This window comes from Novosphingobium sp. 1529, assembly GCF_040544855.1.
GTDB lineage: Bacteria > Pseudomonadota > Alphaproteobacteria > Sphingomonadales > Sphingomonadaceae > Novosphingobium > Novosphingobium capsulatum.
Genome location: NZ_JBEPKW010000001.1, coordinates 1083948 through 1138838, shown reverse-complemented (window position 1 = coordinate 1138838; position 54891 = coordinate 1083948). Strand labels below are relative to the sequence as shown.

Sequence of the window (54891 nt, the reverse complement as noted above, 5' to 3'; positions counted from 1 at the left end):
TCGTTGCCCTTGACGGTCTGAGTCAGCACCAGGTCGATATGGTCGCCGGGAAAGACGAAGCCGGCCACACCGGTGCGGGCGGAAACCGGAATGGTGACGGCGCGCATGCCAGGCCCAAGCGCGGCGGCGAGGAAGCCGCGATCGCCCGGTGCCACCAGCGAACCCTGCGTAATCGGTTCGCCGGCGGTGATCGGGTTGCGCACCACGGTGCCGAGCATCTTCTGCATGTCGGCCTCGCCTTCCACGAAATAGGCGTCCTGCACCATTTCCTTGGGCCAGGCCTTGAAGCCAATCGAATCGGCGGTGATGATCGTGCCGACGGGCAGGGCGCGCTGGGCCACCAGGACCTTGGAACCCATTTCCACCTTGGCGGCAGCGATCGCCTGGGGCGAACCCGAGCCACGAATGAGGCCAAGGCCGAACAAGGCCGATGGAATGCCCAGCACCAGCGAGGCCCCCAACAACAGTAGCTTCTTCTTGTCCATCGCCAGTTTATCCCGCCCTTACAGAATAGCGCGCAGCCATCCGACAAATTGGTTAAGTTGGCCTTAGCCCGCAGCGAGCGCGTGAATGCCCGCGCCATAAGTGGTGCCAAGAACACACAGCCCCGCCGTGGCGATCGCCACGCCATAGGGAATCTTCAGCCGGTCCTTGCGGCGCCGCATCAGGTGCCACATGCCCATCCCCACGGTGAGCAGGCCGCCCACCAGGGCCATGATCAGCAGAAGCTTGGCAAACAGCACCGGCCGCAGCCACAGCGCCAGCGCGGTGAGCAGCTTGACATCGCCGCCACCCATCATGCGCAGGGCAAACAGCCCCGCCAGCACCACGAAAGCGGCCAGCGCCACGCCCAGTTGCAGCACGACATCGGGCCACAGGTGCAGCCCGCAGGCCCACCAATAGACCGGGGCCAGCGCCGCGATCGCGGCGTTGAGCCAGTTGTCGATCTGTCTGCGGCGCAGGTCGGTAAAGGCTGCGATCAGCAGCGCGATTGCCAACACTCCGGCCAATCCGTAAACCATGGAAATCCCCCTCGATGATGTGGGGATACCGGAAAATCACTTACCAAACGGTAACCAAGCCAAGCGGCGGGATCGGGCGTGAAACAGGGCGTCGCAAGCAATGGTTAAGCATGTCTGGAAGGGCATCGGTGGGCGCGAGATCCCTGCTGGTGCGAGCGAATCGACCTGGTCCGCCAGCGATGGCACCGCCATCCGCCGGATCGACTGGCGGCGCGGCGATGGCCCGCCCAGGGGATCGATCCTGTTCCTGCCCGGGCGCGGGGACTTTTATGAAAAGTATTTGGAAACGTTCGATTACTGGGCGTCTAAGGGCTGGTGCGTAACTGCGGCTGACTGGCGCGGGCAGGCTGGCTCTGCCGGGCCACAAAGCGGGCCACCGGTGGGTGACATCGCCGATTTTTCGGTCTGGGTGGATGACCTTGCCCATCTTTACCAAATCTGGCGCGTGCAAACGCCGGGGCCGCATGTGGTGATCGGCCATTCGATGGGTGGGCATCTGGTGTTGCGCACATTGGCCGAGCAGCGAATCGGCCCCGAGGCCGTGGTATTGAGCGCGCCGATGCTCGGATTCGCCACCGTGCTGCCGCGCGCGGTGCAGCGCATTTATGCCGCGCTGATGGTTCGCCTGGGCGACCCGGCGCGCCCGGCGTGGAAAAGCAGCGAGAAGCCCGGCGCGCGGGCCGCGCTGCGTGCCAACCTCCTGACGCACGATGAAACCCGCTATGCCGACGAACAATGGTGGCGGGCACAGCGGCCCTGGCTGGCGCTGGGGCCGGCGAGTTGGCGCTGGCTGCAGAAAAGCAGCGAATCGTTTGACCGCCTCGATGCGCCCGGCGTGCTGGAGGCGGTGACCACCCCGTTGCTGTTGCTCGCCACGCGTCACGATGCGCTGGTGTCGTGGCCAGCCATCGCCCGCGCCGCGCAGCGCCTGCCCAAGGCCCAACTGGTGGCCTGGGGGCGTGAGGCGCGGCACGAACTGCTGCGCGAATGTGACGCCGTGCGCGATCGGGTGCTTGCCTCGATCGATGATTTCCTCGAACGGGAAGCCGCACAGCGGCAAGACACGGCCGCCATGGCGGAATAAGGCAGTCAGGGGCGCGACCATGGACGAGTTCGACATCGCGATCATCGGCGCCGGCATGGCCGGGGCCAGTCTCGCCGCCGAATGCGCGCCCCATGCCCGCGTCCTGCTGGTCGAGGCGGAGGACAGCCCAGGCTACCACACCACCGGCCGCTCTGCCGCGTTCTGGGACGAGATCTATGGCGGGCCGGCGGTGGTGCCGCTCACCCTCGCCTCGGGCGATTACCTGGCACAGCACGGCTTTCTGCAGCCGCGCGGCTCCCTGGTGATCGGGCGGACAGAGGATCGCGCCGCGCTGGAAACCTTCGTGGCCGACTATGGCGCGCTCGGCGCTACGGTGGACATGATCGATCGCGCCGGCATGATCGCGCTGGTGCCAGGCCTGCGCGAGCAATGGTGCCTGGGGGCCTGGCAGCCGGGCTGCGCCGATATCGACGTGGCCGGGCTGCACCAGCACTACCTGGCCCTGGCGCGCCGCACCGGAACCGTCGTCCGCCTGCGTGCGCGTATCGATTCGCTGGTACATGAGGGGGCCGGCTGGCGCCTGGCGTGGCGCGATGGGCAGGCCCGCGCGGGCGTGGTGGTCAATGCCGCCGGCGCCTGGGCCGACGAGGTCGCCAGGCTCGCCGGGGCGGCCCCTCTGGGCATCGCGCCGCTGCGCCGCACGATCACGCAACTGCGCGTGGATCCGCCCGTGCCGGCCACACTGCCGCTTACCTTCGGGCTGGCCGGAGACTTCTATTTCAAGCCATCGGGCGATCGGCTGTGGCTTTCGCCGCACGATGAAACGCCCGACGTAGCGCACGATGTCGCGCCCGAGGAAATCGACGTAGCGCTGGCGATCGATCGCCTGGAACATGTGGTGGATTGGCGCATCGCTGCTGTGGAGCGGCGCTGGGCCGGGCTGCGCAGCTTTGCCCCCGATCGCGCGCCCGTCTATGGCTTTGATCCTGCCGTGCCGGGGCTGTTCTGGTTTGCCGGGCAGGGCGGCTTTGGCATCCAGACCGCGCCGGCCGCCGCGCGCCTGGCCGCGCAGCAATTGCTGGGCCAGTCGGCCGATGCGATGACCGAACGGCTCGATCCGGCGCGCTATGCCCCGGGGCGCTTGTCGCCCGCTGGTCTTGCTCTCGTTTGAGACGAGGCATCGGACTGTCATGGTTATGCCACGCAGTTAACCCGGCGTTTGCGCTTTATTCCTTGATGCGCTTTTCCCTCACCCGCTTGTCGCGCAGCGGGGGATGCCGTGGCGGCACCCGGCGCGCTGGGCGAACGGCCACATCCACCGTGCGCGTGGTGGTCACGGTGCGGGTTTCGCCACAAGGCTGGCAGCTCCCGGTACGGGGCAGCGGCACTGGCACCATGACCACCCCTGCCACGTAATAACCCGGCGGCGCGATCCAGCTGCCGGTATAGACCGGCACTTGCCCGGCATAGCCTGGCGCGGAATAGGCCCGGGGTGGATAGCCCGGTGCATAATAGCCAGGGCCGGGATAGGCCGGGGCAGGCATCGCCTCGCATGGTGGCGGCCAGCCGTGCCGTTGCGGTTCGCCGTCATCGATGCCGGGCACGCTGCACGGGCCTGGCCCTGGGCCATAGGGAACCATCGCGGAGGGCGTTGCCGGCGTGGTGACCGGTGGCGGTGGTTGGTGCCGCGCCACGGCTGGTGATGCTGCCGCCGCCATCAGGCTGGCAGCCGCCAGCAACCACCCCGCACGGTTGACCGTGAACTGGCACACCATCGAACATCCCCCGCGATCGGCCGGCGCCAAGGCTGCCTGTACGCGGCAGTTTACCATGAAGCGACATGCCGCCAAACCGGATGGACCGCAGCTGAGTCCCGGAATGGATCAACTCGCGATGAATCAGGCGGCCTTGGCCGCGTCGCTGGCGAGTTTGTCCACCCGCTCGTTTTCCGGGTGGCCGTCATGTCCCTTGACCCACACCCACTCGATCTTGTGCGGACGGGCGGCGGCCACCAGTGCGCGCCACAGGTCTTCGTTTTTTACCGGCTTGTTGTCGGCGGTTTTCCAACCCCGCTTCTGCCAGCCAAAGATCCACTTGGTGATGCCGTCGAGCACATACTTGCTGTCGGTGTGCAGGGTCACCTGGCAGGGCTGGGTCAGTGCCTCCAGCGCGCGGATGGCGCCCATCATTTCCATGCGGTTGTTGGTCGTCTCGCGCTCGGAACCGACCAGTTCCTTTTCATGCTCGCCCATGCGCAGCAGCGCGCCCCAGCCACCCTTGCCGGGATTGCCCTTGCAGGCGCCGTCGGTGAAGATATCGACCTGCTTCACAGCGCGAACACTCCACCATTCGCCGGATCGGCATAGAATTGCAGCCGTCGGGCAAAGGCCATCGGGTCTTTCCGCGTCACCAGGGCATCGGCCGGGGTGTTGAGCCAGTCATAGGCGCGGCTCATGGCAAAGCGCATCGCCGCCCCTTGCGCCAGCATCGGCAGCGCCGCCCGTTCTGCCCCAGACAGGGTGCGCACACTGGCATAGCCTTCAAGCAGCGCCGCCGAAAGATCGGCGCGGAACGCCAGGCCCGCCGCATCGAAACACCAGGCGGCATGCGTCACCGCCAGATCATAGGCGATCACGTCGTTGCAGGCGAAATAGAAGTCGATCAGGCCAGTGACCGTTTCCCCCTGCATCAACACGTTGTCGGGAAAGAGATCGGCATGGATCACGCCGGTGGGCAGGTCTTGCGGCCATTGCGCGGCCAGGCGAGGCAGGTGCTGCGCCACCAGGCTGGCCAGCACGGGATCGATGCTGGCCAGGCCCTGCGGCCCGCAGGCATCGGCGAGCCGCTGCCATTCGGCCAGGCCCATGCCATTGGCGCGCGTGGCCGGGTAATCGGCCGCTGCGCCGTGCAGCGTGGCCAGCGCCGCGCCCACTGCGCGCGCCTGGCCGGGCGTGGGTTCGTGCAGCGAAACGCCGGGCAGGAACTCGATCAGTGCCAGCGCGCGTTCCCCACGCGGGGTATCGACCACGCGATAGAGATTGCCCGCGCCATCGTGGATCGAGCGCGGCACCGGGCAACCCTTGGCCGCGAGGTGATCAAGCAGCCCGAGGAAATAGGGCAGGTCGGCGATCTCGATGCGGAATTCATACATGGTGAGAATGAAGCGCGTGGCCTTGCCAGGCTCTTGCGCGGTTTCGATCAGCCAGTTGCTGTTGGAAACGCCTTCGGCAATGCCCTTGGCGGAAACCAGATCGCCCAGGTGATAGGGAGCGAGCAGCGCGGCCATGTCCTCCGCGCCGAGGTGGGTATAGACAGCCATGATGGGGTCTTTCAGCTCATCAACTGGCGGGGCAGCTTGAACACCATGTGTTCTTCCGTGGTGGTCACCGGCTCTTCGTGAACCTGGCGCCAGGTGCCAAGCTTGGCCACCACTTCGCGCACCAGCACTTCGGGGGCCGAAGCGCCGGCCGTCAGCCCCAGCGAGGTGACCCCTTCCAGCCAGGCCGGATCGATTTCGGTGGCGCGCTGGATCAGGCGGGCCTTGGAACCCTCGCGTTCGGCCACCTCGACCAGGCGCAGCGAGTTCGAGCTGTTGGGCGCGCCGATCACCAGCACCAGCTGGCAGCGCGGCGCGATGGCCTTGACCGCCGCCTGGCGGTTGGACGTGGCATAGCAGATGTCTTCGGCGCGGGGGCCGACGATGCTGGGAAAGCGCGCCTTGAGCGCGGCGATGATCTCGGCCGTATCGTCCACCGACAGGGTGGTCTGCGTCAGGAACGCCAGGCGCTGGTCGGCCGGGAAATCCAGCCGGGCCACGTCTTCCACCGTTTCGACCAGGGTCATCGCGCCTTCGGGCACCTGGCCCATCGTGCCGATTACCTCGGGATGGCCCTTGTGGCCCACGAACAGGATGTGGCGCCCGGCTTCCACCTTGCGTTCGGCCTGGCGGTGCACCTTGCTCACCAGCGGGCAGGTCGCGTCCAGCCAGTCGAGCCCGCGCTCGGTCGCGGCCATCGGCACCACCTTGGGCACGCCATGGGCGGAAAACACCACCGGCTTGCCATCGGGCACTTCGTCCAGCTCTTCCACGAACACCGCGCCCTTGGCCTTGAGTGTGTCAACGACGAAGCGGTTGTGGACGATTTCGTGGCGCACATAGACCGGCGCGCCATAGCGTTCAATCGCCCGCTCCACGATCTCGATCGCACGGTCCACCCCGGCGCAGAAGCCGCGCGGGGCGGCAATCAGAAGGTGCAGCGGCGGCAGGCCCGTTTCGGGCAGGGTGGCGCTGGCGGCGGAATCCGGAAAGCTGGCGTTCATGGGCCTGTCCTTAGCAGCGCAGGGCCCACTCGTAAAACAACGCCGCGTTTAAAAGATGCAGCAAAACATCGCCGTCGCCCAGGCAGCGCCATTGCCCAAGCGCCAAGGGGTGGGTAGAGGATGCGCTGCATCCGCTGCTGTTTCAGATCGGGCGGCGCCTGTGCTGCCCCTGTTTGCGCCTTAAGGAAGTTGCCCTGATGATCGCCAAGAGCCGCCGTCTCTCGCTTGCCAAGGCCGTGATCGGCACACCGTTGCTGGCCGGGCTGCTGGCCGGTGCCCTGACGGGCTGTGCCAAGAACAAGGGCGAACTGGTGGTGGAAGATGGCGTGGGCGTGACTGCGCTGCGCACGGCATGCCCGACGGTGGAAATCCCTGAAATGACCGGCGACGTGACCGTGTTCACCGATCCGGCCCGCACCGATTCGCAGGCGATCGATCTGGTGGCCGCGATCACCAACCTGCGTTCCACCTGCGCCGAGGCGGCCGATCCCGTCACCAGCGAGGCGACCTTCGATGTCGAGGCGCGCCGCACCGACACGCGCGGGGCGCGCCATGTCGAACTGCCCTATTTCTCGGTGGTGATGCGTGGTGGCACGGCCGTGGTGGCCAAGCGCCTTGGCACGGTGGCGATCGATTTTGCCGATGGCCAGGATCGCGCCACTGGCCATGCCAAGGCCGGTGCCAGCGTCGATCGCGCCGCCGCCAGCCTGCCCGCCGATGTACGCGCCCGCCTGTCGCGCAAGCGCCGCGCCGGCCAGGCCGATGCCGCGATCGATCCGCTTTCGCTGCCCGAAGTGAAGAAGGCCATCGCCTCGGCCACGTTCGAGCATCTGATCGGCTTCCAGCTGACCAACGCGCAGCTGGAATACAACGCGCGGCGTTGAGGCGTCTGTGCGGTGACGGCTTAAGGTTTCCACCACCCCCAACCCCTCCTCTGAAGAGGAGGGGAGCTTTTGGTGATGGAAATCTGCCTTTAATTTTAGCGTGAACCCAGCCCGCGCAGCGACACGCTGAACAGGAACGAGTTACCGGCCGTGGCGTCACCGGTCGTCACGTAGTCGCGCTTCCAGGTGATCGACAGGTCAAAGCAATCGTCGGTATAGGCCACGCCCAGGCGGTGGCGCAGCATCTGGAACCCGTCTGAACCATAGACCGGATCGCTGGCCTTGGTCGTCAGGTTGACCACGCCCGAGGCGAAGACCGAGAAATAGTGGGCAAAGCCCACCCGCGCCGCGGCGCGCAGTTCCTCGCGATCACGCAGGTCTTCGAACGTGATCGGGATATCGCGGTTGAGGCGCAGATAGCCGATCTCGGCATAGGTCCGGTGATCGCCGATCGTCGCATCGATTTCGTTGCGGCGCAGGACGAAGCTGTCCTTGTCCAGGCGATAGCGGTGGGTGAACTGGATGATGTCCTTGATCCGCAAGTCGGTACGCCCGACGATATCGGAAAAGCGATCGGTCAACCCGGTGCCCGGCGGCAGCAGGCTCTGCTCGTCCGACAGGCGATAGCTTTGCCCCACGGTGGAGGAAATGCGCCAGCCCGGCCGCGTCAACTGCCAGTCAAAGCCATAGGTCACGCGCACGCCGTCTTCATAACGGTCATAGCCGTTGAAGCGGTTGAGCGAGAAGAGGTTGGAATCATCCAGGTCTGCGGCGCGCGAATCCTCGTTGGGGATCGAGGTGTTGCGCACGTGCGGCGTGGCCACCAGCTGCACCCGCGGGGTCAGCACCTGCGTGCCGCCGAACAGCGCGCCGACCAGCGGCCACTTCACGTCCACCGCCGCCGTGGCGATGCCGCGCGCCTGCCAGCCCGACACGCCGCGATAGATATCCACCGTGGTCAGCGCGTTGGCATCGCTGTGATACACGTCGCCGCGCATCATCGCGGTAAATGTCACTTCCTGGCCAAGCCCTGTTACCGTGCGCAGATCCCACTGCGCGCGGGCAAAGGCGCGCTGGGTATCCTGCCCGGCAGAGCGGCTGATCGCCAGGGTATTGGCTTCCAGTTCCAGGTGCCCGCCAATGCCCGGCGTGGCGATGCGATAGCGCCAGTCAAGCGCGGGCAGGGCGAGCGGCACCTGGCCCTGGTTGTCACCCACGCGCAGCGTCTGTACCGCCCAGCCGGCCAGGCTGAAATAGCTGTCGTCGCCAATGCGTTCGAGGTTGATCGACGAGCGCAGCCGGTCATCGCGGCTGATGTCGTAACGACGCAGGAACGTGCGGTCGCTGGCATAGCGGCCATAGGCGGTCAGGCTCCAGTTCTCGTCGAACTGCAGCTTGCCGTTGGCCTCGAGATAGCCGCGCCACTGGCTGGTGCCCACGCCCGAACCGGCATCGATCGCCGAATAGACCGGAATGGCCGAAGAGCGCGTGAGGTAGCCGGTGATCTGGAACGCGCCCAAGCTGGTAAGCTGGCGATAGGTGCCCGAGATCATCGGCAGCGCACCGGTATAGAGGTGGCCGGCGATCTCCAGGTCCTTGTTGTCGCCCAGGCGCCAATAGAACGTATCGGCAAATTCCACGCCGTTGGCCGCGGTGGACCGGATATCGGGGATCAACAGGCCGGTTTCGGCGCGAAAATCGCTGGTGTGGGTCAGCCCCGGCAACGGCAGCAGCGGAATGCCAAAGACGCGCAAGGTGGCGCCGGAATAATGGACCTTCTTGGTGGTCTGGTTCCACGTTACCTTGACGGCGGTAACTTCCCAGCTCGGCTTCTTGGGACAGCCATCCTCGTTTTCCACGGCGCAGCCGGAAAAGGCGGCATCGTGCAGGGTAAGGTTGCCATTGGCATCGCGCGTGCCCTCGCGCGCGGCCAATCGCCCACCTTCGCGCAGCACCACCAGCAGATCCTGCATGGCGCCGGCCTTCAGCTCGTCGGTCAGCTCTACCTTGTCGGTATAGAGCACGTTGCCGCCTTCATCGACCGCACGGATATTGCCCGTGGCCTCGATCTTGCCGGTCTTGCGATTCCACGTCACGGCATCGGCGCGCACGGTCTGCTCATCGCGCCGCAGCACGACATTGCCGGTGGCGGTGACCACGTCGGGATCGCTGGCATATTGCAGCTTGTCGGCCTCGAACCGCACCTGGTCGCTCTGGGCGGCGTCGGTTTTCGTCGCATCACCCTGCGCGGCATCGCTGCCCGTGGCCGTACCAGCAGGGGTGGCGATCACGCTGCCGGCGTTGGTGTCTTCGGCCACGGCATTGGGCGGGGTTACCGGCGCGGGCGCCTTTTCCGTCACCGGTGCCATGCCCACAGGGGCATCTTGTGCCAGGGCCGGCATGGCCCAGACACTCGCGCCAAGGCCCATGGCCCCGGTCAACAGGGCATGCCGGGCGCTGCCCAGCGACAGGCAATGGGAAAACTGGCGCCGATTTCGAGCGGAGAAGGCGGCGGAAAGCGGCGTAACGGGGGACATGCGGTTGCCTATCGCACTGGTCGGTCGTAACTGCAAACCCACAATTGCGGCGCGGTTTCCCTTGTGGGCAACGTGTTGCCGCTTTCGGACAGGAGTTTGCTGATGAACATCGTATTTGCCCCGGGCCGAACCGATCTGCCGCGCCTGGTGGGCCGGATCGTGGGCGAAGGGCCGCTGCCTGAAGGCACGCCCGCCCTGGTGGCGCAAGGCGCCGCGGCAGCCCGCTTTGCGGGCAAGGTGGGGCAGACGTTCGAAGCCTTTGTCGATGGCCCCGCAGGCCTGGCGCGCCTCGCCTTTGCCGGCGCGGGTGACCTTGCCGACGGCGCCGCGCCGGCCGATCGCCGCGCCGCGCTGGAGCGTGCCGCCGGCGCGCTGGTGGCCAAGTATCTCACCTCGGGCGAAGAAGCCCTGGCGATCGATTTTGCCGACAGCGGCCTTTCCGCCAATGAAGCGGCTGCTGTCCTGCTGGCCGCCCGGCTGCGCGCCTGGCAGTACCTGGTCTATCGCACCCGCCTCAAGGACGAGCAGAAGCCCTCGCTCAAGACCATCGTGGCGATTTCCGCGCCCGAAGGTACCGAGGCCGTGTGGGCGGTGGAAAGCGCCGTGGCCGAAGGCGTGGAATTCACCCGCGAGCTGGTGACCGAGCCGGCCAACGTGATCTATCCCGAAAGCTTCGTCGCCCGCTGTCAGGAACGCCTGGCCGGCACCGGCGTCGAAATCGTCGTGCTTGATGAAAAGCAGATGGCCGAACTCGGCATGGGCGCGCTGCTCGGCGTGGCGCAGGGCTCGGTCAAGACGCCGCGCCTGCTCGCCATGCGCTGGAAGGGCAAGGCCGGTACCAAGCCCACCGCCTTCGTCGGCAAGGGCGTGTGCTTTGACACAGGCGGGATCAGCATCAAGCCGGCCGCCGGCATGGAAGACATGAAGTGGGACATGGGCGGCGCGGCCACCGTTGCCGGCACCATGCTCACGCTGGCGCGGCGCAATGCCGCAGCCGACGTGATCGGCGTGTGCGGCCTGGTCGAAAACATGCCTGACGGCAATGCCCAGCGTCCCGGCGACGTGGTCAAGAGCATGAATGGCCAGACCATCGAGGTGATCAACACCGATGCCGAAGGCCGCCTGGTGCTGTGCGATGCGCTCACCTGGGTGCAAAAGGAATATCAGCCCGCCACGATCGTCGATCTGGCGACGCTGACCGGCGCCATCATCATTTCGCTGGGCCACGAGCATGCCGGCATGTTTGCCAACGATGATCTCCTCGCCAGCCAGCTCGACGCGGCCGGCAAGGCGGTGGGTGACATGCTGTGGCGCATGCCGATCGGCCCGGCCTACGACAAGCTGATCGACAGCCCGATTGCCGACATGAAGAATGTTGGCCCGCGCGGTGGTGGTTCGATCACGGCGGCGCAGTTCCTGGCCCGCTTCATCGACAAGGGCGTGGCCTGGGCCCACCTCGACATCGCCGGCACGGTGTGGATCGACAAGGCCGGCGCCACCCACGACAAGGGCGCCACCGGCTTTGGCGTGCGCCTGCTCGACCGCTACGTGCGCGACGTGCTGGAAGGCTAAGAGCCATGCCCAAGATGCGGCGCAAGTCTGACCTGCCAAGCAAGACCTGCGCCGCATGTGGCCTGCCGTTCACCTGGCGCAAGAAATGGGAGCGGGACTGGGACAATGTGAAGTATTGTTCCGACCGCTGCCGGCGCGGCAAGGGTGGGGCTGGGGCGGCTTAGGCCTCCACCACCCCCCGACCCCCTCCTCTGAAGAGGAGGGGGAGAACAGCGCTTCTCTTAGCCCCCTCCTCTTCAGAGGAGGGGGTCGGGGGGTGGTGCGAAGCCAAGCGCAAGCCAAGAAGGAACCCCATGCGCGTCGATTTCTACCAGCTGTCCCGCGATCCGGCCGAACTGGTCTTGCCGCTGATCGCGCGCAACACGCTGGGTGCGGGCGAGCGCCTGCTGGTGGTGTCCGAAGACAAGGGCCAGCTTGATCGCATTGGCGAGGCGCTGTGGACGCGGCTGCCCGATACCTTCCTGGCCAATGGCCAGGCCGGCGGACCGCACGATGCGCGCCAGCCCATTCTCCTGTCCACCACGGTCGCGCCGGCCAATGGCGCGCAGTTCCTGGCACTGGCCGATGGCGGCTGGCGCGAGAGCGAGGCGGCCCGCGTGTTCCTGCTGTTCCCGCCCGATCGCATCGACGACGCGCGCGCCACCTGGCGCCTTTTGGGCCAGCGCGAAGGCGTGGAGCGCAAATATTGGCGCCAGGATGGCGGGAAATGGCGTGAAGGCCCGTAAGATTGCCGGCGTGCCTTGCGGTTGCGCCCCTTTCCCGCTAGGGGCGCGCCCAACAAAACCAGCATTCTTCTTTCGCTAAGGAACGCATCATGGCGGTTACCCGCACCTTCTCGATCATCAAGCCCGACGCCACCCGCCGCAATCTGACCGGCGCGGTCACCAAGATGCTGGAAGAAGCCGGCCTGCGCGTCGTTGCTTCCAAGCGCATCCAGATGACCAAGGAACAGGCCGAAGGCTTTTACGGCGTGCACCGCGAACGCCCCTTCTTCGGTGACCTGGTCTCGTTCATGACCAGCGGCCCGGTCGTGGTGCAGGTGCTCGAAGGCGAAGACGCCGTGAAGCGCAACCGCGACATCATGGGCGCCACCAACCCGGCCAACGCCGATGCTGGCACGATCCGCAAGGAACTGGCCGAATCGATCGAAGCCAACACCGTCCATGGTTCGGACTCGGAAGAAAACGCCGCGATCGAAATCGCCTTCTTCTTCAAGCCCGAAGAAATCGTCGGCTGATCCCACCGGATCACCGCTTGAAAAGGGCCGGAAAGCAGCGCGCTTTCCGGCCCTTTTTCATGGGCTTCACAACAGCGGGCTCATCATTGCCAGGGTGTTGCGCCACAGTCGCTTGATCAGCGTGGTGCGCGCCGCCATTGCCGGGGTGATCGCCAGGCACTGTTCCAGCCATTGCTGCTGCCGCGCGGCAAGGTCGCGTGCCAGGGTGGCATCGGCGAAGAGGATGTTGTTCTCGAAATTCAGCTCGAAGCTGCGGCGGTCGAGATTGGCCGAACCGATGATGCCGGCATTGTCGTCAGCCACCATGGTCTTGGCGTGCAGCAGGCCCGGAAGGAATTCGAAGATTTCCACGCCCGCTTCCAGCAGCGATGGATAATAGCTGCGGCTGGCGGCGGCCACGAACCGGCTGTCGTTGCGGCGTGGCACGATCAGCGTCACGGCAACGCCGCGCCGGGCGGCGCTGACCAGCGCGGTCAAGACTTGTTCGCCCGGCACGAAATAGGGCGTGGTGATCGTCAGGCTGCGGCGGGCGGCGTGGATCAGCGCGGCAAAGCAGGCGTTCATCGCGCCATAGGCCACGGTCGGCCCGGTGCCGATGCCCTGCGCCACCACCCCTTCGCCGCACAACGGTAGCGGGGCGGTGAGCAGCGCAGACAGATCGTCGCCGCCTTCGGCCATCCAGTCGGCCGCGAACAGGAATTGCCAGTGGCGGGCGATCGGGCCGTTCCAGCGGGTCATCACGTCAACCCATGGGGCAAAGCGTGGCTTGATGCGGAATTCGGGATCGGCGGCGTTCTGGCTGCCGCACCAGGCGATGGCGTTGTCCACGATCATCGCCTTGCGATGGTTGCGCAGGTCCACCCGGCCGCGGATCATCGTCCACACCAGGTTGCCTACCGGCAGCGCCTCGCGCGCATCGACGCCGGCCTGGCGCATCGCCGCCCAATGGGCCGAGCGCAGGAAGCGGCGCGACCCCAGTGCATCGGCCAGCACGCGCACTGCCACGCCGCGCTGGGCCGCGCGGATCAGCGCCTGGGCCAGCGCGACGCCGCTGTCATCATCAAGCCAGATGTAAAAGCACAGGTGCACGCTGGCCTGGGCGGCATTGATATCGGCGATCATGCCGGCAATCGCGGCGCGGTTATCCGGCGCGATCGTGGCGCGGTTGCCGGTGGTGGGGGCAAGGCCGTTGATCGCCGCGGCCAGCGCGAAGGGCGGCTGCCACGGGCTGGCCGCGACCATGGCCGCGCCGCCGGGATCGACCGGCGGGCGGGGCAGGGCCGCCTCGATCGCCAGGCCGTGCAGCCGGCGGCGGCGGATCAGGCGCGTATCGCCCCACAGGATATAGGCAGGAATGCCCAGGCCCGGCAGCACCATGACCGCGACCAGCCACGCGAGGCGCGCGGCCGGATCGCGGTGGGGCCGCAGGATCACCCGCAAGAGCGTGACCACTTCTGCCACGGTGGCAAGGGCCAGGAATATCCAGTGGTACGCGGTCATGCGCCGCCTACGTTCCACCCCGACGCGGGTTTGTCCAGCGCCGGCGCTGCACGATCAGGCGGTTACGCCCTGGCGGCCATACCACAGCGCCAGCATGCGCCAGATCGCCGCCACCGCGATCAGGCCCAGCAGGATGGGCAGGCGAAAGCCCGCACCTGCTTCCAGCAGTCCCGCCGCGATCAGGCAGGCGAGCGAGCAGCCCAGGTCCCAGCCACCCTCGGTGGCCATGTTGAAGCGCAAAGTGCACGACGAGGCCCGTGCCATGGCATAGAGCGGGGCAAGCATGGCGGTGGCCGCCATCGGCGTGACCAGCGCGCCCAGCGCCGTGGCGCCCACTGCGGCGAGCGGCGTGGCAAAGGCCAGCGCCTTGGCCACCAGCGCCAGGATTGCCGCGCCATAGGCCAGCGCCAGCGAATGGAGCGGCCGTCCGCCGTCGATCAGGTGGCCGATCAGCAGGCTGCCGGCCGCCGCCGCAACGCCGGCCACGGCAATCGCCCCGCCAAAGGCATCGAAGTGCTGGCCCAGCGTGACGAACAGCGCCAGATTCCAGATCACCGTGGCGCAGCCGGCGTGAAACCCTTCCGACAGGTAGAGCCGGCGGGCAAAGGCGGTGAGTTGGCGATCCAGCATCGCCTCGCGCGCGACATGCGGATTGGGCGCGCCGATCAGCGGCAGCACGGCCGCGAGCTGCACCAGCGCGATCGTGCCAAAACCGATCATCGGCCCGGCGCGGTCGACCAGCACGCCGCCCACCAGGGGGGCGACGATGCCGACCACAGCGGTGGTGGCCTGCTGGATCGAGACCTGCCGGCCGCCGCGGTCGCTATCGGCCAGCGCCGAGACAAAGCTGTGCCAGCCGGTCCAATAGAGCACGCTGCCCAGGCCCGTCACGAGGATGAACAGCGCCAGCATGCCGGCCGCTGGCACCGGCCCAACGCCGGGCACCAGCGGCAGCAGCAGGAAGCTGACCACCCGCACCAGCACGCCTGCCAGCACCACGGTGCGCAGGCCTGCTCGCCACGCCAGCGGCAGGACCAGCCCGCGCAGGGCAAAGCGCGCCAGCAGCGTGCCGGCAAAAGCGGCCAGGGCCATGCCGTTGGAAAAGCCCTGGCTGACCAGGAAGCCGGCAATGAACAGCCCGCCGCTCGATTCGACAAACGATTGCAGGCCGACGTGGATATAGACCCGGCGCATGGGATCGGCGGCCATCGGTCTCAAAACTCCAGCATGGCCGCCAGCCGGCGCGGCGCGATGGCCATCCAGCTGCGCTGCAGCCAGGCGGCGATATCGTCCCAATCCACTGCGCCGGTATCGAGGCGGATGGCGATCCAGCCATCGCCGAAATAGGCCGGGCGGTAAAACCGGTCGGGATCGTTCTCGATCAGTTGCGCCTGTTCCTCGATCCCGCTGATCTTGACCAGCAGCGCCACGCGCCCGTCGCCATGGTGATCGGCGCTGACATAGGCAAACTTCTTGCCCTTGGTCACGCCAAAGCAGGCCATGCCATGGCTGCTCACTTCATCGGCCTCGGGCAGGGCCATGGCGCGGGCACGCACTTGCGCCGTCAGCCATTCGGGGCTGGTCTCGCGCGTCACCAGGCGTTCCAGGCAGCGGGAATAGAGCTGGTGCTCGGCAAACAGCACGCGCGCGGCCAGGGCTTCGGGCGTGTCACCGGGCAGGATCGCCACCGGCGTCTGGCCCAGGATCGGCCCATTGTCCAGTTCGGGCGTAACCAGGTGCACGGTGCAGCCGCCATGGCTGTCGCCGGCCGCGATCGCGCGGTCGTGCGTGTGCAGGCCCTTGTAAAGCGGCAGCAGCGAGGGGTGGATATTGAGCATGCGCCCCTCCCACCGCGCCACGAATTCGGGTGAGAGGATGCGCATGTAACCCGCCAGCGCGATATAGCGCGCGCCGGCGGCCAGCACTTGCGCTTCCATCAGCGCGTCGTGTTCGGCGCGGGGGATGCCCTTGTGCGGCAGGGCAAAGGTGGCAACGCCCTCGGCCGCAGCCAGGGCCAGGCCCTTGGCCGCCGGATCATTGGATAGCACCAGCACGATCTCGTACGGGCAATCCTGGGCGCGGCTGGCATAGAGCAGGGCGGCCATGTTGGTGCCGCTGCCCGAAATGAAGACCGCTACCTTTGCCTTGGCCACTTTGCTCATTCCTTGGCACGCTGAGTTGGCGCTGCGGCCTTCGACAAGCTCAGGCCGAACGGAGTGTGGGGTAGGGGAGAACGACATCTACCCCGTTCGGGCTGAGCTTGTCGAAGCCCCGCACAGCCCGAAGCCTCAGCCGATATGCACCGCTTCCCATGGTTCGCGCGCAGACCATGCCTCGGCGCTGCCGAACACGGTGCAGCCCTTGTCGCCTTCCACCACCGTGCCGATGGTGAACACGGTTTCGCCTGCCGCAGAAAGGTCGGCGGCCAGGCTTGCCGCCTCGCTGGCTTCCACCGCCAGCACCATGCCGATGCCGCAGTTGAACGTGCGCGCCATTTCGCCCGGCTCGATGTGGCCCTGTGCCTGCAGGAATGCCATCAGGCGCGGCTGTTCCCAGCTATCGGCGTCGATCCGCGCATGCAGCCCCTTGGGCAGAACGCGCGGCACGTTTTCGAGGAGGCCGCCGCCGGTGATGTGCGCCAGGGCATTGATCCGGCCCGAACGGATGAACGGCAGCAGCGTCTTTACATAGATGCGCGTCGGCTCGATCAGCACGTCGATCAGCAGGCGCTCATTGTCGAACAGGGCAGGGCGATCGAGCTTCCAGCCCTTGTCGGCGGCCAGGCGCCGCACCAGCGAATAGCCGTTGGAGTGCACGCCCGACGAGGCCAGGCCGAGCAGCACGTTGCCCGCGGCCACCTTGTCGCCGGTCAGCTGTTCGCCGCGCTCCACCGCGCCCACGCAGAAGCCCGCAAGGTCATAGTCGCCATCGGCATACATGCCGGGCATTTCGGCGGTTTCGCCACCGATCAGCGCGCAGCCAGCCAGCTTGCAGCCATCGGCAATGCCCGCCACGACTCGCTGCGCCACGCCGTTGTCGAGCCGGCCGGTGGCGAAGTAATCGAGGAAGAACAGCGGCTCGGCGCCCTGCACGATCAGATCGTTGACGCACATCGCGACCAGGTCGATGCCGATCGCGTCGTGGCGGTCATGGTCGATCGCCAGCTTGACCTTGGTGCCCACGCCATCGTTGCCGGCCACCAGCAGCGGGTCTTTGTATCCTGCCGCCTTGAGATCGAAAAAGCCGCCGAATCCGCCCAGTTCGGCGTCTGCGCCGGGGCGTGCGGTGGCCTTGGCGAGCGGGCCGATGGCCTTCACCAATGCGTTGCCGGCGGCGATGTTCACGCCTGCCTGTTCGTAGGAATAGCTCTGGGGCTTGGAGGTGTCGTTGGCCATGATGATCGGCGCCTAGCCGTTTCCGGCTTGGATTTCCACTTGCCTTTGGGCAAAAGCGCCCGGCACCCTTTGTCCGGAGTTCCCTTGGCCGTTCTGCGCCTGTCCCGTTCGACCCGTTTTTCCCGCTCGTGGCTGGCATTTGGCGCCGGGGCTGCGGCGCTGGCCGTGGCCGGTGTCCTGGCCGGGCCGGCGATCATGGCCCAGATCGAGGGCGATCGCGGCATCGCGCCAATCGCCAGCACTGGCGATTTCGAGGTGAGCGGGATCGAGGTCAACGTATCGGGCAGCTCTGCCGCCGATGCCCGCGCCAAGGGCTGGCAGGAAGCGGAAAAGCTTGCCTGGCAAAAGCTTTGGAAAACCAACGGGCTTGGTGGTGGCACCGCGCCCGCGCTTGATGCCGGCACGCTCGATGCGATGGTCGCGGCCGTGGTGGTGGAACAGGAACAGATCGGCCCGCACCGCTATATCGCGCGGCTGGGCGTGACGTTCGATCGCGCCCGCACCGGCGGCTATCTCGGCATGCATGGCCAGGTCGCGCGGTCGGCGCCGCTGCTGATCATTCCCGTGCTGTACGAGGGCGGCGTGGCCTCGGTCTATGAAACGCGCACGCCGTGGCAGCGCGCCTGGGCCGAATTTCACACCGGCGAAAGCGCGATCGATTACGTGCGCCCCAATGGCGGCGGCGCCGATTCGCTGCTGCTCACCGAGGGCCAGCTATCCCGGCGCAGCCGCAACTGGTGGCGCCTGGTGCTCGATGAATTTGGCGCGGCCGACGTGATCATGCCGATCGCGCGGCTCACCCGCGAATTTCCCGGCGGGCCGATCCACGGCACCTTCACCGCGCGCCATGGGCCTGACAACCGCTTCATCGGCCAGTTCGAACTGACCGCGCCGAGCGATGAACAGCTGCCGCTGATGCTGGCCGATGCGGTGCACCGCCTGGATGCGCTCTATACCGGCGCGTTGCAGCAGGACCAGCTTGCGCCCGATCCCTCGCTCAACATGGCGCCGCAGTTCGATGCCAAGCTGATCAACCAGATTCTCGATTCGCTGGGGCCGGTGCAGCAGTCTGCGCCCGGTACGGTGGCACAGCCCGGCGCCCCGGCAGCGGTCGGCGCGGCCCCGGCAGCCCCGGCCGCCACGGTCACGGTGCAGGTTGCCACGGCCGATGCCGCCGCGCTCGACGCGGGCATGGCGGCGGTGCGCGGCGTGGCTGGCGTGCAGGGGGTTGCCACCAGCAGCGTGGCGATGGGCGGCACCTCTGTCCTGCGCGTCACGTATGCCGGCGATCTCGATGCGCTGGCGGCAGCCCTGCGCGCGCAAGGGTGGAAGGTAACCAGTGGCGCTAACGCGCTATCGATTCGGAAATAGCCGTTTATCCCCACCTGCGGCACCGCGATCCACAGGGTAACCCCCAGATTCGCGCCTGTTTCGCGTGGCGGGGGGCGCTCTTGCCGTTCCCTTCCCGTTCCCGCCTCCCTATATGACCGCCATGACAAGCCAGATTGCCCTTCCGCTTTCGCCAGCTAACGGCGCCGAAAACATCGTGGTCGGCCCTTCGCTGCAGCCGGTGATCGATGGCCTGATGGCCGGCCATGACTGGCCCTATCGCAGCTGCATCCTGTCGGGCCCCGCGCGCTCGGGCAAAAGCCTGCTGGCGCGCTGGTTTGTGGCCTCGGACCTGGGTGATGCGCTCGATGGCGCTGATCGCCTGCCCGAGGACGAGGTGTTCCACGCCTGGAACCGCGCCCAGGCCAGCGGCCGCCCGCTGCTGTTGATCAACGATGCCGGACCGGGCCAGTGGCGGGTGACGCTGCCCGATCTCGGTTCGCGCCTGGGCGGATCGATGGCGCTGACGATCCCCCCGCCGGACGAGGAATTGCTGATCCAGCTGCTGGAAGAGCATGCCGCGCGGCGTGGGCTGGCGCTGGGCGATGCCGCGCTGACGTTCCTGCTGCCGCGGATCGAGCGTAGCCACGCTGCCGCCGAGACGCTGGTGGAAACAATCGACCGGCTCAGCCTTGAGCGCAAGGCGCCCGTCACCATATCGCTGGTGCGCGATGCCCTGGCGCAGGTGCAGGGAGCGGATTGACCGATCCTGTCGGGATAAGGGATAAGAGGTGATGGTTTCAGGCCTGATCGCATACCTGGATTCCATCCGCGCCCGCGACCCGGCACCGCGCTCGCGGTGGGAAATCCTGCTCTATCCCGGCCTTTTGGCCGTGGGGCTGCACCGCGTGGCGCACTGGCTGTTCGAAGGGCGGATGTTCTTTGCCGCCCGGCTGGTCAATCACCTGTCGCGCTTCCTTACCGCGATCGACATTCACCCCGGCGCCACCATCGGCCGTCATCTGTTCATCGACCATGGCTTTACCGTGATCGGTGAAACCGCGCAGATCGGTGACGACGTCACGATCTACCAATGCGTCACGCTGGGTGGCACCAACCCGGCCAATGGCATTGCCGGCAAGCGCCATCCCACCCTGGCCGATGGCGTGATCGTCGGCTCGGGCGCGCAGATCCTGGGGCCAATCACCGTGGGCCCCGGCGCGCGCGTGGGCGCCAATGCCGTGGTCACCGAAGACGTGCCCGCCGGTGTCACCATGGTCGGCATCAAGTCACGGCCCACCCACGTCTCGATGGAAACCTGGCTGCGCGATTTCGTGCCCTATGGCACGCCGTGCGATGAGCCTTGCGATGCGGCCGATGTCGCGCGCGTCGAAGCGCTGGAGGCCGAGGTTGCCGCGCTCAAGGCGCAGGTTGCCGAACTGCTTGCCGATCGCGCGGTGAAGCTCTGAGCGCGCCAGGCAAAGGACCGGGCGATCTGCCCGGCAACGTGGTGCCGCTGGTGCCCGTGGTGCCGCTGGCTGCGCGCCCGGTGCCGCAGGTGGCGTTCGATCGGCTCGAACTGCTGCGCATCCTCGATCTCTATGGCCGCATGGTGGCGGCTGGCCTGTGGCGCGACTATGCCATGGATTTCGGCCGGGAAGCGGCCAGTTTCTCGGTCTTCCGCCGCACGGCAGAGCGACCCACGGCGCGGATCGAAAAGCGTCCCGCGCTGCGTGGTCGCCAGGGCATGTGGGCGCTGTATGGTGAGGCGGGGCCAGGTGCTCAAGCGCGGGCACGAACTGGCCGGCGTGCTTTCGCCGCTCGAACGCCGCCTGCTCAAGGTGGTGGAAGATTAACCGCATCGCGCGGCCAGTGCGCCTTGTTCTGGTCCTGGGACCGCTGCTGTGGTTGCCGGCCTGCACCGATGCCCCGGCCCACCGCGCCGCCAACCACCATGAAACCCCGGTGATGCGTGTCCTCTACCGCGATGGGCATGACAGCATGCTGCTGACTTTCCCGCGCGATGGCCACGCCATGCCGGCAGACGAATGCCACGCCGCCCTGCTGATCGACGGGCAAAGCGGGGCAGCCCGGCAGATATCTCCGACCGAAGCAGCGGCCCGCACCCGCACCATGCAGCTTTCCGGGGCCACGCCGGGCGTGTGCCCGACATAGCTGCATTTAGTTCGCGTCGGGTTGCGCGCCGATGGCTTCTGCCGCCAGGTCGCGGATCGGCACACGCGCGCGCATGCGCACCGCCAGCAGCGCCGTGCCGCTGACCTTGCGCTGCACCAGCAGGGTTTGCACCGGCGGCACATGCCAGGCAGAGCGGTCTTCCGCAATCGGCCGGCCGATGCGGCGCAGGTCTTCGACAAAGGCGCGATCGGAAAAATCGAGCGGGCCGGGGCGCGAAAGATGCGCCATCAGCACGGCGATCATCGCATCGATGCGCTCGCCATGCCGCTGCAGCAGGGTGGGGGAAACGAACCCTACCGCCAGGATCGCATCGCGCAGCGCCTGGGAATCTTCGGCCAGGCCCGCCGCCAGCACGGCGCGATAGGCGGCTGCGGTTTCCGCCGGCACCGGCCGCGCCGCCCCGAAATCGAGTAGCACCAATTTGCCGGTTTCCGGCTGCCAGCGATAATTGGCAAAGTTCGGGTCGGTCTGCATGTAGCCGAACACGAACAGCTCGTGCAGCGTCAGGTTGAGCAGTGCGGTCAGCATCGCGTCGCGCTGTTCCTGCGGCGCCTGCGCCAAGGTATCGATCGCGCGCCCGGCCACATAGTCCATCGCCAGCACGCGGGTGGTGGTCAGCGCATCGACCGGGGCGGGCACCAGGAACTGCGGGTCGCCAGCGAGCAGATCGCGATAGTGGCGCATCTGCGCGGCCTCGCGCACATAGTCGGCCTCTTCGTGCAGCTGGCGCTTGGCCTCTTCCAGCAGCGGCGCGATGTCGAGCGAGCTGGGCAGGAGGTTGGACAGGCGCAGCAGCGTCGCCACGTTGTCAACATCGGCATCGATGCTGGCGGCCACGCCGGGATATTGCACCTTGATCGCCAGTTCGCGTCCATCGGGCAGGCGTGCGCGGTGCACTTGCCCGATCGAGGCGGCGGCCAGCGGGCGCGGATCGAAATGGACAAAGCGGCGGCGCCAGTCCGGCCCCCATTCTGCGTTGAGCACCTGTTGCAGCTGCGCCGGTGGCATGTGGTGCGCCGAATCGCGCAACCGCGCGAGGATCGCGGTCAATTCGGCCGGCAGCATGTCTCCGGCATCGAGCGAAAGCATCTGGCCCAGCTTCATCGCCGCGCCGCGTAGGCGCGAGAGTTGCTCGGTCACGCGCATGGCATTGGCCGGGGTCAGCACCAGGTCGCTCAATTGCGGGCGCTCTCCGCGCGCCAGACGCCGTGCGCCTTCGGCCACAACCCCGCCAGCCAGGCCCCCAGCCAGTTGGCCAAAGGCGGCCAGCCGTGACAAGCGCCCGCTTGGCACCTTGCGCCCTGCCGAATCGCTCACGCCGGTTCTTTCAGCAACAGAGGCAGCAAGGCGGGAATCTCCTGTTTCAGGGCAAAGAAACCGCGCCGGCAGTGCGGCCATACGGTGTTGTCCCAGGTGCGCAGATGTTCGGCCAGGGCCAGGCCCTCGCTTTCGACCAGCGCGCGGATGACGGGCAGGGCATCGGCCAGCGGGCCGACAGGGACGAAACCGGTCACGATCTGGCTGGTTCCAGCAGCGCGCGCGGCATCGGCCAGATCGGCCGGGCTCTCGATCCATTGCGCCGGCACCTGCCAGTGCGCCGCCGCGCGCGCCAAAGCATCGTCGAGCGCGGTGGCGTCGGCAGCGTCGCCGGCATGGCTGCGGCAGGCGACCACGCCGCGCACCGGCAGGCGCGATAGCGCCGGTTCCTGCTCAAGCCCCGCATCTTCGGGCGTGATCCACACCAGCGTCGCTCTGCCCGAATGGGGAGCAAGCGGCGCGCGCCAGGGCGCCGCGGCGGGCGGCGGCGCTTCGGCCGGGATCGTGGCTGTGCTGGCCAGGCCCTTGGGGGCAAAGCGGCCGCCGGTCATTGCGGCAATGCGTTCGGCATCGGCCAGATAGGCCTTGCCGGCCGTGTGCAGGCCCGCCACCCAGCGCCACGACAATGTGTTGGATGCCGGATCGCCATCGCCTAACTGGTCGAGGAAATGCGCCGCGCCCAGTTCCCACGGCAGGCCCAGGGTAAAGATCCAGGTCGAGGCGACCTGCATGCGCGCCCAGTTGTGCAGGTACCCGGTCTGCGCCAGTTCGCCCATCCAATGGTCGAATGCGTCGATGCCGGTATGGCCGGCCACGGCATCGCCATGGCGCTCAGCCAGATCGGTATCGCGGCGCAGCGCCTGCCGTGCCGCATCACGCCCGGCCAGATAGCGTGTCCAGATCGCCGGGCGCTGTTCCAGCCAGCCTTTCCAATAGGTGCGCCAGAACACCTCGCTGATGAAGCTGGCCGCCGCATCGGGGCCATGGGCCGCCACCACCGCGTCGACCACGTCCGCCTCGCTCAGCACGCGGCGGCGCAGCGCGGCCGACAAGCGCGAGACGGCGTCGTGATGGCCTGGTCCCTGGTCGAAATTGCGCCGCCTGGCATAGTCCACCCCGGCATGCGGCACGAACTGCGCCAGGCGTCCGAGTGCTGCGGCGCGTGTGACGGGGAAGATGGAGGGATCGGCCATGTCCAGCCTATCGGCGCGATTGCCGATGTGGGCGAGCCGTCCCTTAGTTCAGTAGGTGCGGCAGGCGTGGTCAGGCAAAGACGGCCGCCTGCGTCAGGCCAGCCTGCGCGTGGTTCACCGTGCGCACCAGGCTGCGCAGCAAGATGCACGCCGCGAGACCCGCCACGGCCACCACCGGCACCAGCACGAAACGGCCGAACTCGGTGGCTTCGATCCCGGCGCGGTTGCTCAGGTTCATGCCGATCATCGCCACCAGCCAGGCGCCCCACCATTGCGGCAGCGTGGCGGTATCCTGCCCGGTGATCTGGCCATCGTGCAGCACGCTTTCGCGCCAGATCTCACGCATCACGTCATAGGGCTTGAACAGCCCGGCCACCGGCACGAAGGTCCACAGCCAGGCCATGACGGCGCCGTGCTTCAGGTTGCGGCCCGCCGCGCGCAGGTTGGCATTGGCGCGCGACAGCCACATGCTGGAAAGGATGATGGCGAGCAGCGCGGCGATCACTCCCAGGATGGCGGCCGGGGCCATGACCGAGGGGAGGGTGCGCATGCCGTCGATGGTGCTGGTGCCAACCAGGGCAATGGCCATCATCACGCCGCTCACCGGCAACAGCCAGGATAGCACGGCCGTCAGCCGGTTGAGCCGGAAAAGCCCTTGTTCCAGTGTCAATTTCGCCACGCGCATCCCCCGCCGTTTCCCTGGGGGATAAGCGGGGGCTGGCGCGGCGGCAAGCGCGATCAGGCGATCTTCTTGACCCAGCCGTGGGTATCGGCCGCTTCGCCGCGCTGGATCGAGACCAGGCGCTGGCGCAGCTTTTGCGTCAGCTGGCCGGGGCCGCCCGAACCGATGGTGAATTCGCCGTTGTGATCGGCCACTTTGCCCACCGGGGTCACCACCGCGGCTGTGCCACAGGCAAAGGTTTCCACCAGCTTGCCCGATGCGGCATCGGCGCGCCACTGGTCGAGGCTATAGCGTTCCTCGCGCACCGTCAGGCCTTCCTCGCGCGCCAGGGCGATCAGGCTTTCGCGGGTGATGCCGGGCAGGATCGTGCCGCCCAGCGGCGGGGTGACGATCGAGCCATCGTCGAACGCGAAGAACAGGTTCATGCCGCCCAGTTCCTCGATCCACTTGTGCTCGGCCGCATCAAGGAACAGCACCTGGTCATGGCCGCGGGCAAAGGCTTCGGCGGTGGGCACCAGGCTGGCGGCATAGTTGCCGCCGCACTTGGCCGCGCCCGTGCCACCAGGCGCGGCGCGGGTATAGTCGCTGACCCAGATCGACACGGCGGGCGAGCCCGACTTGAAATAGTTGCCGGCGGGGCTGGCGATCACCATGAAGCGATAGGCCTTGGCCGGGCGCACGCCCAGGAATGCTTCGGACGCGAACATGAACGGGCGCAGGTAGAGCGAGCCGCCTTCGACCGTGGGGAACCAGTCTTGGTCGGTCAGCACCAGTTGCTCAACTGCGGCGATGAACAGGTCTTCGGGGATTTCGGCCATGGCCAGGCGGCGCGCCGAGGCATTGAAGCGCGCGGCGTTGGCTTCCGGGCGGAACAGGGCGATACCGCCATCGGCCAGGCGATAGGCCTTCAAGCCTTCAAAGATTTCCTGGGCATAGTGCAGCACGGCGGCCGCCGGATCGAGCGCGATCGGGCCATAGGGCAGGATCTGCGCGTTGTGCCAGCCTTCGCTTTCCGACCAGTCGATCGAGACCATGTGATCGGAAAACTTGGTGCCAAAGCCGGGATTGGCCAGTACCTGCGCGCGCACATCGGCCGCAGCGGGTGCGGGATGGGGAACGCGGGTAAAGCGCAACGCAGGCGCGGCGGTGGTCGCCATGGCACAATCATCCTTGAAGATAGGGAATCGGTGATTCGCCCGTTGAACGATTGTTGCGTTTAACGCAAGGAAAAAGAAATAAATGTGAAGGGCCGCCTCGGCAATCCGAAGCGGCCCTTCGCATGGTCAGCGGCCGGAAGTGCCGCTCACGAAGCCTTTATCGCTGTGCTGGAAATCAGCGATAATGCCTCGCGCTGCGGAATGCCGACCTCTCTGCTGAACCATGAGACATCGGATCACCTCCTTTCGCGCTGTTGAGCCAAAGTCGCTGCCCGGGGCGTTCCGAACAGCTGGGCCGGGAGGGTTTCAGGTCCGCTCACCAACCTTGTGATCTATGTGCGCAATCGGGGGACAAACAACAAGACTTGCATTCATTTATTTTGCCGTCAAAATCGTCGCTTCGCGCCTGCGTCGAGACGGCCAGGATAGGCGTCAAACCCCAGGTTTTGCGGGGTTTCAGCGGCAATCCTCGATCACCCGGCCCACTTCTGCCCATGCGGGCAATACCAGGGCGGGCAGGCCGTTGACATCGACCATGAACCGCCCCCGGCTGAACGCCATGGCATCGAGCAGGTTGTCGCGCGCGGGCAGGGTGATCGCCAGGGTCTGCGTATCGAGCGGCACTGCGCTCATCGCGCGCTGCTGGCTGGTGGTGGTGATCGTGGCGGGCACCGGCTGGCTGGCGGCGCCGGCAATGCGAAGGGTGACCTGGCCCTGGCGGCATTCCATGGCAAAGACCGCGCCCACGCCGGGCTGGCCGAACTGCGCGAGGCCATTGGCATAGCGCCAGGTACCCGGCGTTTGCGGCAGATCGCGCCAATCGGTGGGCGCACTGGCCATGGGCGGCGGGGCATAGGACGGCGGCGGCGCCGGGGCAGGGCGCACCGGCGCAGGCGGGATCACCGCCTGCGAGGCGCAGCCGGCGGCCAGCAGCGCCAGCGTGGCGGCGCCAAGCCCGGCCCAAGGGGAATTTCGCGGCGGAGAATTGCGCCCATGCCGGGCGGCGCGGTTGATCTTCATGCCCGGCTTATGGAAGGAAGCGGGCGTGACCACAACCCGAACGCCCTCGCCCGATCCGGCACCGCGTGCCAAACCTGCGTCCAAGCAGCGTATCGACCAGTTGCTGGTCGAACGCGGCCTGGCGGAAAGCCGCGCCCGCGCCCAGGCCCTGATCCTGGCTGGCCTGGTCTATCTCGGCCAGGCCAAGGTGGCCAAGGCCGGGCAGGCCGTGCCCGCCGATGCCCAGATCGAGGTGCGCGGCCGCGATCATCCCTGGGTGTCGCGCGGCGGAATCAAGCTGGCCCACGCGATCGACCATTTCGGCCTTGATCCCGCCGGGGTCATCGCGATGGACATCGGCAGTTCCACCGGCGGCTTTACCGATGTGCTCCTGCAAAAGGGCGCGGCGCATGTCTTTGCGGTGGATTCAGGCACCAACCAGCTGGCCTGGAAGCTGCGCCAGGACCCGCGTGTCACCGTTCTGGAGCAAACCAGCGCGCGTATCCTGACACCCGCGCATATCGACCGGCCCGCCACCTGGGTGGTGTGCGATGCCAGCTTCATTGCTCTCGCCAAGGTGCTGGAAGTGCCACTGGCGCTGGCGGCGCGGCCCACCCGGCTGGTTGCGCTGATCAAGCCGCAATTCGAAGTGGGCCGGGCCGAAGTGGGCAAGGGCGGGGTGGTGCGCGATCCCGCGCTGCATGCCCGCGTCTGTGCCGAGGTGCGCGATTGGCTGGAAAGCGGCGGATGGACCGTGGAGGGCATCGTCGAAAGCCCGATAACCGGGCCAGAGGGCAACGTAGAATTCCTTATAAATGCGTTTCGGAATGAGATTCCCTCGCCAATTGCCTAGAGCGACGACACTTGCCATACCGTTCACGGGGCCGGGCATCTTCCGGAACCATTTGCTTGAGGCAGACGTAAAACCACACCATGCGTTACCTTGCTTCACCCGCGCAGCTTCGCGCCAGCCTCGTGCGCTGGTCGCTGTTCACCATTCCCCTGGTGCTGGGGCTGGGTTTCCTGTCCGGCCGCTCGGCTGGCAGCGGGCCTGACAACCCGTGGTTTGCCGCGCTGGTCAAGCCGGCGATCTTTCCGCCGCCGGTCACGTTCGGCATCGTGTGGAGCGTGCTGTACCTCGCCATGGGGCTGGCCTTGGCCATGGTCCTGGCCGCGCGTGGCGCGCCGGGGCGGCCGGTGGCGGTGGTGGCGTTCATCGTGCAACTGCTGCTCAACCTGTCGTGGAGCCCGGTGTTCTTTGCGCTGCATCGCATGGTCGTGGCGCAGGGGATCATCCTGGCGCTGATCCCGCTGGTGGCGCTCACGCTCTATCTGTTCTGGCGGGTGCGGCCTGCGGCGGGGTGGCTTTTGGCGCCCTATCTTGCCTGGGTATGCTTTGCCGCGTTTCTCAATTTCCAGTTCATCCAGGCCAATCCTGGTGCCGATGGGGCAATGGCGCCAGCACCGGCCGCCGTGCACATCGATTTCCAGCAGGGATAACTGCATTGGGCGCTTGCGGTTCGTCGGCGCCCACACCATGTAGGCGGCAAGACGTTCAACCCCAGGATGGGCCGCCATGCAGACCGAAAACCCGATGATCGCCGATTTCGTCAAGGTGCTGAACAGCGCCGCCGGTACGCTGGCCGGGCTGGGCCGCGAAGCGGGCGAAACCGCCCGGGAAAAGGCGCGTGAAGTGTTTGGCGGCTTTGACTATGTCACCCGCGAGGAATTTGCCGCGGTCAAGGAAATGGCCGCCACCGCCCGTGAAGAGGCAGAAGCACTCAAGGCCCGCATCGCCGCGCTCGAAGCGCGCCTGGCCGGCAGCGCCGACCAGGCCTGACCGCGCAAGGCAGTGGCGCGCCCAGTGTGCCACTGCCACGCCAGACAGGTAAGGGCTGGATCAGGACGTCAGGGTGCGCGCCAGCGTCGCGTCGCAATCCAGGTGCCAGGCCAGGCCATCGGGCGCGTAATCCAGCGTCACGTCTGCTTTGAGGCTGCGCGACGGGATATGCCGGATCAACGTGGTACCAAACCCTGAATTTTCCGGCGGAGTCACCCGTGGCCCGCCGCGTTCGCGCCATTCGACCACGAACCGGTCGGCGCGATCCTCCCAATAGAGCCACACCTGCCCACCGGGCTGTGACAGCGCGCCATATTTGAGCGCATTGGTCGCCAACTCGTGCAGCGCCATGCCGATGATCTCGGCCGTGCGCGGCGAAAGCAGCATGTCTGGCCCACAGACCTTGACCAGCGCGCGGCTGTCGCGATCGAGGATCGCCAGTTGCGCGTCGACCAGCTCGGCCATGGGAATGTGCTGCCAGCCGCGCTTCACCAGCAAGTCCTGATTGGCCGACAGGCTCGACAGGCGGTTTTCAAAGCGGCGCAGGAATTCAGGATCACCCCCGCCCGAGCGGCGCGCCAGCGCCTGGACCACCGCCAGCATGTTCTTGGACCGGTGGTTCACTTCCATGAGGAGAAGGCGGATCTGCTCTTCCTTCTCCAGCATCTCGGTCACGTCGGTGTTGGTGCCGAACCAGTTGACGATACGGCCGGTCTCGTCGCGAATGGGCTTGGCCCGCGAGAGGAACCAGCGATAGCTGCCATCGCGCCCGCGCAAGGGATAGGTATCCTCCCATTCGCGGCCGGCAGCGATATCGCCGTAGAATTTCGAGACGACGCGTTCCAGATGATCGGGATGGTGCACCGAAAGCCGGCGCTGCCCCACGCACTGGTCCTCGCTCAGCCCGGTGTAATCGTACCAGCGCTTGTTGAACCACAGCAGGGTGCCGTGCGGATCGGTGACCCAGGTCAACTGCGAGATGTTGTCGGCCAGCATCTGCAGACGGTGTTCGCGCTCGGCCAGGGCAGTAAGCGCAGCGTGGCGCCGGGTCACGTCGCGGGCGATCTTGCTGGCGCCCACCACCGCGCCATCGGCGGCCAGGATCGGCGACACGGTCAGCGAGACGTGGAACTGGCTGCCGTCCTTGCGCTGGCGGATGGTTTCGAAGCTTTGCACCTGTTCGCCCCGCGCGATTCGGGCGATGATGTCGTCTTCTTCGGCCTGGCGATCGGCCGGGATCACGCGGCGTATCGACTGGCCCACCATCTCTGCTTCGCTAAACCCGAAGATGCGGGTGGCCGCCGGGTTCCACGTGAGAACGGTGCCATCCAGCGCCTTGCTGATGATGGCATCGTTCGATGATTGCACGATGGCAGAAAGGTGGGCTTCCGCCAGCACGTTTTCGCTCCGGTCCAAAGCCCCGTTGGCGGGCACCTTAGGCGGCAACGTCAGCATGTCAAACGGCCGATGGGACAGGGAAAAAAGGGTTGATCACAGCCCCACCGCCCTGAGCGCCTGGTCGAGATCCTCGATCAGGTCGTCCGGGTCTTCCAGGCCGACGTTGAGGCGCAGCATGCCTTCGCCCACGCCCATGTCGGCGCGGCCTTCGGGGCCCACGCCGTGGTGGGTGGTGGTGGCGGGGTGGCACATCAGCGAGCGCGAATCCCCGATGTTGTTGGAGATATCGATCAGCTTGAGCGCGTCGAGCAGGCCATGGGCCTGGCTGCGGCCGCCATCCAGCACGATCGAGAAGATCGTGCCGCCCGCGCTCATCTGGCGCATCGCCAGGTCATGCTGGGGATGGCTCTTGAGGCCGGGGTAAAGGATCGTCGGCACGCGCGCTTCGACGAATTCGGCCACCTTCTGGGCATTCTGGCTCTGCCGCTGGATGCGCAGGTCCAGCGTTTCCAGGCCCTTGAGCACGACCCAGGCGTTGAACGGGGCGCAGTTGGGGCCGGTGTTGCGCTGGAACGGCAAGAGCACGTTGTCGATGAAATCCTGGCTGCCGCACACCGCGCCGGCCAGCACGCGGCCCTGGCCGTCCATCATCTTGGTGGCTGAATAGGCCACCACGTCGGCGCCGAATTCCATCGGGCGCTGCAGGGCATAGGTGGCAAAGGCATTGTCCACCACCGTGGTGATGCCGTGGGCCTTGGCCAGCGTGCAGACATAGCCCATGTCGACGATGCCCATGGTCGGGTTGGCCGGGCTTTCGAAAAAGAACACCTTGGTGTTGGGCCGGATCGCCGCTTCCCACGCGGCATTGTCAGTCGCGTCGATCAGGGTGCCTTCCACGCCAAAGCGCGGCAGCAGGCTTTCCACCAGCCAGCGGCACGAACCGAACGCGGCCTTGGCCGCCACGATATGGTCCCCGGCGGAAAGCTGGCAGAGCAGGGCCGTGGTCATCGCGGCCATGCCGCTGGCCTGGGTGCGGCAGGCCTGCGCCCCTTCCATCAGGGCAATGCGCTCTTCCAGCATCGCCACCGTGGGGTTCTGCAGGCGGGAATAGGTCATGCCCGGTTGTTCACCGGCAAAGCGCGCGGCCACGGTGGCCGCGTCGTCATAGGCATAGCCCGAGGTGAGGAACAGCGCCTCGGACGTTTCGCCCATTTCCGAACGCCAGGTGCCACCGCGCACGGCCTTGGTGGCCGGGCGCCAGGATTGGGTGATCGAGCGGTCTTGTCCGGTGGTGCGTTTCATGGCCCGCAGCCTTAGTTTGGCAGGCCCGACCATGCAAGGCGTTGCAGGGGCAGGGGCCATTGCACCGGCGGGGGCATTTAGCGTATCGCGCCCGGTCAATGACCCAGCCCATTCCGCTGCCCCCGCGCGCATCCGAACCCGATCCGATCCGCGCCGTGCTGGCGATCGTGGCCTGTTTTGCCGTGCTGGTGTTCTGGCGCCTGGGCACGCCGTCCAAGATCATGTTCGATGAAGTGCATTACCTGCCGGCAGCCCGCCATCTCATCGCCCTGTCCAGCCGGCTCAATCCCGAACACCCCCTCCTGGGCAAGGAACTGATCGCGCTGGGCATGATGACCTGGGGTGACAACCCCTTTGGCTGGCGGTTCTTCAACGCGCTTTATGGCGTGATCGGGCTTTATGCCGCGATCCGCGCGTTCTGGTGGGCCAGCCTGTCGGCGCGCGGCACCGTGCTGTTTGCCCTGTTCATGGCCACCAACTTCATCTGGTTCGTGCTGGCGCGCATTGCCATCCTGGACATGGCGATGGCCGCTTCGCTGGCGCTGGCGTTCTGGCAGTGGGCACTGGCGGCGCGGCGCGGGGCGCGCGTGCACCTGGTCTTGGCCGGCCTGTTCATGGGCCTGTCGATGGGCGGCAAGTGGACTGGCGTGCCGCTGATGGTCTTTCCCGGCCTGTGGTATGCCTGGGCCCGCTGGCAGGCGAGCGCCGACGTCACCGGTCTGCGGCGGGGCCTGGCCTGGCTGATCGGGCGCCAGGGCGGGCCAGTGCCGGGCGTGTGCTTGGCAGAGGCGGCGGTGTGGCTGGGGATCTGGCCGGTGCTGGTCTATTTCGCCACCTTCATCCCGGCGATGTTCTACCAGGTCAACCCGCTCAGCCCGTGGCACCTGGTCGAATGGCAGCAGACCATGCTGAAACTGCAGGACAGCGTGGTGAAGCCACACCGTTATATGAGCCACTGGTACCAGTGGATGTTCAACGCGCGGCCGATCTGGTTCTTCTATGAAAAGTGGGACGGCGCGCAGCGCGGTGTGCTGATGATCGGCAATCCCTACAGCATGTGGGCGGGCCTGCCCGCGCTGCTGTGGTGCGCGGCCGATGGGGTGCAGGCGCTGCTGCGGCGCGGCCTGGCCCTGCCGGGGCGGTGGTGGCCCACCGGGCGCGACCGGCTCTCCGCGCTCTCGGGCATGGCGGCGCTGCTTTATGTCGGCGCGCTGTTCTTCTGGGCGATCAATGGCAAGCCGGTGCAGTTCTATTACCACTACCAGCTCGCCGCGGTGTTCCTCGATGCCGCTCTCGCCCTGGTGCTGGCGCAGTTGTGGCGGCGCGGATTGCGCTGGCCGACCTGGGCCAGCGTGGCGCTGACGCTGGTCGGCTTCGTCTATTTCTTCCCGATCCTGGCCGCCCTGCCACTGCCCGGCGTCAAGTCGTTCCGGCTGTTCACCTGGCTGCCGGTGTGGAAGTCATGATGGGCGTTGTGTCCTGACGGCACGGGGCTTCGATGCCAGGCGCCGCGCGGCGATGAGCGCGGCCGCCACAATCGCCCCCACGCAGGCGCAGGCCATGTCCTTTTGCGAGTCCCACAGATCGCCCTGCTGCCCGTTATAGGCGTCGGCGTCCTGGCCAGCGAGGAACACGGTGAGCAGCCATTCGAAAATCTCGTAAAGACAGCTTCCGGCCATCACAAACTCCACCGCGACATAGAGCGACAGGCGCGGCCCAACGCCGCCTTGCCGCATCAGCGCCTGGCGAATGGGGTGGACCATCAGCAGGCCGAACGAAAAGTGCACCAGCCGATCATAGGAATTGCGCGGCAGGCCGAGCAGGTGGTTGGGGCTAGGCAGGCCCAGACCCTGCGCCCAGTGTTCATAGGGCACGTGGGAATAGATGTATTTGCCGCCCAGTGCATGCAGCGCGAGAAAGCCGCAAAGGCACGCCAGGGCCGATGTCGGCTGCGGGCGTCGCCACGCCCACATGAAAACGCCGCCCAGAATGGCCAGTGTCGGGCCATTCTGCAGCGGCGCATAATAAGGATAGGGCGAAGTCAGCAGGCAATAGATGGTCCAGATGCCCGTTGCCGCCACGATCGCAATCTGCAAGCGGGGCAGCACACGGGCACCGGTTTCATCAGCCATACTTGCCCCAGACGAACTTGTTCGACAGCGCGAAGTTCCACACCGATGCCAGCACGATGCCGACCAGCGCGGCCGAGATCGGGTGGAAGCCCACGCGCACAAGGGCGGTGGATACGCCGATATTGGCAAGCATGCCGAACGCGCAGGTCGCGGCAAACTTGAGCCAGCCGCGCGCCAGCGGGAAGAAGCCGCGCAGGCGCTTGTCGGCATAGGTGAGTTCGTTGTTGAGCACGAAATTGAAGGTCATCGCCGTGATCGCCGCCAGGGTCTGGCCAACGATGAACGCGGTTTCCTTGGGATAGTGGCTCAGCGCCAATTCCCGGCCGAACAGGTGTAGCACCACATAGAGCACGGCGAGGTGGACCAGTGCACCCAGCGCCCCCACCGTGCCGAACAGGGCAAAGCGGGTGGGAATGATGCGGCCAAGCCACTTGTCGTAAAGGCCGATGAGAAATTCAAACACGACGGTCCGATCCAGTTTCGATTCGCCTTCGGCCCGTGCGGCGAAGTTCAGCGGAAATTCCTTTACCCGCAAAGGCGCGTCAACCGTGGCGAGAATGTCGAGCAGGATCTTGAAGCCCACGCCCGACAGGCGATGCGCATCGGCGCGCAGGGTGGCGGCCGGCAGCATGAAGAACCCGCTCATCGGGTCAGACAACTGCACGCCCGTCACCTTGCGGGCGATGGCATTGGCCAGGCCCGATGCCTTGACCCGGTCGGGCCGGCCCCAGGCCTCGGTGCTGGCCCCTTCGGCAAAGCGCGAGGCATAGGCCACATCGCATTCGCCGCTGGTGATCGCCGCCAGCATCTGCGGCAGCAGCGCCGGATCGTGCTGGTGGTCGCTGTCCATCACCGCGACGATGGGGGCGGCGCTGGCGCACATCCCCTCGATCGCGGCAGAGGCCAGGCCCCGGCGCCCGATCCGTTCGATCACCCGGATGCGCGGATCGGTGCGGCCGATGGCCCGCGCCACATTGGCGGTGCCATCGGGGCTGTTATCATCGACGAAGATCGCTTCCCAGGCGATGCCGGCAAGCGCCTTGTCGAGCCGTTCGACCATCGAGGCAATGTTCTTGCTCTCGTTGTAGGTCGGGAGAATGACTGCCAGTTGCAACATGGGGCGCGCGCTTACAGCTTTGCGAGCACCGCGTCACCAATTTCCGCAGTCCCGGCCGTTCCGCCCAGGTCTCCGCCCAGCACGCCATCGGCCAGTACGGCTGCCACGGCCGCCTCGATCCGGTCTGCCGCCTGGGCCAGGCCCAGCGAATGGCGCAGCAGCATGGCGGCCGACAGGATCGTCGCCATCGGGTTGGCCAGCCCCTTGCCGGCGATGTCGGGCGCCGAACCGTGGATCGGCTCATACAGGCCGAACGTACCGTGCGCGGTCTGGCGTTCACCCAGCGAGGCCGAGGCGAGCAGGCCGATCGAGCCCACGCACATGCTCGCCTGGTCAGACAGGATATCGCCAAAGAGGTTGCCGGTAACCACCACGTCGAACTTGCCGGGCGCGCGCACCAGCTGCATCGCGGCATTGTCGACATACATGTGTTCGAGTTCGACCTGCGGATAGTCCTTGGCCACGTCCACGATCACGTCGCGCCACAGCTGCGAGGTTTCCAGCACGTTGGCCTTGTCCACCGAGCACAGGCGCTTGCCCCGGCCCATCGCGGCGCGGAACGCGACGTGGGCGATGCGGCGCACTTCGCTTTCGCTGTACGACATGATGTCATAGCCTTCGCGCTCGCCCTTGGCGTTCTGGCGAAAGCCCTTTTCGCCAAAATAGACGTCGCCGTTCAATTCCCGCACGATCAGCAGGTCGATCGCACCGGCCACTTCCGGGCGCAGCGCTGAATGGCTTTCCAGGCCGGCAAAGACCTTGGCCGGGCGCAGGTTGGCAAACAGGGTCAGTTCCTTGCGCAGGCCCAGGATCGCCTGTTCGGGGCGCAGGTGGCGTTCCAGCGCATCGCAATCGGGATCGCCCACGGCGCCAAACAGGATGGCGTCGGACGCGCGCGCCAGGTCGAGCGTTTCGGCCGGCAGCGGGTGGCCCTTGGCCTTGTAGGCGCAGCCGCCCACCAGCGCTTCGTCCATCGCGATGCCAAGGTCGAGGGCCTCGATCACGCGGACCGCTTCACGCGTCACTTCGGGGCCGATGCCGTCACCGGGCAAAACCGCAATTTTCATGGTATGGGCCTTTTCAATCCGATCCGATGCGCTTCAGCCTGTCGAGCAGAATCGCGCGGGCCGCCATAACATCGCGCCGCCGTTCGGCAAGCAGTTGGCTTGCGATCGCCGGCCCCTGGGCATCGAGCAGGGCGAGCAGCCCGGGCCAACCGCCCGTGGCGGCGCGCGTCGGGGCCAGGCCATGGCCCGCCTCGCGCAGCAGCAGCGCTTCATAGCCGGCCAGCGCCCGCGCCCAGCCGCGCGCCGACGGCGCCAGGCAGATGGCATCGAGCAGCGCGGCCAATGCGCCGTGGATCGCGGGCAGGGGCAGGCCTTCGGGCAGGGCGGCGGCGGTCAGCGCGCAGGCCCAGGCGATGCCCGCGCTGGCCAGCGGTTCGCCCAGCCAGGGGCCACGGCTGGTGACCAGTTCCACCCGCGCGTTTGGCAGGCGGCTTTCGCTGCGCCGCACCAGGTCTGCCGCCACAAGGTTGCCCGGGATCAGCACGGGCCGCAGCGTGCGGCCGCGCGCGCCGGCAACATAGGCCGCAACCAGGCCCGTCTCGCTGCCCAGCAGGCGCACCACCGCGCCGGTTTCGCCATGCGCCAGCACTGCGCAGACGATCTGCGGCACTGGCCCGGCATCGGGAAGCGAAGGCGGCGTTGCGTCATCCATCACCTGCCTGCCTGTGCCGCGTGGCGTCGCCCAGGGCAAGCGTCCTGCCGGGAAAGTCCATTTCGGGCATTGGAACAAAGGCGCAAGTGCGTTAGGTTGCCAAGGATGAAGCAGCTATTCCAGCATGCCGCGATCACGCAGGGAATGACCGTCCGGGTGGCGGTCAATTTTCTGCCGGAGCAATCGCGCGTGGCGGCCGGCAAGTGGTTCTGGGTCTATCATATCCGCATCGAGAACGATTCGGCCGAGCCGGCCCAGTTGATCACCCGGCATTGGCGCATCACCGATGGGCGCGGCCATGTCAGCTTTGTCGATGGCGAAGGCGTGGTGGGCGAACAGCCCCGCCTGCTGCCGGGGCAGGCGCATGACTATGTCTCGGGCTGCCCGCTCGGCACGCCCACCGGCAGCATGGAGGGGCACTATACCATGCGCCGTGACGATGGCAGCGTGTTCGACGTGGCCATTCCGTTCTTTCCGCTGGCCGCCCCGGCCACGGCCAACTGACCGCCAAGCGAAGGGCGATACCACCAATGAAGCGGACCCATCTCCCGCTCAACGGGCTGCGCGTGCTCGACGCGGCCGCACGCCACCTGTCGTTCACCCGCGCGGCCGACGAGTTGGCGGTGACGCCCGCCGCCGTGGGCCAGCAGATCCGCGCGCTGGAAGACCTGCTCGGCGTCGTGCTGTTTCGCCGCACATCCAAGGGGCTGGAACTGACCGACGAGGCTGCGGCCGGCCTCGATGCCATCCGCGAGGGCTTCCTGCGCTTTGAAGAAGGCGTGCAGGCGATGCAGGCGGGGCAATCCAGCCACGTCTATACCATTGCCTGCCCGCGTGATTTCTTTGCCGCCTGGTTCAGCCAGCGGCTGGCCGCGTTTCGTGCCGAAAACCCGGCATTGCGCTTTTCGCTGGTCGGCGGCGATGGCGATATCGATTTTACCGAGGCCAATCTCGATCTGGCCGTGCGCTGGGCCGAAGGGCCGGGCGAACTCGAAGGCATTCCGCTCGGCGCGCCGCAAACCGTGATCGTCGCCGCGCCCGGCTTTGCCGACGTGAGCGGCGAAAACGGCGATGGCGCCTGGATCGGCTGGCCCGGTGATCCGGTGCCAGCGGGTGAGGGGCGCGAAGTGGCGTTTTCCGTGGGCGACGCCGGCACTGCGATCAGCGCCGCTGCGGCGGGCCTGGGCAAGGCGCGCGTGCCGCTGCTCCTGGCCGAATATGCGCTCTCGACCGGCCGCGTCGTCGCCCTGGGTGAGGTGGAGAACAGCCGGCGCGGCTATTGGCTGGTCGCTCCCTTGCCGCAGTGGCGCCAAAAAAAGGTCAAGGCCCTGGTTGCGGCCTTGGCGGAGGCCTGAATCCGCGCGATCCCGGCGTGACAGCGTTGGCAGACAACCTGCTGTAAAAAACCGTTGAAACGGCCACGCATACCACCTGTTAACCGCCTGGGTCCTATGCCCGCGAGATGGAACCCCTTAGTGGAAACCCTCAGGCGGAACAGGTTGGGATGGTCGCTGCCATCGCGGCCGAATCCTTGCCGCTGCGTCCGCGCCTGCGCGCCCGCAGCCGGGTGATAGGGGCGCTGCTGGGCGCGATCATGGATGGGGCCCACCGGCGCGCGTACCGCGGCGAGGCGATGGTCGCGGCCTATACGCACAATCTCTCCCGCCGCCTGCCGCTGCTGTCGTTGCTGGCGTTGCTGGCGGTCGGGCTGGTGATCATGCGGGTGGCCGGCACCGTGCCGTGGCCGGTGCTGGTGCCGGGCGTTGTCATGATGGTGTTCGTGGCAGAGCGCGGCTGGCACTGGCTGCCTGTGCAAGTGGAGCGCCGGCCTCTGGCGCTGCGGCGCAAGGATCTCGATGCGCTGCCAACCAGCGTGGGCCTTTCGGTGCTGTTTGCGGTGCTGTGGGCGCTCTATCTCTATTGTGTCGGCGGCGAGGCGCAGCGCGCATTGCTCTGCGTGTTGCTCTCGGTAATTTCCGTGGCAGGGGTGCTCGGGCTGGCGCATGCGCCGGCGGCGGCGCTGCGGCTGGTCTTTGCCTCCACCGTGCCGGCTTGCACCGTCTATCTCGTGGTGGATGGCGCGCACCTGTGGCCGGTGGTCCTGCTGCTGGTCATGGCCAATCTCACCGTGCTGGCCATGACATTCGGCTTCCATGCCGATTTCGTGCGGCTGGAACTGTCACGCCAGCAATTGGCGCGGCGCGAACGCCTGGCGGCGCGGCTGGCGGAAAGGAATTTCGAACAGGCCTCGCGCGATGCCCTGACCGGGGCCCTCAACCGCCGGGCAATCCTGGCGCGGTTGGATCAGGATGTGGCCCGGCATGAAGTGGCCCGGCATGAATTGGCAGCCCCGTGGCTGGCCCTGCTCGATCTCGACGGGTTCAAGCACGTCAACGACACCTATGGCCATGCCGCCGGTGATGATGTGCTGCGCGCGGTGGCCACGCGCATCGGTGCGATTTCCGGCGTCCTCGCGCATGGGCGCCTGGGCGGCGACGAATTCGCGATCCTGTTCGATGGCCGGCTCGACGCCACCGGCGTTACCGCTGCCGCGCAAGACCTGGCGCAGTCGGTGCGCGCGCCGGTGCTCCACAACGGGGTCAGCCTGCGCCTGCACGCTTCCACCGGCCTTCATCGCGTGCGCGGGCCCAGCGTGGGCGCCTGCCTGGAACGCGCCGACGCCGCGCTCTACAAGGCCAAGAAGCGGGGCGAGGGCGCCATCGTGCTATTTGGCCCGGACGACGAAACCGCCCTGCAGCAGCGCAGCGCGATGACTCGCCAGTTCAACGATTGCCTGTTGGATGATCGGCTGCGCCTGCTCTACCAGCCCTATTATGATGTGGACAGCCTGGCGGTCGTCGGGTTCGAGGCCTTTGCCCGCTGGTCGCCCGATGGGCAGACCTGGCTGGCACCGGGCGAGTTCATCGATCTGGCCGCGGCGACCGGCCGCACCGGCGAACTGACCCAGGCGGTGATGGGCCGGACGCTGGCGGAATGCGATGCCTGGCGCCAGGGGCTGACGGTGGCGATCAACCTGACCCCGCGCGATGTAACGCGCGAGGGCGCGGTCGACTCCCTTGCCCGGCTGGTGCGCGATGCCGGTGCCGATCCGGCGCGCTTCATGCTGGAAGTGACCGAAGCGGCGCTGATCGCCGATCCGCGCCGCGCCCACGCCCAGCTCGAGGCGTTCCGGGCGGCGGGTTTCCGCCTCGCGCTCGATGATTTCGGGGCGGGCTGGTCAAGCCTGTCGCAATTGCGCGATCTGCCGCTCGACATGGTCAAGATCGATCGCGGGCTGGCCGCCGCGCTGTCCAGCGATCCGGGCGCGCGGGCGATCGTGGGCACGATCGTCTCGTTTGCCTGGCAGTTGGGCATCGAGTGCATGATCGAAGGCGTGGAGGATGAAGCGCAGGTCGCCACGGCCCGCGCGCTCGGCATCCGCCTGATGCAGGGTTATCACTTTGCCCGGCCGGAACGTGCCGACGTGGCCCTGGCTGCGATGGGCCGCGCCGTCGCCTAAGCGCCGGTCAGTGCACGTCTACCAGCACCCGCTCCCCGCCCGGCGGAATCAGGCGGCGGAACAGGCGGCCGCGCTCGGAATAGAGCACGAGGCACAGCGATAGCAGCCCGCAGGTGACGAATGCCAGCGACAAGGGCCGCGCCGTGCCGTCATAGACCTGGCCGATGGCGATGCCGATCAGCGAGCCGATCAGCGTGCGCATGAACATCTGCATCGAACTGGCCGCGCCTGCGGTGCGGGCAAAGGGCTGCAGCGCGATCGAGCTGAAATTGGCGCCGATAAAGCCCATGGCGCAAATGTTGGCGGCCATCACCGGCATGAAGCGCAGCAGCGTCTGGTGCGGGCTGAAGGCGAAATGCACCTGCAACAGGCTGAGGCAGATGCATGCCAGCAGCGCCGTCTGCGACACGCGCCGCGCGCCAAAGCGTTCGACGATGCGGGCGTTGAAGAAATTGGAGAACGACAGGGACAGGGCCGTGGCGCCAAAGATCAGCGGAAAATAGTGCCCCGCGCCAAAGTGTTCGGCCACCAGCTGCTGCGAGCAGTTGATGTATCCGAACATCGCCCCGAAAACGAGCGCTGCCCCCAGGACGTAGCCGGCCGAAGACCGCTCGATCGCCGAATGGGCCATGTTGCGCGCGATGGTCATCGGCATGATCGGCTGGCGGTTGGCCGGGTCGAGCGTTTCGGGCAGGCGCATGAACACCCACACGCCCATGATCGTTGCCAGCACCGCCAGCACCCCGAAGATCCAGCGCCAGCCGGCAAACAGCAGCACGAATTGCCCCACACTGGGCGCCAGCATCGGCACGACCATGAACACGGTGGAGACGGTCGAGAGGGTGCGTGCCATCTGGTCTCCGGCAAAGCGATCGCGCACGATCGCGGCCGGCAGCACCGCCACGCCGGCACTCGACACCGCATGCAGCGCGCGCAGCACCAGCAGGGTATCGAAATCAGGCGCCATGGCGCAGCCCAGGGCCAGCGCGACATAGAGCACGATCGTGACCAGCAGCACCGGGCGCCGGCCATGGCGATCGGCCAGCGCGCCAGGCACCAGCGCGCCCACGCCGGCCGAAACCAGGAATATCCCCACCACCAGCTGGCGGCGATTGGGATCGCTGACGCCCAGGTCTGCGGCGATCTGCCCGAGCCCAGGCAGCATGGCATCGATGGCCAGCGCCTGAAGCGCCATGAGCAGCGCCATCATGGCAATGAATTCGCGCCCACCCAGCGCCTTGATCGGGCGCCGTCGGGCTGGATAGTCAGGTTGCATAACGATCCTATGGCAGGCAGGGCGCGGCAATCCAAGGTTTTGTTGCAGCCCTTGACCGTTGTTTGTGGCATGACGGACGCCGCATTCATGCCGATGTCCGAATCCCCGCCTTCGCCCCCTTTTCCCGTGCCCGATGCCGATGAGGCGCCGGGCCTGCGCAAGATCATCCATGTCGACATGGATGCCTTCTATGCCAGCGTGGAGCAGCGCGACGCGCCCGAGCTGCGCGGCAAGCCTGTGGCCGTGGGTGGCAATGCCGCGCGCGGGGTGGTGGCTGCGGCCAGCTATGAGGCGCGCAAGTTCGGCGTGCGTTCGGCCATGCCCTCGGCGCGGGCGGTGCAACTGTGCCCTGATCTGATCTTCCGCCGGCCGCGCTTCGATGTCTATCGCACGGTGTCGCAACAGATCCGCGCGATCTTTCTGGATTACACCCCCGATGTGGAGCCGCTGTCGCTCGACGAGGCCTATCTCGATGTCACGCGTGACTTGCGCGGGATCGGATCGGCGACGCGCATCGCCGAACTGATCCGGCAGCGCATCCGCGCGCAGACCGGGCTGACCGCCAGCGCCGGGGTGTCCTACAACAAGTTCCTGGCCAAGCTGGCGAGTGACCAGAACAAGCCCGATGGCCTGTGCGTGATCCGCCCGGGTGAGGGGGCGGCCTTCGTCGCCGGCCTGCCGGTAGCGCGCTTTCATGGGGTGGGGCCGCGCGGCGCGGAAAAGATGGCGGCGCTGGGCATTGCCACCGGGGCAGACCTGCGCGCGCAAAGCCTGGCCACCTTGCGCCAGCATTTTGGTGCCCAGGCCGATTATCTCTATCGCGCCGCGCGGGGAATCGATCTGCGCGTGGTAACCGCCGATCGTCCGCGCAAGTCTGTGGGGGCAGAGCGCACGTTTGATCGAGACCTGTCGTCGGGCCCAGTCCTGCGCGAAACGCTGGAAACGATCATCGACCTGGCGTGGGATCGCGTGGCGCGGGCCGACGTGACTGGTCGCACTGTGACGCTCAAGCTCAAGTTCAAGGATTTTACGGCGATGAGCCGCGCCCGTTCGCTGGCAACCCCGGTGGCGAGCCGCGATGCCCTAGCCGATGTGGCACGCGGCCTGCTCGACCAGGTCTTGCCGCTGCCACAGCCGGTGCGGCTGATGGGGGTAACGCTCTCGGCACTGGACGAGCCGGGCCAGCCAGCCGCTGTCGCCGCGCCGCCGGGGCAGGCGCAGCTCCCTTTTTGACGCCTATTGCTGCTGCTGGCGCGCGTAATCCTGCCACAAGGCGATCATCTCGCGCGTGGCGGGGCTGGTGGTCTCGGGCAAAGCCGCGACGGGAAAGAATGCGGCGTCGAGCAGTTCGCGTCCATCGGCGCGCGGGCTGCCCAGCGCGGTTCCCGCCACCAGCGCGATCTGGTTGAGCCAGCCGCCGCGATCGCGCAGGTGATCGGTAAAATGCACCGCATCGTGCAGCGTGCAGCCGGTTTCCTCGGCCAGTTCGCGCGCGGCGGTTGCCACCGGGCTTTCCCCGCGCGCCAGGCCTCCGCCGGGCAGCATCCAGGCATGGCTGTGGTGATAGCTGTGCCGCACCAGCAGCACGCGGCCTTGCGCATCGCGCGCCACGACCATGCAGCCGGGCACCGGCACGCGGCGCCAGCGCCACCAGGCCACGCGCAGCCGATGGGCCAGCCGCAGCAGGGCGCGGTGCCAGGAAGATGGAAACCAGGCGGGCATGCCCTTGGCCTAGCGGCTAGAGCCACCGAAATCGAGCCTTTCGCGCATCCTGCGCGCGGGCCTGTGGCTTACCCTGGCTGCGGCAATGGGTGGGGCAGACAATGGGCAAGCAGGCGCAGGGCATGGCGGGATCGGCATCGTTGGCGGGGCAGGCCTTGTGGCGCTGGCCAGACTGGCGCTGGCGCATGGCCTCACCGCGCTTTGGCAAATCCCCGCTGGCCGCGCTCCTTGCCGAAGTAGCGCTCTTGGGCAGTGTGGCGGCGCTGCTTGCCATGCTCGGCTGGGTACTTTTGGCGCCGCTCGCGCCGGCGACAGTGGGCGATAGCGTGGGCCTGGTGGTGCTTGATGCCCCGGCACGCGCCGCGCTTTTTGCCCAATTCGATCCATTTGCGCGCGATGTGCCAGATGGCGGGGGCGCTGGCGGTGAGGGGGGCGCGGCGCTGCCGTTCACTCTGCTCGGCACGCGATCCACAGCCGATGGGCAGGGCGGCGGCGCGATTCTGGCCGACGCCGACGGGGTGCAGCGCGCGGTGCCGCAGGGGGCGGACATCGCGCCTGGCGTGCGGCTGGTGCAGGTGGCGTTCGATCATGTGGTGCTGCAGCGCGCCGGGGGCACGCTGGTGCTGCGCCTCGCCGCGCAGGATGGCCGACCGGCTGACAGCACCGGCGGCAAGCCACCGGCGCCCCGCTTCCGCCTTGCCGATGCCGAGCACGGCGCGCCAGGATTGATCGTGTCTGGCGCAGTGGGCGAGGCGCAGTTCCTGGGCCTTTTGCCGGGAGACCGGATCGTGGCGCTGCGTGGCAAGCCCGTGCGCGACGCGCGCGATGCCCGGCAGATCGAAGCCATGCTGGCGGCCGGTCAGGCCGTTGCGGTAACGGTGCACCGCGCCGGGCACGATCTGGCGCTCTCGCTTGGCCCGGCCGGCGGGGGACAATGATGGGGCGGCTTTTGAAGTGTGAGGGCTTGGCCAGGCTTGCCGCACTGGCGCTCGCGCTGGCTTGGCCGCTGGCAGCACAGGCGCAGTTTCGCCTCAACGTGCGCGAGGCGGATATGCGCGCCTTCATCGCCGATGCCGCCGAAGTGACTGGCCGCACGTTCATCGTCGACGCGCGGGTTGCCGGCAAAGTCAGCGTGGCGAGCGAGCGGACCTTGAGCGCCAGCGAATATTTCGAGGTGTTTTTGGCCACGCTGCGTGCCAACGGCCTCGTCGCCGTCCCCACCGGCAACGGCGCCTTTCGCATCCAGCCGGTGGAGGGCGCAGCCAGCCAGCCCACCGCCGCACCCGCCGGGCGCGGCATGGCGGCGCGCAACCAGATGGTCACCGAAATCGTGCGCCTGCGCGCTGCCGATGCGGTCCAGGCACTCGACACGCTGCGCCCGCTGGTCAGCAAGGATGGCGCGCTCACGGCCAACAAGGCGGCCAATTCGCTGGTCGTGGTCGATTATGCCGACAACCTCGCTCGCATTCGCGCCTTGGTACGCCAGATCGACCAGGACCGGGCCACCGTGCTGACGCTCGATCTGGCCCATGCCGGCGCGCGTGAGGTGGCAAGCGCCCTGGCCCAACTGGTGGCTGCGGGCGAAGGCGGGCGCAGCGCGGCGAGCGTCGTGGCCGTGGACAGCGCCAATGCCGTGGTGCTGCGCGGTGACCCCGCTACCCTGGCGCGGCTGGCCGATGTGGCGCGGCGGCTGGATGCGCGCGCCGGGCAGGGCGGGGCGATCCGCGTGATCTGGCTCGACCATGCCGATGCCGCGCTGCTCGTGCCCGTGCTCGAACGGCTGGTGGGCGGCAGCGGCGGAGAGGCCAGCGCCGGATCGGCCGCGCCGGTGTCGCTGGGCAATATGGGTAGCGCTGGGGCCAGCGCCGCTGCGGGCAGCGCCAGTGCGCCGGGCCAGGAGGCGAGCGTGCCGGCCAATCCCTCCGGCGGTACCACCGGCGGCCTGGGCAATGGCCCCATCCGCCTCGATGGCGGGCGCGGCACGGCGACGATCACCCGCTATCCCGGTGCCAATGCCGTGATCATTGCCGCCCCGGCCGATGAACAGCGCCGCCTGGCCGATCTGGTCCATGCCCTCGATCTGCCGCAGCAGCAGGTGCTGGTCGAGGCGATCATCGTCGAAGTGTCTGACGATGTGGCGCAAAAACTGGGTGTGCAACTGCTTGTCGGCGGCAAGGATGCGCCCTTTGCCGTCACCAGCTTTTCCAACGGCGCGGCCAATATCCTCGATCTAGCCGGCGGCCTCTATGCCGATCGGCTGGATCAGACGACCACGGTGATCAATGGCGCCACTGTCACCACCAGCACCTCTGGCGCCACGGCTGATCTCTTGCGCCAGAATGCCGCGCAGGCTGCGCTTGCCGCGCGCGGCGGCATTGCCGGCTGGGCGACCAGCCTGGGCGGATCGGGCTTTTTCGGCACCCTGATCGATGCCGTGCGGGCCGACAGCAAGTCCAACGTGCTGTCCACCCCGCATATCGTCACCAACAACAACGTCCCGGCCTCCATTCTGTTTGGCAAGGAAATCCCGGTGGCGACGGGAGAGGCGCTGTCCAATTCGCTGACCGGCGCATTCCGTACGATCCAGCGCCAGAACGTGGGGATAGAGCTGGACGTGACGCCGCAGATCAACGCCGGCAATGCCGTGCGGCTCGATCTGCGGCAGCAGGTCAGTTCGGTGGCGGGGCCGGTCTCGTCCACCAACAGCGAACTGGTGGTCAACAAGCGGGAGATCCGAACCACCGTCACTATTGGCGATGGCGAGATCATCGCGCTGGGCGGCCTGCTCGACGATGCCGAGCGGCGCACGCTGGAAAAGGTGCCGCTGCTGGGCGATGTGCCGCTGCTGGGCGAACTGTTCCGCTCTCGCAGCAAAAGCCATGTGAAAACCAACCTGATGGTGTTCATTCGCCCCACCATCCTGCGCGACGGGGCAGGCCGGACGGCGCTGACGGCGCGGCGTATGGATGCCGTGCGCGGCGCGCAGGTGGCCTATGCCCCGGGGCAGGAACCGTCGATCGATGAACTGGTCCGCGATTACCTGGGAACGGCACGGCCAGCAGCAAGCGGGGCCAGCGACACGGTGATCCGTCCGCCCGGTCCGGCGGTAGCCCAAACCGGGGTGCAGCCGTGATGCCGGTGGAGGACACCGCCACCTGGCGCCCCGATTACGCTGCGGCCCGCACCATGGGCCTGCTGGTGGAGGGGCGCGAGCCAGGCGGGCTGGCCGTGGTCTTGCGCGAAGGAGCCAGCGCGCTGACGCTGCTCGACGTGCGGCGGCTGGGCGGGCCGATCGCCAGCTGGCGCCGCGTGCCGCCCCCCGCGTTCGAGGCGCTGCTGGCGCAGGTCTATGCCGATGGTGCCATGGCCGCCGCCGATGCGCTGGCACGCGATGATACAGCACCCGCCGCGCTCGATCTGCCCAGCGCGGAAGATCTGTTGGGCAGCACCGATGATGCCCCGGTGATCCGCCTGATCAATGGCCTTTTGGCCGAAGGGCTGCGCCAGGGGGCGTCGGATATCCATCTGGAACCCTATGAGCAGGCGCTGGTCGTGCGCCTCCGCCGTGATGGGCAACTCGCCGAAATGCTGCGCCTGCCCGCGCATGTCGCGCCGCTTCTCGCCAGCCGCATCAAGGTCATGGCGCGGCTCGACATCGCCGAACGGCGCCTGCCGCAGGACGGGCGCATGGCGCTCGATCTCGCCGGTAGGCTGGTTGACGTGCGCGTGTCCACGCTGCCCTCGCGCGCGGGAGAGCGGGTCGTGCTGCGCCTGCTCGACAAGGCGCGCGCCGGCATCGATCTGGCGGCGCTCGGGCTGGATACGGCGGCCGATGCCGTGCTGCGCCGGGCGTTGACCCAGCCCAATGGCATCGTGCTGGTCACCGGGCCAACCGGTTCGGGCAAGACCACCACGCTCTATGCCGCGCTTGGCCTGCTGCGCGATGACGCGCGCAATATCCTCACGGTCGAAGACCCGGTGGAATATGCCGTCGATGGCGTGGGGCAAACCCAGGTCAATTCGCGCCTGGGCCTCACCTTCGCGGCCGGGTTGCGCGCGATCTTGCGGCAAGACCCTGACGTGGTGATGGTGGGCGAAATTCGCGACGCCGAAACCGCGCAGATTGCCGTGCAGGCTGCGCTGACCGGGCATCTCGTGCTGGCAACGGTGCATACCAACGATGCGGTTGGGGCGGTGACTCGCCTGCGCGACATGGGGGTGGAGCCGTTCCTGCTGGCGGCCACGCTGCGCGCCGTGCTGGCACAGCGGCTGGTGCGGAGGCTGTGCCCGCAGTGCCGGGTTTCGGTGCCCGTGCCGCCGCGCCTTGCCACGGCGCTGGGCCTGCCCGTGGATACCATGGTCAGCGATGCGCCGGGCTGCGCGGCTTGTGGCGACAGCGGGCATCAAGGCCGCGTCGGCGTGTTCGAGGCGCTGTGGGCCGATGATGGTCTGCGCCGGATGATCCACGATGACGCGGGCGAAGATGCGCTGCTGGCCCATGCCTTTGCTACCAGCCCGCGCCTGGCCGATGCTGCGCGCGCCTTGGTCGTGGCCGGCACGGTCGGCGCGGCAGAGGCGGCGCGCATTCTGCGGCAGGACCAGGGATGAGCCGCACGGCGTTCACCTATCGCGCGCTCGATCGCAAGGGGCGCGAGCGGCAGGGCCGCCTGGCCGCGCCCGATCCGGCGGCGGCGCGGCAGAACCTGGCGGCGCGCGGCTGGCATGTGCTGCGCGTCGATCCTGCACAACCGCGCGACGTGCGGCCGGTTGCCCGGCTGCGGCTGGGCCTGGCCCGGCGCGCGCTGCTCACTCGGCAACTGGCTGCGCTCGTGGCTGTCAGCCCGGTGGAAGAGGCGCTGCGCACCATGCTGCGCCAGGCCGGCGCCACGCGGGAAGGTGCGGTGATCGGCGCAGTCCACGCCGGAGTGTGCGAGGGGCTGGGCCTGGCCGAGGCGATGGGCCGCGCGCCGCGCGCGTTTCCGCCGGTCTATCGCGCGATGATCGGCGCGGGGGAAAGCGCTGGCCGCCTGCCGCAGATCGCCACGCGCCTGGCCGATCTGGCCGAGCGGCAGGCGCAGGTGCGCGCGCGCCTGGCGGGTGCGCTGGCCTATCCCCTGGCGTTGGCAGCGGTGGCCGTGGCGGTGGTTACCGGCCTGATGGTAGCCGTGGTGCCGCGCGTGGTGGAGCAGTTCGACGCGGCCAGCCGGCAACTGCCATGGCTGACGCGCGCGGTCATCGCGGTGTCGGGCTTTCTTGCCACCTGGGGCTGGGCCATGCTGCTGGCGATCGTGCTGGGCGGGCTGGCGTTTGTCCGCGCGCTGGCATGGCTGCCGTTTCGCGCGCGGGTGGATCATGCGCTGTTGCGCCTGCCCGTGCTCGGGCCGCTGTGGCGCGATGCTCAGGCCGCTGCCTTGGCGCGCACGCTGGCGACGATGATCGCGGCGCGCCTGCCGCTGCTCGAAGGCTTGCGCCTGTCTGCGCGTACGGCGGCCAATCACAGCCACGCCCGTGCCCTGGCACAGGTGGCGCAAGGCGTGCGCGAGGGCGGCTCGCTCGCCGCAGGGCTCAGCCAGGCCGGGCTGTTTCCGCCGCTGCTCATAGCCATGGCCGCTAGTGGCGAGGCATCGGGCCAGCTTGGCCCCCTGCTGGAAAGCGCGGCCGAAGCGCTGGATCGCGCGTTCGAGGCCACGGCGGCCACCGCGCTCGCTCTGCTGGAGCCAGCGATCATTGTGGTGATGGGCGCGATCGTGGCGCTGATCATCCTCGCGATCCTGCTGCCGATCCTGCAATTGCAAACCCTTGTTGGAAATTGACCCATGGCTGTCGTGCATGCCCGTTCCCGTCGCCCCGCGCCCAACGGGTTCAGCCTGGTGGAACTGATGGTGGTGATCTTCATCCTTGGCCTGCTGACCACGGTGGTGCTGATCAACGTGATGCCCAGCCAGGATCGCGCCATGGCGGTGAAGGCGCAAAGCGATATCGCCACGCTGGAGCAGGCGCTGGAAATGTTCCGGCTGGACCAGGGCAGCTATCCCAGCCAGGCGCAAGGGCTGGCTGCGCTGCGTGAGGCGCCGCCCGATCTCGCCGTGCCGGAAACCTGGCGCAAGGGGGGCTATATCCAGCGCTTGCCCAAAGACCCCTGGGGCCGGCCCTATCTCTATCGTGTGCCTGGCCGCGATGGCGCGCCGTTTGTGCTGATGTCGCTGGGTGCCGATGGCCAGCCGGGCGGCAGTGGCGCCAATGCCGATATCATGGCGCAGGGGCAGGGCGGCTGACATGCCCGATCAAGGCCTGATCCTGTTGCTGGCCGAAACCGGCGGGCCGCCGGTTGCCGCATGGTGCGTGGCCGATGGGCGCATCGACGCTCTGTCGCCTGGGCAAGACCTGGCCGGCTGGCGCGGCCGCATCACCGCGCTGGTGCCCGCCGCGCAGGCACCCGTGCTGGCCCTTGGGGCGCAGGAAACCGCCACCGCCGACCAGGCCTTGGCCGTGGCGCGGCTGGCAGCGCAGGATCATGCCCTGGCGCCCGGCAGCACGGCGGTTGCGGGCCGGGACGATGGGCAGGTCGTGGCCACGCTGGTTGCGCAGCAGATCCTGGCCGCCTGGCAGGCGCAGGTTGTAGCGTTGACTGGCCGCGATGCCGATGCATTGCTGCCAGCCGGATTGCTGCTGCCGCCGCCGCCAGCGGGCACGGTCCACCGCGCCAGCCTGGGGCGCGGAATGGTGCTGGCGCGCACCGACCAGGCGGCCTTTGTTGCCGAAGCGCCGCTGTGGCAGGCGCTCGTGCCCGATGGCGCCCGGGTGGTGGATTGGGCAGAGCGAGACCTCGGCCCGCGCTTGCTGCAGGCACATGCAGCGCCCTGGCTCGACATGCAGGGTGGCGCGGCGGGGCAGGCCGCCTGGCCAGTGCGCCGGCTGGCGCGCCTGGCAGTGCTCGTCAGCGTGCTGGCGCTGGCGGTGCCCGTGGCGCAGATCGTGCGCTGGCGCGTGGATGCGGCGCGGATCGCGGCGGCCAGCGTGGCACAAGTGCGCGCGCGCTTTCCCGCCGTCACCGATCTGGCCAGCGCAGAACAGGCGGTCAATGCGGCGCGCCTGCGGGCGCAGGCCGGCGCCGATGGCTGGGCGCCGCCCACTGCTGCGTTGTGGCAGGCGCTGCGGGCAGCGCCGGGAGTGCGCCTCGCCGGCCTGCAGCACACGGCGCAGGGTAGCTTGCGGTTCACCCTCGCGGCGCGGGAGACCGCGCCGGTCGATGCGGTGCTGCTGGCCTTGCAGCGCGATGGCTGGCGCTTGGCCCAGCCACCGGCGCCGGTACGCGATGGCGCAGGCATTGTCGCCACTATCACGATGCGGGCACCATGATGGCGCGGGTGCAGGCGTGGCTCGCCACACTGACCGCGCGTGAACGCGGCATGGTCAGCCTGGCGGTTGGCCTGGCCATGGCTCTCGCCCTGGCGCAGGGCGTGCTGGTACCACTGGCCCAAGCCTGGCAGGCGGCCCGCGCGCAGCATCAGGCAGCCGCGCAACGCAGCGCGCACCTGCTGCGCCGGCTTGCCGATCTGGACGACAGCGCGGGCGCGCCAACCAAGATCGATCCTGGCCGCCTGGTGGCATTGGCGGGCCAGGGTGGGGTCAGACTCGCCCCGGCAGAGGCGCAGGGGGCATCGGTGCGGCTGGTTGGCCAGGGATCGAGCGGTGCGGTGCTCGCCTGGCTGGAATCCCTGCGCCAGCAGCGCCTGATCGTGCAGCAGGTCACGCTTGGGCCATTGCCCGAAGGCGGCGTGAGCGTGGACGTACGGGTGATAGTAGCGCCCTAGGCGGCGCGGTCTTCCTTGCTGCGGGTATAGCCCACTTGCGGCACGTCGAGGTGGAAGGGGCGCAGCGGCTTGCCGAGGTTGCGTTCCATCGCCGGCACGATGCGGTTGCGGGCCTGCGCGGCGATGGCCTTGCGGCCAGGGCAATCGCGCGGGTCGAACGGATCGAGGAAGTGGATGTCGAGCCGGAAAGAACCGCGCCGCGCCAGGATGCGCAAGGCATTGGCGATGCCGCCCTCGGTGCCGATCCAGCCGATCCATTCCGCCACGGGGCCGTAATCGAGCACGACCGGCTGCACCAGCACGCCCGGTGGCGGCGGCTCCAGCACGCGCAGCATCGATGTCTTGAACGGCAGCAACGACTGACCGTCGGTGGTGGTGCCTTCGGGAAAGACGGTGATGGCCCAGTTGTCGGCCAATGCCTCGCGCAGGCGGTTGATCTGGTCGGCCACGCCCAGCCGATCTTCGCGGCTGACGAAGACCGTGCGGTTGAGCCGGGACAGCCAGCCCACCACCGGCGCCTGGCCGATTTCAGACTTGGACACAAAGGCCGTGCCGCTGGCGCCGCCAAGGGCCAGAATATCCACCCACGACAAGTGGTTGCTGATGTAGAACACGTCGCGACGCAGCGGCGTGCCGTGAACCCGCACGCGCGCGCCACACAGGCGCGCCGCCAGGTAAAGGAACACGCGCGGCAGCGGCGAGCCATAGTGCACCGTGCGCCACACATAGTGCAGCGGCACGCAGATCAGCAGGGCGAGCAGAATGCCCACCGCGCGCCAGAACACGCGAAACTTGCCCAGCAGGCTGATCGGGGCATCGCGCTCGGGGCCGACGCTGCGCTGGCGGACCATGGTGGTGCTCAGCTTTCCCGGCCGAGCTTGACGCCGTAGAGTTCCATGCGGTGATCGACCAGGCGATAGCCCAGCTTTTCCGCAATCTGGCGCTGCAACTGTTCGAGTTCGGGATCGACGAATTCGATCACCCGGCCCGTTTCCACGTCGATCAGATGGTCGTGGTGCGCCTCGGGCGTGGCTTCATAGCGGGCGCGGCCATCGCCGAAATCGTGGCGATCGAGAATGCCGGCCTCTTCGAACAGGCGCACGGTGCGATAGACCGTGGCAATCGAGATGCGCGGATCGCGCGCCGCGGCGCGTTCGTGCAGCTTTTCCACGTCCGGGTGGTCGGTACTTTCCGACAGCACTTGCGCAATCACGCGGCGCTGGTCGGTAATACGCAGGCCGCGTTCGGCGCAAAGGGCTTCGAGATCGATCACTCGGTGCACGCTGTTCTCGTCATTCTGGAAAGGTCAGTGCCCAATATAGGCGAATTGGCGTGGCTTGTTAACCGGCCAGACGCGGCGAAACCACAGGGAGGCTACGGCGCTGTGGATGACCGGGCCAAGGCCCACGGCATCACGCCGATCGGGCATGCAAAGGCCCGGCAAGCATAGCGCCTGCCGGGCCGAATATGCAGGTGCGGCGCGCCGGGATTGCTCCCTATGCGCCAGCGCGCCTGATCAGGCCGATGCGGCAGCCTTGCCGCGACCGCGCTTGGCGGGGGCAGCGGCGGGCTTGCGGCCCAGGCCAATCTTCTTGGCCAGTTCACGGCGCTTTTCGGCATAGGCCGGGGCGACCATTGGATAGTCGGCCGGCAGGTTCCAGCGTGCGCGATACTGTTCGGGCGTCATGTTGTAGCGGGTGGCAAGATGGCGCTTGAGCATCTTGAGCTTCTTGCCGTCTTCCAGGCAAACGATGTGGTCATTCTTGACCGAAGCGCGGATCGATACTGCCGGTTCGGGCGCGGGTTCAGCGACCGGTTCAGACGGCTTGAGCCCGGCGAGCGCCGAATAGACATTGGAAATGAGCACCGGAAGGTCACCCACCGCAACGCTGTTGTTGCTCACGTGGGCGGCCACGATGTCCGACGTCAGCGTGATCAGGGTTTCACGCATATCGTTTTCGATATCACTCATTGCGATCCGGCTTTCGTTCTATGTTGCTGTGCGACACGTTTTTAGACGACATCCCGCTTTGTCGGGAGCGTCGGTTGTCTATACGCTTTTATATTCGATAAACAACCGCGGGAAGATGCGGTATTCGATAAAATGACCGAAATTTCATAAACAGCTGATTTGCCGAAATTTCAAATCACAGTTTAAGTTCCTGGCTAATTGCCGCAATCCTTTCGCCAGTGGTGCTGCGATAGTAACCGGGCCTAATTCCAATGGGTTGGAATCCGTGTTTGCGGTAGAGGTTCCCGGCAGGATTGCCTTCGCGCATCTCCAGAAACAACCGCGCCATGCCCAAACTGCGCGCCTGGGCGATGAATCGTGCCAGCAGCGAGTCGCCCAGACCCTGCCGCCGATATTGCGGTGCAACAGCGAAGAGCAGCAGTTCTTCTTCGTCGAATATACTGCGCGACAAGAAGAATCCGGCAGTCGAGGCGAGGTCTTGGGGATGCTCGCCGCCATCGGCACCGATCAGGCCATAGCGGGTGCGCCCGATCAGCAGCGCGTCGCCCACCTGGCGGCGGTTCCAGGCTTCGCCATAGTCGGGCGGAAAGGCCGTGGTCATCACGGCCATGATGCGGTCGAGATCCTCGATCTGCTCCATCACGCCGGCAAGGCGCCGCCTGGCAACCGGGCGTCCGGCGCGCGGCCATAGGCAGGCGCGGCGCCATCGGTAAGGGCTGATGAATCGAGCAGATGGGCGCTGCGGGCATCGGGCCACAGCGGGCAGACCTGCACGGGGGCGTGCCCATCTGGCCGCGCGGCGGCGCAGGCAGCGGCCTGGCTGCCGGCCACCAGCGGCGCGGTCAGTCGCGCCAGCGCCAGGTCGGGTGACAGCGAGGCAAGCGGCGCGGTGGGCCGGCCGGCCGCATCGAACGGGCGGAAGAACCATTCCCCGTGGCCGCCGGTCATCACCACGTCGACCGGTTGCGGCGCCGGCCCGCCCTGCTGCGCGCGCGCCATGGCTGCCACCAGTTCCAGGCTCTGATAGCCCAGCACATGGGCATTCCAGGCAAGCGCCAGGGCACGCGCCGCGGCCAGCCCCACGCGAATGCCGGTAAAGCTACCTGGCCCGCTGTCGACCAGGATCGTGGCGGCGCGCCCCTTGTCGGGCAGCGCGGCAATCATCGGCACCAGCCGTTCGGCATGGCCACGGCCGAGCATCAGGCATTCGCCCGCGATCAGCGCGTCGTCTTCGTAGAGGGCGACCGAACAGCTTTCCGTGGCGCTATCGATCACCAGGCGGCGGCGGGAAAAAGGGGCAGCCTGGGGCACGACGAGTCCCGTTCCGATCAGGCCGCGCGCACTTCGGTCACTTCGGGCACATAGTGCTTGAGCAGGCTTTCGATGCCGTGCTTGAGCGTGGCGGTCGACGAAGGACAGCCCGAGCAGGCGCCCTGCATCTTGAGATAGACCACGCCTTCGCGAAAGCCCCTGTAGATAATGTCGCCGCCATCGTTGGCCACGGCTGGGCGCACGCGGGTTTCGATCAGGTCCTTGATCTGGTCGACGATATCGGCGTCGGCCGGATCATCGCCGAAATCCTCGTCCTCGTCGGGCACCATGATCCCTGCCGCGCTGCCGGCGGCAAACAGCGGCGCCTGCGACACGAAATGATCGAGCAGGATTGCCAGCACCTGCGGCTTGGCATCGGCCCATTGCGCGCCCGGCGCAATCGTCACTGCGACGAATTCCTGGCCGAACAGAACTTCGGTTACATCGCCCAGCGAAAACAGCGCCTGCGCCAGCGGCGAGACCTCTGCCTCTTCGGGCGAGGTGAACGACCGCGTGCCGCTGGTCATGACTCGTTCGCCCGGCAGGAACTTGAGCGTGGCCGGATTCGGCGTGGTTTCGGTTTCGATGAACATGATTGTTGCATTTAGGACTGGGGGGGCAGGGGTCAAGGGGCGAGAAGGGCTGGCTGGCCAGCGTGGGCCATGTATTTCGCTGGAATGGGCCTGCCTGGCTGCTATGAACCGGGCCATGATGACTGCTCCTTCGCGCGCTGCGCGCTTCGCCACGCTTGTTTCGTCTGCCGTGCTCGCCGCCTCGGCCCTCGCTGCACCGGTTGCCGCTGCCCCGGTCAAGCGGGCGGCGGCACCGGCTGCTCGCCCGGCTGCAGCCGCGCTGTCCACCGCCATCCTGCCGGTGCCGCTGATGCCGGTGGTGCCCGCTGGCCAGCGCCAGTGCAGCGCCAAGACCGCTTCGGGCCTGGGCACGCTGACGCTCAAGCCGTCGGCCGATGCCGCCCATCCGGCCAAGGGCGATTATGTGCTGGTCAACTATATCGGCTATCTTGCCGCCGATGGCCGCGTGTTCGACCAGAACACCGCCGCTGCCTTTCCGGTCGAAGGGGTGATCCCCGGCTTTTCCGAAGGCCTGCAGCTGATGGCCAAGGGCAGCACCTGGCGGTTCTGCGTGCCGGCCACGCTGGGCTATGGCGCGCAAGGCGCGGGCGAGACCATCCCGGCCAATGCCGATCTCGTATTCCAGGTGGAGCTGGTCGATTACAAGACCGCCGCCGACGTCGAAAAGATGCGCGCGGCTGCCGCCGCTGCAGGCCAGCCGGGCGCCGATGGGCAGCCTGCCACGCCGGCCCCCGCCACCACGCCCAAGCCGTAATGGCGTAATTAAGCGATATGAACGTGGTGAAGGGCC

General features: G+C 67.5%; 57 protein-coding genes and 1 pseudogene (1 of these 58 cut by a window edge). 28 read left to right on the top strand and 30 right to left on the bottom strand.

Annotated features, from left to right (window positions below; all coding sequences use genetic code 11):
- Both cpaB and ABIC78_RS05185 read right to left on the bottom strand, forming a co-directional pair.
- Positions 1-485, bottom strand: partial view of a Flp pilus assembly protein CpaB gene (cpaB, locus tag ABIC78_RS05190; RefSeq protein ID WP_054130717.1) — the start only. The gene continues 547 nt to the left of window position 1, outside the view; only the first 485 of its 1032 coding nucleotides appear in the window; its start codon is at positions 483-485; its stop codon lies beyond the left edge, outside the window.
- A gap of 63 nt (positions 486-548) precedes the next feature.
- Positions 549-1022 carry an A24 family peptidase gene (locus ABIC78_RS05185; RefSeq protein WP_043610870.1) on the bottom strand — a complete coding sequence of 158 codons (474 nt, stop codon included), beginning with the start codon at positions 1020-1022 and terminating at the stop codon, positions 549-551.
- A gap of 100 nt (positions 1023-1122) precedes the next feature.
- Here ABIC78_RS05185 and ABIC78_RS05180 point away from each other — a divergent pair, with 100 nt between their 5' ends.
- On the top strand, positions 1123-2106 hold the full coding sequence (locus tag ABIC78_RS05180; RefSeq protein WP_169041953.1) for an alpha/beta fold hydrolase: 984 nt from the start codon (positions 1123-1125) through the stop codon (positions 2104-2106).
- A 19-nt stretch (positions 2107-2125) separates the two neighbouring features.
- Positions 2126-3238 carry an NAD(P)/FAD-dependent oxidoreductase gene (locus tag ABIC78_RS05175; protein ID WP_171794740.1) on the top strand — a complete coding sequence of 371 codons (1113 nt, stop codon included), beginning with the start codon at positions 2126-2128 and terminating at the stop codon, positions 3236-3238.
- A 55-nt stretch (positions 3239-3293) separates the two neighbouring features.
- Here the strand turns inward: ABIC78_RS05175 and ABIC78_RS05170 are convergent, their stop codons facing one another.
- From ABIC78_RS05170 to ispH, 4 genes are all read right to left on the bottom strand, one after another.
- A complete protein-coding gene (locus ABIC78_RS05170; protein WP_354488064.1) occupies positions 3294-3842 on the bottom strand; it encodes a hypothetical protein in 549 nt (182 codons plus the stop codon).
- 123 nt (positions 3843-3965) lie between these two features.
- On the bottom strand, positions 3966-4397 hold the full coding sequence (gene rnhA / locus ABIC78_RS05165) for a ribonuclease HI (protein WP_054130713.1): 432 nt from the start codon (positions 4395-4397) through the stop codon (positions 3966-3968).
- Positions 4394-5386, bottom strand: coding sequence for a homoserine kinase (gene thrB, locus ABIC78_RS05160; protein ID WP_169041956.1), 993 nt, complete (start codon positions 5384-5386; stop codon positions 4394-4396). The genes rnhA and thrB overlap by 4 nt, the downstream gene beginning before the upstream one ends.
- 11 nt (positions 5387-5397) lie before the next feature.
- Positions 5398-6387, bottom strand: a complete 990-nt coding sequence (gene ispH / locus ABIC78_RS05155; protein WP_168351546.1) for a 4-hydroxy-3-methylbut-2-enyl diphosphate reductase — start codon at positions 6385-6387, stop codon at positions 5398-5400.
- Between the two features lie 197 nt (positions 6388-6584).
- Here ispH and ABIC78_RS05150 point away from each other — a divergent pair, with 197 nt between their 5' ends.
- Positions 6585-7271, top strand: coding sequence for a hypothetical protein (locus ABIC78_RS05150; RefSeq protein ID WP_054130710.1), 687 nt, complete (start codon positions 6585-6587; stop codon positions 7269-7271).
- A 95-nt stretch (positions 7272-7366) separates the two neighbouring features.
- On the opposite strand, the gene ABIC78_RS05145 is transcribed toward ABIC78_RS05150, so the two are convergent.
- The gene (locus ABIC78_RS05145; RefSeq protein ID WP_354488061.1) at positions 7367-9808 is read right to left on the bottom strand and encodes an LPS-assembly protein LptD; all 2442 of its coding nucleotides are present in this window, start codon (positions 9806-9808) and stop codon (positions 7367-7369) included.
- 102 nt (positions 9809-9910) lie between these two features.
- Between ABIC78_RS05145 and ABIC78_RS05140 the strand changes: the two genes are divergently transcribed.
- The 4 genes from ABIC78_RS05140 to ndk all read left to right on the top strand — a co-directional run bounded on the left by ABIC78_RS05140 (position 9911) and on the right by ndk (position 12617).
- Positions 9911-11380 (top strand): leucyl aminopeptidase, encoded by a 1470-nt coding sequence (locus ABIC78_RS05140; protein WP_169041958.1) that lies wholly within the window; start codon positions 9911-9913, stop codon positions 11378-11380.
- A 5-nt stretch (positions 11381-11385) separates the two neighbouring features.
- The gene (locus ABIC78_RS05135) at positions 11386-11544 is read left to right on the top strand and encodes a DUF2256 domain-containing protein (protein WP_082349726.1); all 159 of its coding nucleotides are present in this window, start codon (positions 11386-11388) and stop codon (positions 11542-11544) included.
- Positions 11545-11673: 129 nt separating this feature from the next.
- On the top strand, positions 11674-12105 hold the full coding sequence (locus ABIC78_RS05130; protein ID WP_107715974.1) for a DNA polymerase III subunit chi: 432 nt from the start codon (positions 11674-11676) through the stop codon (positions 12103-12105).
- 89 nt (positions 12106-12194) lie between these two features.
- Positions 12195-12617, top strand: coding sequence for a nucleoside-diphosphate kinase (gene ndk / locus ABIC78_RS05125; protein WP_022675339.1), 423 nt, complete (start codon positions 12195-12197; stop codon positions 12615-12617).
- 66 nt (positions 12618-12683) lie between these two features.
- Here the strand turns inward: ndk and cls are convergent, their stop codons facing one another.
- From cls to purM, 4 genes are all read right to left on the bottom strand, one after another.
- Positions 12684-14117: a cardiolipin synthase gene (gene cls, locus ABIC78_RS05120; protein ID WP_169041959.1), complete on the bottom strand. Its 1434-nt coding sequence runs from the start codon at positions 14115-14117 to the stop codon at positions 12684-12686.
- 54 nt (positions 14118-14171) lie between these two features.
- Positions 14172-15326 carry an MFS transporter gene (locus ABIC78_RS05115; RefSeq protein ID WP_054130705.1) on the bottom strand — a complete coding sequence of 385 codons (1155 nt, stop codon included), beginning with the start codon at positions 15324-15326 and terminating at the stop codon, positions 14172-14174.
- Between the two features lie 5 nt (positions 15327-15331).
- Positions 15332-16270 (bottom strand): phosphoribosylglycinamide formyltransferase, encoded by a 939-nt coding sequence (purN, locus tag ABIC78_RS05110; protein ID WP_169041960.1) that lies wholly within the window; start codon positions 16268-16270, stop codon positions 15332-15334.
- 135 nt (positions 16271-16405) lie between these two features.
- Positions 16406-17512, bottom strand: a complete 1107-nt coding sequence (purM, locus tag ABIC78_RS05105) for a phosphoribosylformylglycinamidine cyclo-ligase (RefSeq protein WP_054130704.1) — start codon at positions 17510-17512, stop codon at positions 16406-16408.
- An 84-nt stretch (positions 17513-17596) separates the two neighbouring features.
- On the opposite strand from purM, the gene ABIC78_RS05100 reads away from it, so the two are divergent.
- From ABIC78_RS05100 to ABIC78_RS05080, 5 genes and pseudogenes are all read left to right on the top strand, one after another.
- Positions 17597-18883 (top strand): heavy-metal-associated domain-containing protein, encoded by a 1287-nt coding sequence (locus ABIC78_RS05100; RefSeq protein ID WP_231627528.1) that lies wholly within the window; start codon positions 17597-17599, stop codon positions 18881-18883.
- A gap of 112 nt (positions 18884-18995) precedes the next feature.
- Positions 18996-19604, top strand: coding sequence for an HdaA/DnaA family protein (locus tag ABIC78_RS05095; protein WP_369801215.1), 609 nt, complete (start codon positions 18996-18998; stop codon positions 19602-19604).
- Between the two features lie 31 nt (positions 19605-19635).
- The gene (epsC, locus tag ABIC78_RS05090; RefSeq protein ID WP_054130703.1) at positions 19636-20310 is read left to right on the top strand and encodes a serine O-acetyltransferase EpsC; all 675 of its coding nucleotides are present in this window, start codon (positions 19636-19638) and stop codon (positions 20308-20310) included.
- Between the two features lie 38 nt (positions 20311-20348).
- Positions 20349-20697 (top strand): annotated as a pseudogene (locus tag ABIC78_RS05085) (DUF2794 domain-containing protein).
- 16 nt (positions 20698-20713) lie between these two features.
- Positions 20714-21016, top strand: coding sequence for a hypothetical protein (locus ABIC78_RS05080; RefSeq protein ID WP_054130702.1), 303 nt, complete (start codon positions 20714-20716; stop codon positions 21014-21016).
- A 6-nt stretch (positions 21017-21022) separates the two neighbouring features.
- Here the strand turns inward: ABIC78_RS05080 and ABIC78_RS05075 are convergent, their stop codons facing one another.
- The 5 genes from ABIC78_RS05075 to ABIC78_RS05055 all read right to left on the bottom strand — a co-directional run bounded on the left by ABIC78_RS05075 (position 21023) and on the right by ABIC78_RS05055 (position 26406).
- Entirely contained in the window at positions 21023-22354 is a 1332-nt protein-coding gene (locus tag ABIC78_RS05075) for an ABC1 kinase family protein (RefSeq protein ID WP_054130701.1), read from the bottom strand.
- Positions 22351-23547 (bottom strand): FAD-binding domain-containing protein, encoded by a 1197-nt coding sequence (locus tag ABIC78_RS05070; RefSeq protein WP_171794739.1) that lies wholly within the window; start codon positions 23545-23547, stop codon positions 22351-22353. The genes ABIC78_RS05075 and ABIC78_RS05070 overlap by 4 nt, the downstream gene beginning before the upstream one ends.
- A 70-nt stretch (positions 23548-23617) precedes the next feature.
- Entirely contained in the window at positions 23618-24226 is a 609-nt protein-coding gene (locus tag ABIC78_RS05065) for a DUF4328 domain-containing protein (protein ID WP_171792771.1), read from the bottom strand.
- 59 nt (positions 24227-24285) lie between these two features.
- Positions 24286-25386 (bottom strand): branched-chain amino acid aminotransferase, encoded by a 1101-nt coding sequence (locus ABIC78_RS05060; RefSeq protein WP_171794738.1) that lies wholly within the window; start codon positions 25384-25386, stop codon positions 24286-24288.
- Positions 25387-25842: 456 nt separating this feature from the next.
- On the bottom strand, positions 25843-26406 hold the full coding sequence (locus ABIC78_RS05055) for a hypothetical protein (RefSeq protein WP_171794737.1): 564 nt from the start codon (positions 26404-26406) through the stop codon (positions 25843-25845).
- Positions 26407-26431: 25 nt separating this feature from the next.
- Here ABIC78_RS05055 and ABIC78_RS05050 point away from each other — a divergent pair, with 25 nt between their 5' ends.
- From ABIC78_RS05050 to ABIC78_RS05040, 3 genes are all read left to right on the top strand, one after another.
- Positions 26432-27238, top strand: coding sequence for a TlyA family RNA methyltransferase (locus ABIC78_RS05050; RefSeq protein WP_354488055.1), 807 nt, complete (start codon positions 26432-26434; stop codon positions 27236-27238).
- Between the two features lie 80 nt (positions 27239-27318).
- Positions 27319-27885, top strand: a complete 567-nt coding sequence (locus tag ABIC78_RS05045; protein WP_062786124.1) for a TspO/MBR family protein — start codon at positions 27319-27321, stop codon at positions 27883-27885.
- Between the two features lie 76 nt (positions 27886-27961).
- Positions 27962-28225 carry an accessory factor UbiK family protein gene (locus ABIC78_RS05040; RefSeq protein WP_169041968.1) on the top strand — a complete coding sequence of 88 codons (264 nt, stop codon included), beginning with the start codon at positions 27962-27964 and terminating at the stop codon, positions 28223-28225.
- Positions 28226-28285: 60 nt separating this feature from the next.
- Here ABIC78_RS05040 and ABIC78_RS05035 read toward each other — a convergent pair whose 3' ends face one another.
- Together ABIC78_RS05035 and ABIC78_RS05030 are read right to left on the bottom strand one after the other, a co-directional pair.
- Positions 28286-29623, bottom strand: a complete 1338-nt coding sequence (locus ABIC78_RS05035) for a PAS domain-containing HWE histidine kinase family protein (RefSeq protein ID WP_054130906.1) — start codon at positions 29621-29623, stop codon at positions 28286-28288.
- A gap of 93 nt (positions 29624-29716) precedes the next feature.
- A complete protein-coding gene (locus tag ABIC78_RS05030) occupies positions 29717-30925 on the bottom strand; it encodes a trans-sulfuration enzyme family protein (RefSeq protein WP_054130695.1) in 1209 nt (402 codons plus the stop codon).
- A gap of 98 nt (positions 30926-31023) precedes the next feature.
- On the opposite strand from ABIC78_RS05030, the gene ABIC78_RS05025 reads away from it, so the two are divergent.
- Positions 31024-32391: a phospholipid carrier-dependent glycosyltransferase gene (locus ABIC78_RS05025; RefSeq protein ID WP_169041969.1), complete on the top strand. Its 1368-nt coding sequence runs from the start codon at positions 31024-31026 to the stop codon at positions 32389-32391.
- Here ABIC78_RS05025 and ABIC78_RS05020 read toward each other — a convergent pair.
- From ABIC78_RS05020 to ABIC78_RS05005, 4 genes are read right to left on the bottom strand one after another with little or no spacing between them, the layout of a single operon-like run.
- Entirely contained in the window at positions 32386-33057 is a 672-nt protein-coding gene (locus ABIC78_RS05020; RefSeq protein ID WP_171794735.1) for a DUF2238 domain-containing protein, read from the bottom strand. The two genes, ABIC78_RS05025 and ABIC78_RS05020, sit on opposite strands and share 6 nt — an antisense overlap.
- Entirely contained in the window at positions 33050-34174 is a 1125-nt protein-coding gene (locus tag ABIC78_RS05015; protein WP_022676770.1) for a glycosyltransferase, read from the bottom strand. The genes ABIC78_RS05020 and ABIC78_RS05015 overlap by 8 nt, the downstream gene beginning before the upstream one ends.
- 11 nt (positions 34175-34185) lie before the next feature.
- Entirely contained in the window at positions 34186-35241 is a 1056-nt protein-coding gene (leuB, locus tag ABIC78_RS05010) for a 3-isopropylmalate dehydrogenase (protein WP_022676771.1), read from the bottom strand.
- A 13-nt stretch (positions 35242-35254) separates the two neighbouring features.
- Complete coding sequence (locus ABIC78_RS05005; RefSeq protein WP_054130692.1) at positions 35255-35893, bottom strand: DNA repair protein RecO C-terminal domain-containing protein; 639 nt, start codon at positions 35891-35893, stop codon at positions 35255-35257.
- Positions 35894-35998: 105 nt separating this feature from the next.
- On the opposite strand from ABIC78_RS05005, the gene apaG reads away from it, so the two are divergent.
- The 3 genes from apaG to ABIC78_RS04990 all read left to right on the top strand — a co-directional run bounded on the left by apaG (position 35999) and on the right by ABIC78_RS04990 (position 39413).
- Entirely contained in the window at positions 35999-36397 is a 399-nt protein-coding gene (gene apaG / locus ABIC78_RS05000) for a Co2+/Mg2+ efflux facilitator ApaG/CorD (protein WP_022676260.1), read from the top strand.
- Between the two features lie 26 nt (positions 36398-36423).
- A complete protein-coding gene (locus ABIC78_RS04995) occupies positions 36424-37248 on the top strand; it encodes a LysR family transcriptional regulator (RefSeq protein WP_054130691.1) in 825 nt (274 codons plus the stop codon).
- Positions 37249-37397: 149 nt separating this feature from the next.
- Complete coding sequence (locus ABIC78_RS04990; RefSeq protein WP_231627526.1) at positions 37398-39413, top strand: putative bifunctional diguanylate cyclase/phosphodiesterase; 2016 nt, start codon at positions 37398-37400, stop codon at positions 39411-39413.
- A 7-nt stretch (positions 39414-39420) separates the two neighbouring features.
- On the opposite strand, the gene ABIC78_RS04985 is transcribed toward ABIC78_RS04990, so the two are convergent.
- On the bottom strand, positions 39421-40689 hold the full coding sequence (locus tag ABIC78_RS04985) for a multidrug effflux MFS transporter (RefSeq protein WP_054130690.1): 1269 nt from the start codon (positions 40687-40689) through the stop codon (positions 39421-39423).
- Between the two features lie 93 nt (positions 40690-40782).
- Between ABIC78_RS04985 and dinB the strand changes: the two genes are divergently transcribed.
- Positions 40783-41922, top strand: coding sequence for a DNA polymerase IV (dinB, locus tag ABIC78_RS04980; protein WP_054130904.1), 1140 nt, complete (start codon positions 40783-40785; stop codon positions 41920-41922).
- A gap of 3 nt (positions 41923-41925) precedes the next feature.
- Here the strand turns inward: dinB and ABIC78_RS04975 are convergent, their stop codons facing one another.
- Positions 41926-42411 (bottom strand): NUDIX domain-containing protein, encoded by a 486-nt coding sequence (locus ABIC78_RS04975; protein ID WP_022676255.1) that lies wholly within the window; start codon positions 42409-42411, stop codon positions 41926-41928.
- Positions 42412-42533: 122 nt separating this feature from the next.
- Between ABIC78_RS04975 and ABIC78_RS04970 the strand changes: the two genes are divergently transcribed.
- The 7 genes from ABIC78_RS04970 to ABIC78_RS04940 are packed head-to-tail and all read left to right on the top strand — an operon-like array spanning position 42534 to position 50225.
- On the top strand, positions 42534-43349 hold the full coding sequence (locus ABIC78_RS04970) for a type II secretion system protein N (protein ID WP_197279197.1): 816 nt from the start codon (positions 42534-42536) through the stop codon (positions 43347-43349).
- Positions 43350-43375: 26 nt separating this feature from the next.
- Positions 43376-45544, top strand: coding sequence for a type II secretion system secretin GspD (gene gspD / locus ABIC78_RS04965; protein WP_231627525.1), 2169 nt, complete (start codon positions 43376-43378; stop codon positions 45542-45544).
- Positions 45544-47019: a GspE/PulE family protein gene (locus tag ABIC78_RS04960; protein WP_171794734.1), complete on the top strand. Its 1476-nt coding sequence runs from the start codon at positions 45544-45546 to the stop codon at positions 47017-47019. The genes gspD and ABIC78_RS04960 overlap by 1 nt, the downstream gene beginning before the upstream one ends.
- Entirely contained in the window at positions 47016-48224 is a 1209-nt protein-coding gene (locus ABIC78_RS04955; RefSeq protein ID WP_171794733.1) for a type II secretion system F family protein, read from the top strand. Before ABIC78_RS04960 ends, ABIC78_RS04955 begins: the two co-directional genes overlap by 4 nt.
- Positions 48225-48227: 3 nt before the next feature.
- Positions 48228-48686: a type II secretion system major pseudopilin GspG gene (gene gspG, locus ABIC78_RS04950; RefSeq protein ID WP_171794732.1), complete on the top strand. Its 459-nt coding sequence runs from the start codon at positions 48228-48230 to the stop codon at positions 48684-48686.
- 1 nt (position 48687) lies between these two features.
- Positions 48688-49770, top strand: coding sequence for a hypothetical protein (locus ABIC78_RS04945; RefSeq protein ID WP_171794731.1), 1083 nt, complete (start codon positions 48688-48690; stop codon positions 49768-49770).
- On the top strand, positions 49767-50225 hold the full coding sequence (locus ABIC78_RS04940; RefSeq protein WP_171794730.1) for a type II secretion system protein M: 459 nt from the start codon (positions 49767-49769) through the stop codon (positions 50223-50225). Before ABIC78_RS04945 ends, ABIC78_RS04940 begins: the two co-directional genes overlap by 4 nt.
- Here ABIC78_RS04940 and ABIC78_RS04935 read toward each other — a convergent pair.
- From ABIC78_RS04935 to ABIC78_RS04910, 6 genes are all read right to left on the bottom strand, one after another.
- A complete protein-coding gene (locus tag ABIC78_RS04935) occupies positions 50222-51076 on the bottom strand; it encodes a lysophospholipid acyltransferase family protein (protein ID WP_171794729.1) in 855 nt (284 codons plus the stop codon). The genes ABIC78_RS04940 and ABIC78_RS04935 overlap by 4 nt on opposite strands.
- Positions 51077-51084: 8 nt before the next feature.
- Positions 51085-51507 carry a Fur family transcriptional regulator gene (locus ABIC78_RS04930; protein ID WP_171794728.1) on the bottom strand — a complete coding sequence of 141 codons (423 nt, stop codon included), beginning with the start codon at positions 51505-51507 and terminating at the stop codon, positions 51085-51087.
- Positions 51508-51741: 234 nt separating this feature from the next.
- The gene (locus ABIC78_RS04925; protein WP_022674704.1) at positions 51742-52197 is read right to left on the bottom strand and encodes a Ros/MucR family transcriptional regulator; all 456 of its coding nucleotides are present in this window, start codon (positions 52195-52197) and stop codon (positions 51742-51744) included.
- Between the two features lie 175 nt (positions 52198-52372).
- Positions 52373-52837: a GNAT family N-acetyltransferase gene (locus tag ABIC78_RS04920; RefSeq protein ID WP_245652601.1), complete on the bottom strand. Its 465-nt coding sequence runs from the start codon at positions 52835-52837 to the stop codon at positions 52373-52375.
- Positions 52837-53508, bottom strand: a complete 672-nt coding sequence (tsaB, locus tag ABIC78_RS04915; protein ID WP_054130681.1) for a tRNA (adenosine(37)-N6)-threonylcarbamoyltransferase complex dimerization subunit type 1 TsaB — start codon at positions 53506-53508, stop codon at positions 52837-52839. The genes ABIC78_RS04920 and tsaB overlap by 1 nt, the downstream gene beginning before the upstream one ends.
- Before the next feature lie 17 nt (positions 53509-53525).
- On the bottom strand, positions 53526-54101 hold the full coding sequence (locus ABIC78_RS04910) for a NifU family protein (protein WP_022677436.1): 576 nt from the start codon (positions 54099-54101) through the stop codon (positions 53526-53528).
- A gap of 115 nt (positions 54102-54216) precedes the next feature.
- Between ABIC78_RS04910 and ABIC78_RS04905 the strand changes: the two genes are divergently transcribed.
- Complete coding sequence (locus ABIC78_RS04905) at positions 54217-54855, top strand: FKBP-type peptidyl-prolyl cis-trans isomerase (RefSeq protein WP_171794727.1); 639 nt, start codon at positions 54217-54219, stop codon at positions 54853-54855.
- The last annotated feature ends 36 nt before the right edge of the window (positions 54856-54891 follow it).

Excerpts from the sequence above, each read along its gene's own strand:
- ABIC78_RS05060 (WP_171794738.1), bottom strand. The coding sequence starts at position 25,386 with ATGGCGACCACCGCCGCGCCTGCGTTGCGCTTTACCCGCGTTCCCCAT.
- ABIC78_RS05185 (WP_043610870.1), bottom strand. The coding sequence starts at position 1,022 with ATGGTTTACGGATTGGCCGGAGTGTTGGCAATCGCGCTGCTGATCGCA.
- ABIC78_RS04975 (WP_022676255.1), bottom strand. The coding sequence starts at position 42,411 with ATGCCCGCCTGGTTTCCATCTTCCTGGCACCGCGCCCTGCTGCGGCTG.
- thrB (WP_169041956.1), bottom strand. The coding sequence starts at position 5,386 with ATGGCTGTCTATACCCACCTCGGCGCGGAGGACATGGCCGCGCTGCTC.
- ABIC78_RS05145 (WP_354488061.1), bottom strand. The coding sequence starts at position 9,808 with ATGTCCCCCGTTACGCCGCTTTCCGCCGCCTTCTCCGCTCGAAATCGG.
- ABIC78_RS04970 (WP_197279197.1), top strand. The coding sequence starts at position 42,534 with ATGGCGGGATCGGCATCGTTGGCGGGGCAGGCCTTGTGGCGCTGGCCA.
- gspG (WP_171794732.1), top strand. The coding sequence starts at position 48,228 with ATGGCTGTCGTGCATGCCCGTTCCCGTCGCCCCGCGCCCAACGGGTTC.
- ABIC78_RS05025 (WP_169041969.1), top strand. The coding sequence starts at position 31,024 with ATGACCCAGCCCATTCCGCTGCCCCCGCGCGCATCCGAACCCGATCCG.
- ABIC78_RS05055 (WP_171794737.1), bottom strand. The coding sequence starts at position 26,406 with ATGAAGATCAACCGCGCCGCCCGGCATGGGCGCAATTCTCCGCCGCGA.
- ABIC78_RS04910 (WP_022677436.1), bottom strand. The coding sequence starts at position 54,101 with ATGTTCATCGAAACCGAAACCACGCCGAATCCGGCCACGCTCAAGTTC.
- ABIC78_RS04995 (WP_054130691.1), top strand. The coding sequence starts at position 36,424 with ATGAAGCGGACCCATCTCCCGCTCAACGGGCTGCGCGTGCTCGACGCG.
- ABIC78_RS05070 (WP_171794739.1), bottom strand. The coding sequence starts at position 23,547 with ATGGCCGATCCCTCCATCTTCCCCGTCACACGCGCCGCAGCACTCGGA.
- ABIC78_RS04985 (WP_054130690.1), bottom strand. The coding sequence starts at position 40,689 with ATGCAACCTGACTATCCAGCCCGACGGCGCCCGATCAAGGCGCTGGGT.
- ABIC78_RS04990 (WP_231627526.1), top strand. The coding sequence starts at position 37,398 with ATGGTCGCTGCCATCGCGGCCGAATCCTTGCCGCTGCGTCCGCGCCTG.
- ABIC78_RS04920 (WP_245652601.1), bottom strand. The coding sequence starts at position 52,837 with ATGGAGCAGATCGAGGATCTCGACCGCATCATGGCCGTGATGACCACG.
- ndk (WP_022675339.1), top strand. The coding sequence starts at position 12,195 with ATGGCGGTTACCCGCACCTTCTCGATCATCAAGCCCGACGCCACCCGC.
- ABIC78_RS04935 (WP_171794729.1), bottom strand. The coding sequence starts at position 51,076 with ATGGTCCGCCAGCGCAGCGTCGGCCCCGAGCGCGATGCCCCGATCAGC.
- ABIC78_RS05180 (WP_169041953.1), top strand. The coding sequence starts at position 1,123 with ATGGTTAAGCATGTCTGGAAGGGCATCGGTGGGCGCGAGATCCCTGCT.
- cls (WP_169041959.1), bottom strand. The coding sequence starts at position 14,117 with ATGACCGCGTACCACTGGATATTCCTGGCCCTTGCCACCGTGGCAGAA.
- apaG (WP_022676260.1), top strand. The coding sequence starts at position 35,999 with ATGAAGCAGCTATTCCAGCATGCCGCGATCACGCAGGGAATGACCGTC.
- ABIC78_RS05045 (WP_062786124.1), top strand. The coding sequence starts at position 27,319 with ATGCGTTACCTTGCTTCACCCGCGCAGCTTCGCGCCAGCCTCGTGCGC.
- dinB (WP_054130904.1), top strand. The coding sequence starts at position 40,783 with ATGTCCGAATCCCCGCCTTCGCCCCCTTTTCCCGTGCCCGATGCCGAT.
- ABIC78_RS05130 (WP_107715974.1), top strand. The coding sequence starts at position 11,674 with ATGCGCGTCGATTTCTACCAGCTGTCCCGCGATCCGGCCGAACTGGTC.
- ABIC78_RS04945 (WP_171794731.1), top strand. The coding sequence starts at position 48,688 with ATGCCCGATCAAGGCCTGATCCTGTTGCTGGCCGAAACCGGCGGGCCG.
- ABIC78_RS05175 (WP_171794740.1), top strand. The coding sequence starts at position 2,126 with ATGGACGAGTTCGACATCGCGATCATCGGCGCCGGCATGGCCGGGGCC.
- ABIC78_RS05095 (WP_369801215.1), top strand. The coding sequence starts at position 18,996 with ATGACCGCCATGACAAGCCAGATTGCCCTTCCGCTTTCGCCAGCTAAC.
- ABIC78_RS04960 (WP_171794734.1), top strand. The coding sequence starts at position 45,544 with ATGCCGGTGGAGGACACCGCCACCTGGCGCCCCGATTACGCTGCGGCC.
- leuB (WP_022676771.1), bottom strand. The coding sequence starts at position 35,241 with ATGAAAATTGCGGTTTTGCCCGGTGACGGCATCGGCCCCGAAGTGACG.
- ispH (WP_168351546.1), bottom strand. The coding sequence starts at position 6,387 with ATGAACGCCAGCTTTCCGGATTCCGCCGCCAGCGCCACCCTGCCCGAA.
- ABIC78_RS04925 (WP_022674704.1), bottom strand. The coding sequence starts at position 52,197 with ATGAGTGATATCGAAAACGATATGCGTGAAACCCTGATCACGCTGACG.
- ABIC78_RS05030 (WP_054130695.1), bottom strand. The coding sequence starts at position 30,925 with ATGAAACGCACCACCGGACAAGACCGCTCGATCACCCAATCCTGGCGC.
- ABIC78_RS04905 (WP_171794727.1), top strand. The coding sequence starts at position 54,217 with ATGATGACTGCTCCTTCGCGCGCTGCGCGCTTCGCCACGCTTGTTTCG.
- epsC (WP_054130703.1), top strand. The coding sequence starts at position 19,636 with ATGGTTTCAGGCCTGATCGCATACCTGGATTCCATCCGCGCCCGCGAC.
- ABIC78_RS05115 (WP_054130705.1), bottom strand. The coding sequence starts at position 15,326 with ATGGCCGCCGATCCCATGCGCCGGGTCTATATCCACGTCGGCCTGCAA.
- ABIC78_RS05020 (WP_171794735.1), bottom strand. The coding sequence starts at position 33,057 with ATGGCTGATGAAACCGGTGCCCGTGTGCTGCCCCGCTTGCAGATTGCG.
- ABIC78_RS05005 (WP_054130692.1), bottom strand. The coding sequence starts at position 35,893 with ATGGATGACGCAACGCCGCCTTCGCTTCCCGATGCCGGGCCAGTGCCG.
- ABIC78_RS05150 (WP_054130710.1), top strand. The coding sequence starts at position 6,585 with ATGATCGCCAAGAGCCGCCGTCTCTCGCTTGCCAAGGCCGTGATCGGC.
- purM (WP_054130704.1), bottom strand. The coding sequence starts at position 17,512 with ATGGCCAACGACACCTCCAAGCCCCAGAGCTATTCCTACGAACAGGCA.
- ABIC78_RS04940 (WP_171794730.1), top strand. The coding sequence starts at position 49,767 with ATGATGGCGCGGGTGCAGGCGTGGCTCGCCACACTGACCGCGCGTGAA.
- ABIC78_RS05015 (WP_022676770.1), bottom strand. The coding sequence starts at position 34,174 with ATGTTGCAACTGGCAGTCATTCTCCCGACCTACAACGAGAGCAAGAAC.
- ABIC78_RS05040 (WP_169041968.1), top strand. The coding sequence starts at position 27,962 with ATGCAGACCGAAAACCCGATGATCGCCGATTTCGTCAAGGTGCTGAAC.
- ABIC78_RS05140 (WP_169041958.1), top strand. The coding sequence starts at position 9,911 with ATGAACATCGTATTTGCCCCGGGCCGAACCGATCTGCCGCGCCTGGTG.
- ABIC78_RS04955 (WP_171794733.1), top strand. The coding sequence starts at position 47,016 with ATGAGCCGCACGGCGTTCACCTATCGCGCGCTCGATCGCAAGGGGCGC.
- ABIC78_RS05135 (WP_082349726.1), top strand. The coding sequence starts at position 11,386 with ATGCCCAAGATGCGGCGCAAGTCTGACCTGCCAAGCAAGACCTGCGCC.
- ABIC78_RS05170 (WP_354488064.1), bottom strand. The coding sequence starts at position 3,842 with ATGGTGTGCCAGTTCACGGTCAACCGTGCGGGGTGGTTGCTGGCGGCT.